Source organism: Bacillota bacterium (assembly GCA_018818595.1).
GTDB lineage: Bacteria > Bacillota_I > Bacilli_A > Izemoplasmatales > Hujiaoplasmataceae > JAHIRM01.
In genome coordinates, this window is sequence record JAHIRM010000005.1 from 57,672 (window position 1) to 115,342 (window position 57,671).

At 31.9% G+C, this 57,671-nt stretch carries 56 protein-coding genes and 1 other annotated feature (2 of these 57 cut by a window edge); of the genes, 34 read left to right on the forward strand and 22 right to left on the reverse strand.

The window, feature by feature from the left end:
• Positions 1–456, forward strand: partial view of a glycoside hydrolase family 13 protein gene (locus KJ971_01205; GenBank protein MBU1144459.1) — the end only. It extends 1,362 nt beyond the left edge of the window; only the last 456 of its 1,818 coding nucleotides appear in the window; its start codon lies beyond the left edge, outside the window; it ends in the stop codon at positions 454–456.
• Between the two features lie 42 nt (positions 457–498).
• Here the strand turns inward: KJ971_01205 and pth are convergent, their stop codons facing one another.
• The 5 genes from pth to rpmH form a co-directional block, all read right to left on the reverse strand.
• Positions 499–1,056: an aminoacyl-tRNA hydrolase gene (pth, locus tag KJ971_01210; GenBank protein MBU1144460.1), complete on the reverse strand. Its 558-nt coding sequence runs from the start codon at positions 1,054–1,056 to the stop codon at positions 499–501.
• 1 nt (position 1,057) lies between these two features.
• Complete coding sequence (locus KJ971_01215) at positions 1,058–1,678, reverse strand: KH domain-containing protein (GenBank protein ID MBU1144461.1); 621 nt, start codon at positions 1,676–1,678, stop codon at positions 1,058–1,060.
• A 14-nt stretch (positions 1,679–1,692) separates the two neighbouring features.
• Positions 1,693–2,799 (reverse strand): YidC/Oxa1 family membrane protein insertase, encoded by a 1,107-nt coding sequence (locus tag KJ971_01220; GenBank protein MBU1144462.1) that lies wholly within the window; start codon positions 2,797–2,799, stop codon positions 1,693–1,695.
• Between the two features lie 6 nt (positions 2,800–2,805).
• Complete coding sequence (gene rnpA, locus KJ971_01225; protein ID MBU1144463.1) at positions 2,806–3,141, reverse strand: ribonuclease P protein component; 336 nt, start codon at positions 3,139–3,141, stop codon at positions 2,806–2,808.
• A 98-nt stretch (positions 3,142–3,239) separates the two neighbouring features.
• Positions 3,240–3,383 carry a 50S ribosomal protein L34 gene (gene rpmH / locus KJ971_01230; protein MBU1144464.1) on the reverse strand — a complete coding sequence of 48 codons (144 nt, stop codon included), beginning with the start codon at positions 3,381–3,383 and terminating at the stop codon, positions 3,240–3,242.
• Between the two features lie 355 nt (positions 3,384–3,738).
• Here rpmH and dnaA point away from each other — a divergent pair, with 355 nt between their 5' ends.
• The 5 genes from dnaA (at position 3,739) to KJ971_01255 (ending at position 10,636) form a co-directional block, all read left to right on the forward strand.
• The gene (gene dnaA / locus KJ971_01235; protein ID MBU1144465.1) at positions 3,739–5,115 is read left to right on the forward strand and encodes a chromosomal replication initiator protein DnaA; all 1,377 of its coding nucleotides are present in this window, start codon (positions 3,739–3,741) and stop codon (positions 5,113–5,115) included.
• 156 nt (positions 5,116–5,271) lie between these two features.
• Positions 5,272–6,396, forward strand: coding sequence for a DNA polymerase III subunit beta (dnaN, locus tag KJ971_01240; protein MBU1144466.1), 1,125 nt, complete (start codon positions 5,272–5,274; stop codon positions 6,394–6,396).
• A 110-nt stretch (positions 6,397–6,506) separates the two neighbouring features.
• Entirely contained in the window at positions 6,507–7,925 is a 1,419-nt protein-coding gene (locus KJ971_01245) for an NAD(P)/FAD-dependent oxidoreductase (protein MBU1144467.1), read from the forward strand.
• 169 nt (positions 7,926–8,094) lie between these two features.
• Entirely contained in the window at positions 8,095–9,381 is a 1,287-nt protein-coding gene (locus tag KJ971_01250; GenBank protein ID MBU1144468.1) for an adenylosuccinate synthase, read from the forward strand.
• A gap of 19 nt (positions 9,382–9,400) precedes the next feature.
• Positions 9,401–10,636, forward strand: coding sequence for an aminotransferase class I/II-fold pyridoxal phosphate-dependent enzyme (locus KJ971_01255; GenBank protein MBU1144469.1), 1,236 nt, complete (start codon positions 9,401–9,403; stop codon positions 10,634–10,636).
• 50 nt (positions 10,637–10,686) lie between these two features.
• Here KJ971_01255 and KJ971_01260 read toward each other — a convergent pair whose 3' ends face one another.
• The 8 genes from KJ971_01260 to KJ971_01295 all read right to left on the reverse strand — a co-directional run bounded on the left by KJ971_01260 (position 10,687) and on the right by KJ971_01295 (position 17,881).
• Complete coding sequence (locus KJ971_01260; GenBank protein ID MBU1144470.1) at positions 10,687–10,902, reverse strand: hypothetical protein; 216 nt, start codon at positions 10,900–10,902, stop codon at positions 10,687–10,689.
• An 86-nt stretch (positions 10,903–10,988) separates the two neighbouring features.
• Positions 10,989–12,005, reverse strand: coding sequence for a 3-deoxy-7-phosphoheptulonate synthase (gene aroF, locus KJ971_01265; protein ID MBU1144471.1), 1,017 nt, complete (start codon positions 12,003–12,005; stop codon positions 10,989–10,991).
• A complete protein-coding gene (locus KJ971_01270) occupies positions 12,005–12,439 on the reverse strand; it encodes a 3-dehydroquinate dehydratase (protein ID MBU1144472.1) in 435 nt (144 codons plus the stop codon). Before KJ971_01270 ends, aroF begins: the two co-directional genes overlap by 1 nt.
• Positions 12,420–13,670, reverse strand: a complete 1,251-nt coding sequence (locus KJ971_01275; GenBank protein ID MBU1144473.1) for a hypothetical protein — start codon at positions 13,668–13,670, stop codon at positions 12,420–12,422. The genes KJ971_01270 and KJ971_01275 overlap by 20 nt, the downstream gene beginning before the upstream one ends.
• A 1-nt stretch (position 13,671) precedes the next feature.
• Positions 13,672–14,766 (reverse strand): chorismate synthase, encoded by a 1,095-nt coding sequence (gene aroC, locus KJ971_01280; protein MBU1144474.1) that lies wholly within the window; start codon positions 14,764–14,766, stop codon positions 13,672–13,674.
• Between the two features lie 16 nt (positions 14,767–14,782).
• Entirely contained in the window at positions 14,783–15,769 is a 987-nt protein-coding gene (aroB, locus tag KJ971_01285) for a 3-dehydroquinate synthase (GenBank protein MBU1144475.1), read from the reverse strand.
• Between the two features lie 4 nt (positions 15,770–15,773).
• Positions 15,774–17,039, reverse strand: coding sequence for a 3-phosphoshikimate 1-carboxyvinyltransferase (gene aroA / locus KJ971_01290; protein ID MBU1144476.1), 1,266 nt, complete (start codon positions 17,037–17,039; stop codon positions 15,774–15,776).
• Entirely contained in the window at positions 17,036–17,881 is an 846-nt protein-coding gene (locus KJ971_01295; protein ID MBU1144477.1) for a prephenate dehydrogenase, read from the reverse strand. Before KJ971_01295 ends, aroA begins: the two co-directional genes overlap by 4 nt.
• A gap of 170 nt (positions 17,882–18,051) precedes the next feature.
• On the opposite strand from KJ971_01295, the gene KJ971_01300 reads away from it, so the two are divergent.
• From KJ971_01300 to KJ971_01325, 6 genes are all read left to right on the forward strand, one after another.
• Entirely contained in the window at positions 18,052–18,567 is a 516-nt protein-coding gene (locus KJ971_01300) for a flavin reductase family protein (protein ID MBU1144478.1), read from the forward strand.
• A 1-nt stretch (position 18,568) separates the two neighbouring features.
• Entirely contained in the window at positions 18,569–19,420 is an 852-nt protein-coding gene (locus KJ971_01305) for a bifunctional 5,10-methylenetetrahydrofolate dehydrogenase/5,10-methenyltetrahydrofolate cyclohydrolase (GenBank protein MBU1144479.1), read from the forward strand.
• A gap of 1 nt (position 19,421) precedes the next feature.
• Positions 19,422–20,714, forward strand: coding sequence for an adenylosuccinate lyase (locus tag KJ971_01310; GenBank protein ID MBU1144480.1), 1,293 nt, complete (start codon positions 19,422–19,424; stop codon positions 20,712–20,714).
• 23 nt (positions 20,715–20,737) lie between these two features.
• Positions 20,738–22,894 carry a hypothetical protein gene (locus tag KJ971_01315; GenBank protein MBU1144481.1) on the forward strand — a complete coding sequence of 719 codons (2,157 nt, stop codon included), beginning with the start codon at positions 20,738–20,740 and terminating at the stop codon, positions 22,892–22,894.
• Positions 22,894–23,712: a purine-nucleoside phosphorylase gene (locus KJ971_01320; protein ID MBU1144482.1), complete on the forward strand. Its 819-nt coding sequence runs from the start codon at positions 22,894–22,896 to the stop codon at positions 23,710–23,712. The genes KJ971_01315 and KJ971_01320 overlap by 1 nt, the downstream gene beginning before the upstream one ends.
• Positions 23,713–23,779: 67 nt before the next feature.
• The gene (locus KJ971_01325) at positions 23,780–24,052 is read left to right on the forward strand and encodes a PspC domain-containing protein (protein MBU1144483.1); all 273 of its coding nucleotides are present in this window, start codon (positions 23,780–23,782) and stop codon (positions 24,050–24,052) included.
• Positions 24,053–24,081: 29 nt separating this feature from the next.
• Here the strand turns inward: KJ971_01325 and KJ971_01330 are convergent, their stop codons facing one another.
• Positions 24,082–24,960 (reverse strand): GGDEF domain-containing protein, encoded by an 879-nt coding sequence (locus KJ971_01330; GenBank protein ID MBU1144484.1) that lies wholly within the window; start codon positions 24,958–24,960, stop codon positions 24,082–24,084.
• Between the two features lie 282 nt (positions 24,961–25,242).
• Between KJ971_01330 and KJ971_01335 the strand changes: the two genes are divergently transcribed.
• The 6 genes from KJ971_01335 to KJ971_01360 all read left to right on the forward strand — a co-directional run bounded on the left by KJ971_01335 (position 25,243) and on the right by KJ971_01360 (position 29,893).
• Positions 25,243–26,508, forward strand: a complete 1,266-nt coding sequence (locus tag KJ971_01335) for a Y-family DNA polymerase (GenBank protein ID MBU1144485.1) — start codon at positions 25,243–25,245, stop codon at positions 26,506–26,508.
• Positions 26,501–26,830, forward strand: a complete 330-nt coding sequence (locus tag KJ971_01340) for a YolD-like family protein (protein MBU1144486.1) — start codon at positions 26,501–26,503, stop codon at positions 26,828–26,830. The genes KJ971_01335 and KJ971_01340 overlap by 8 nt, the downstream gene beginning before the upstream one ends.
• A 105-nt stretch (positions 26,831–26,935) precedes the next feature.
• Complete coding sequence (locus KJ971_01345; protein MBU1144487.1) at positions 26,936–27,637, forward strand: hypothetical protein; 702 nt, start codon at positions 26,936–26,938, stop codon at positions 27,635–27,637.
• A 4-nt stretch (positions 27,638–27,641) separates the two neighbouring features.
• Positions 27,642–28,493, forward strand: coding sequence for a 4-(cytidine 5'-diphospho)-2-C-methyl-D-erythritol kinase (gene ispE / locus KJ971_01350; protein ID MBU1144488.1), 852 nt, complete (start codon positions 27,642–27,644; stop codon positions 28,491–28,493).
• A 67-nt stretch (positions 28,494–28,560) separates the two neighbouring features.
• On the forward strand, positions 28,561–28,830 hold the full coding sequence (gene spoVG, locus KJ971_01355; GenBank protein MBU1144489.1) for a septation regulator SpoVG: 270 nt from the start codon (positions 28,561–28,563) through the stop codon (positions 28,828–28,830).
• Between the two features lie 112 nt (positions 28,831–28,942).
• Positions 28,943–29,893 (forward strand): ribose-phosphate pyrophosphokinase, encoded by a 951-nt coding sequence (locus tag KJ971_01360; protein ID MBU1144490.1) that lies wholly within the window; start codon positions 28,943–28,945, stop codon positions 29,891–29,893.
• 41 nt (positions 29,894–29,934) lie between these two features.
• Here KJ971_01360 and KJ971_01365 read toward each other — a convergent pair whose 3' ends face one another.
• Positions 29,935–31,278: an MATE family efflux transporter gene (locus KJ971_01365; protein ID MBU1144491.1), complete on the reverse strand. Its 1,344-nt coding sequence runs from the start codon at positions 31,276–31,278 to the stop codon at positions 29,935–29,937.
• Entirely contained in the window at positions 31,271–32,062 is a 792-nt protein-coding gene (locus KJ971_01370; protein MBU1144492.1) for a hypothetical protein, read from the reverse strand. The genes KJ971_01365 and KJ971_01370 overlap by 8 nt, the downstream gene beginning before the upstream one ends.
• Positions 32,063–32,179: 117 nt before the next feature.
• Positions 32,180–32,384 (forward strand) — a binding site (T-box leader).
• 39 nt (positions 32,385–32,423) lie between these two features.
• Between KJ971_01370 and KJ971_01375 the strand changes: the two genes are divergently transcribed.
• The 3 genes from KJ971_01375 to KJ971_01385 all read left to right on the forward strand — a co-directional run bounded on the left by KJ971_01375 (position 32,424) and on the right by KJ971_01385 (position 36,128).
• Positions 32,424–33,137: a DNA alkylation repair protein gene (locus tag KJ971_01375; protein ID MBU1144493.1), complete on the forward strand. Its 714-nt coding sequence runs from the start codon at positions 32,424–32,426 to the stop codon at positions 33,135–33,137.
• Positions 33,122–34,510: an asparagine--tRNA ligase gene (asnS, locus tag KJ971_01380; GenBank protein ID MBU1144494.1), complete on the forward strand. Its 1,389-nt coding sequence runs from the start codon at positions 33,122–33,124 to the stop codon at positions 34,508–34,510. Before KJ971_01375 ends, asnS begins: the two co-directional genes overlap by 16 nt.
• Positions 34,511–34,640: 130 nt before the next feature.
• Positions 34,641–36,128 (forward strand): metallophosphoesterase family protein, encoded by a 1,488-nt coding sequence (locus KJ971_01385; protein MBU1144495.1) that lies wholly within the window; start codon positions 34,641–34,643, stop codon positions 36,126–36,128.
• 48 nt (positions 36,129–36,176) lie between these two features.
• Here the strand turns inward: KJ971_01385 and KJ971_01390 are convergent, their stop codons facing one another.
• The 4 genes from KJ971_01390 to KJ971_01405 all read right to left on the reverse strand — a co-directional run bounded on the left by KJ971_01390 (position 36,177) and on the right by KJ971_01405 (position 38,723).
• Positions 36,177–37,139 (reverse strand): SPFH/Band 7/PHB domain protein, encoded by a 963-nt coding sequence (locus tag KJ971_01390; protein ID MBU1144496.1) that lies wholly within the window; start codon positions 37,137–37,139, stop codon positions 36,177–36,179.
• 80 nt (positions 37,140–37,219) lie between these two features.
• Positions 37,220–37,888 carry an RDD family protein gene (locus tag KJ971_01395; GenBank protein ID MBU1144497.1) on the reverse strand — a complete coding sequence of 223 codons (669 nt, stop codon included), beginning with the start codon at positions 37,886–37,888 and terminating at the stop codon, positions 37,220–37,222.
• Positions 37,888–38,334: an NfeD family protein gene (locus KJ971_01400; protein MBU1144498.1), complete on the reverse strand. Its 447-nt coding sequence runs from the start codon at positions 38,332–38,334 to the stop codon at positions 37,888–37,890. Before KJ971_01400 ends, KJ971_01395 begins: the two co-directional genes overlap by 1 nt.
• A 5-nt stretch (positions 38,335–38,339) precedes the next feature.
• Positions 38,340–38,723, reverse strand: coding sequence for a hypothetical protein (locus tag KJ971_01405; protein ID MBU1144499.1), 384 nt, complete (start codon positions 38,721–38,723; stop codon positions 38,340–38,342).
• A gap of 169 nt (positions 38,724–38,892) precedes the next feature.
• On the opposite strand from KJ971_01405, the gene KJ971_01410 reads away from it, so the two are divergent.
• Positions 38,893–39,708 carry a hypothetical protein gene (locus tag KJ971_01410; GenBank protein ID MBU1144500.1) on the forward strand — a complete coding sequence of 272 codons (816 nt, stop codon included), beginning with the start codon at positions 38,893–38,895 and terminating at the stop codon, positions 39,706–39,708.
• Positions 39,709–39,803: 95 nt separating this feature from the next.
• Here KJ971_01410 and mnmE read toward each other — a convergent pair whose 3' ends face one another.
• Positions 39,804–41,153, reverse strand: coding sequence for a tRNA uridine-5-carboxymethylaminomethyl(34) synthesis GTPase MnmE (mnmE, locus tag KJ971_01415; GenBank protein ID MBU1144501.1), 1,350 nt, complete (start codon positions 41,151–41,153; stop codon positions 39,804–39,806).
• A gap of 66 nt (positions 41,154–41,219) precedes the next feature.
• Between mnmE and KJ971_01420 the strand changes: the two genes are divergently transcribed.
• The 12 genes from KJ971_01420 to KJ971_01475 all read left to right on the forward strand — a co-directional run bounded on the left by KJ971_01420 (position 41,220) and on the right by KJ971_01475 (position 56,649).
• On the forward strand, positions 41,220–41,687 hold the full coding sequence (locus KJ971_01420; protein ID MBU1144502.1) for a hypothetical protein: 468 nt from the start codon (positions 41,220–41,222) through the stop codon (positions 41,685–41,687).
• 194 nt (positions 41,688–41,881) lie between these two features.
• Positions 41,882–43,693 (forward strand): DNA polymerase III subunit gamma/tau, encoded by a 1,812-nt coding sequence (dnaX, locus tag KJ971_01425; GenBank protein MBU1144503.1) that lies wholly within the window; start codon positions 41,882–41,884, stop codon positions 43,691–43,693.
• A gap of 19 nt (positions 43,694–43,712) precedes the next feature.
• The gene (locus KJ971_01430) at positions 43,713–44,021 is read left to right on the forward strand and encodes a YbaB/EbfC family nucleoid-associated protein (protein MBU1144504.1); all 309 of its coding nucleotides are present in this window, start codon (positions 43,713–43,715) and stop codon (positions 44,019–44,021) included.
• Positions 44,021–44,620 carry a recombination mediator RecR gene (gene recR, locus KJ971_01435; GenBank protein ID MBU1144505.1) on the forward strand — a complete coding sequence of 200 codons (600 nt, stop codon included), beginning with the start codon at positions 44,021–44,023 and terminating at the stop codon, positions 44,618–44,620. The genes KJ971_01430 and recR overlap by 1 nt, the downstream gene beginning before the upstream one ends.
• Positions 44,621–44,708: 88 nt before the next feature.
• Complete coding sequence (locus tag KJ971_01440) at positions 44,709–45,026, forward strand: hypothetical protein (protein MBU1144506.1); 318 nt, start codon at positions 44,709–44,711, stop codon at positions 45,024–45,026.
• A gap of 174 nt (positions 45,027–45,200) precedes the next feature.
• Complete coding sequence (locus KJ971_01445) at positions 45,201–46,280, forward strand: ABC transporter ATP-binding protein (protein ID MBU1144507.1); 1,080 nt, start codon at positions 45,201–45,203, stop codon at positions 46,278–46,280.
• Between the two features lie 6 nt (positions 46,281–46,286).
• On the forward strand, positions 46,287–47,198 hold the full coding sequence (locus tag KJ971_01450; GenBank protein MBU1144508.1) for a sugar ABC transporter permease: 912 nt from the start codon (positions 46,287–46,289) through the stop codon (positions 47,196–47,198).
• 12 nt (positions 47,199–47,210) lie between these two features.
• Positions 47,211–48,146, forward strand: a complete 936-nt coding sequence (locus KJ971_01455; protein MBU1144509.1) for a carbohydrate ABC transporter permease — start codon at positions 47,211–47,213, stop codon at positions 48,144–48,146.
• A 57-nt stretch (positions 48,147–48,203) separates the two neighbouring features.
• Positions 48,204–49,832, forward strand: a complete 1,629-nt coding sequence (locus KJ971_01460; GenBank protein MBU1144510.1) for an extracellular solute-binding protein — start codon at positions 48,204–48,206, stop codon at positions 49,830–49,832.
• Positions 49,833–49,850: 18 nt separating this feature from the next.
• The gene (locus KJ971_01465; GenBank protein ID MBU1144511.1) at positions 49,851–51,314 is read left to right on the forward strand and encodes a thermonuclease family protein; all 1,464 of its coding nucleotides are present in this window, start codon (positions 49,851–49,853) and stop codon (positions 51,312–51,314) included.
• A 22-nt stretch (positions 51,315–51,336) separates the two neighbouring features.
• Positions 51,337–54,567: a lamin tail domain-containing protein gene (locus KJ971_01470; protein MBU1144512.1), complete on the forward strand. Its 3,231-nt coding sequence runs from the start codon at positions 51,337–51,339 to the stop codon at positions 54,565–54,567.
• Between the two features lie 231 nt (positions 54,568–54,798).
• Positions 54,799–56,649 (forward strand): lamin tail domain-containing protein, encoded by a 1,851-nt coding sequence (locus KJ971_01475; GenBank protein MBU1144513.1) that lies wholly within the window; start codon positions 54,799–54,801, stop codon positions 56,647–56,649.
• Between the two features lie 59 nt (positions 56,650–56,708).
• Here the strand turns inward: KJ971_01475 and KJ971_01480 are convergent, their stop codons facing one another.
• Positions 56,709–57,671: the 3' portion of an endonuclease gene (locus KJ971_01480; protein MBU1144514.1), read on the reverse strand. The gene runs 78 nt beyond the window's last position; 963 of the gene's 1,041 nt are visible here — the last part of the coding sequence; its start codon lies off the right edge, out of view; it ends in the stop codon at positions 56,709–56,711.

Genomic DNA, 57,671 nt, shown 5'->3' on the forward strand with positions numbered 1-57,671 from the left:
ATGAGAATATTTACTCGTTGTAACAACGATCAAGAACTAGTTAAATTATGTTATCTATTTATCTTTAGTTTTTGCGGTTCTCCATCTATTTATTATGGAGATGAGATTGGTTTAGAAGGTAAAGATGACCCAGATTCAAGAAGATGTATGATATGGGATAGTTCTCTTCAAAACAAAGACTTGTTTTCTTTCTTTAAAAGAATTATTGTGCTGAGAAACCAATATCCAGATATGAAACTAGTTGATGTAACTTGGCATTATACTGAAGATAATATTTTAATTTATCAAAAAAATAAATTGTATTTTATTATAAATAATAACCAAGAAAATAAAACCGTTGCTCTCCCTTTTCCTTTAAAACAATCTGCTGTTTTTGATGTATTCAATCAGGTTGAAATGAATTTAGATAAATCCATTACTCTTCCACCTTATGGATTTATAATTCTTCAAAAATAAGAAATAAATTAAAAATAAAGCCGCTCTTTCGAGCGGCTTTCACTATTTAATATTATATTTGTTCATTAATACATCAAAAGATTGTTCTAGTACAAAGTCTTCAATTAATTGTGATGTTGTTAGCTGTAAATCAACCATTGCTTTCATTTCGGCTTTAGAAAATAGACTTAAAACGTGTTCTTTGGTTTCCACAGAATCATCTCGATCAATACCGATTCTACATCTTTTAAAGTTTTCGGTACCCAGTTGAGAAATAATAGATTTTAATCCATTATGTCCTCCTGATCCTCCTGTTTCTCGTAGTCTAATCTTAGCAAGAGGTAAATCAACATCATCAGAAATTATCAAAATATTTTCTGATGGTATTTTATAATAATCTGCAACCAATTTTACTGCATTTCCAGATAAATTCATAAACGTTTTTGGTTTCAATAAAATTGTTTGGTTTTTTTGAGTAATTTCAGCTTGAAACTTACCTTCTTTTGTAAATTTAAGATGACTTATTTTGGCATAGGTATCCAAACACATAAACCCGACATTGTGTTTTGATTTTTCATATTTTTTCCCCGGATTTCCTAATCCAACAATTAATTGTAACATTTTACTTGTGTCTAGGTTTTATCACAACGTAACGATTTGGTTCTTCGCCTTCAGATTCCGTTGCGACATCACGCCAATCTGCTAATTTTGTATGAATTACTCTTCTTTCATAGGCGTTCATTTTGCCTAATCTAGCCGAAATTCTTGTTCTAGCAACTTCTTTCGCTGTCTTAGTTGCTAAAATTTCTAATTGTTTTTTTCGTTGTTCTTTGTATCCACCAACATCAACCAAAACCATATAGTATTCATCTGTATAGATATTGATATAATTCTTTAGCAACGTTTGAATGGCATCTAATGTTTTTCCATTTTTACCAATTAAAATTGGGTTTTCATTTGCGTCAATTAGAAAAGTAATTTGTTTTTCTTCTCCTGGTTTTGCTTCAACAATTGCTTCAATTTCCATGTCCTTAAGAATCGATTTGATGTAATTTATTGAATCTTTGACTACATCAAATTTAACAATTGCTTCAACAATGTATGTTGTATTTAAACGTAAAATTCCACGTTTTTCTTCAACAATTTGGAGGTCAATATAATCTTTGTTTACTCTTAGCTCGTTTGCTGCAAACTTGACAGTTGCATCATTGACGGCTTTTGTTTCAAATCGAAGTGATTTCATATCTGTTCTCCTCTTTAAAATTGTTTGCGAAGTTGTTCTTGTCTTTTACCAGATTTTCGGTGAGAAATATAACTTTGGAATAATTGATATGAGTTACCAATGACCCAGTAAAAAGCGATTCCTGCATTACCAATCGAAATGTAAGCCATCATTATGACCATAAAATACATCATATATTTCATCGTTTTTTGACTTTGTTGAGCTTTAGCGTCTTGATATTGATTTGGTTTTTGGTTTGCTTTGGTTCTTTTTTGAATTAGCCATTGACTTAAAAACATCGTTACCGCAACAACAATTGCAAGAGGTAAATTTAGTAACCATTCCGTGTTTCCTAAATTTGTCCATAAAAAGTTTGTATTCATTACCACAGATGCGTCTCCAAATACAGATGTACTTGTAAGTGGAAATCTTTGAACAACTTGATACATTGCAATAAAGATTGGCATTTGCAATAGAGGCATTAAACATCCCCATACATTTATTTTATACTTCTTGTATAACTCCATGGTTTCCATTTGCATTCTTTGTTGAGAAGCTTGATCCGTTTTTCCGCGATATTTTTCTTGAACTTTACTTAATTCCGGTTGTGCCATTTGCATTTTCAAAGTCATATCGTTGCTTTTAGCATAAACCGGCCACCCTAAAGTACGAATAACTAATGTCATGATAAGCAACCCTATCCAATACAAATAAGTATCTCCCAACAACCCAAATAGATTGCTTGCATGGAAAGTAAAAATTCCAAGTTGAGTAATCACCCATTCCCAAGCTCCTGTTTTTTCACCTATTGGAGTTGTATATGCGCTTTTATATAATCCGGTTTGTTCTTTTTCGATAGCTTGTGAATTTTCAAATACAACTTTTACATAAGCATCTTCTGTATTCCATTCAGCATATCCATCTCCTGCATCACTTACATTATCTGTGATATAAGGCACTCCACCTAGTAATGAAATAACTCCATTATAAGTTGATGCTGGTTGAGATTCTGTTGCCTCGGAGACTAAAACAATACTTGTGTAGTTGTTATAAGAAACTTCTCCTTCTTTCGATCCACATCCGGTAAGACCAACTAGTAGTAATAATGCAAAAATTACAGCAATAAACTTTGTTTTTTTCATAATGTCCTATCCTTCTATTATTTTCGCTCTAGCGAATAATTTTTCCAAAGTTTGATTTATCTCTTGAAAAGACAATTCTTTGGCTTTTGATTTTGAAACAATAAAAAAATCCATTTGTTTCAAAAAAGAATGATTTTTTATAATTTCTCTAATTCTTCTTTTTATCAAATTTCGTTGTACTGCGTTTCCATATTTTTTGGGAACGCTAATTGCATACCTAAAATGTTCGTTTTCATGGTTTTGCTTTTGATAAATTACAAAATAGCCATCGCCAACGCTTGATTTGTTTTTCATAATCATTTCTATTTCAGCGCTCTTTTTTACACGATATGCCTTTTTCAATAATATTGCCTCCTTAAAAAACAAAAAAACCACCAAAAATATATTATTCTGGTGATTACGGGTTCTAATATATATTAGGTGTTTGCTCTATTTTGTTTTTAACGATCCGAAACAGTTAAGGACTTGCGGCCTCTTGCTCTTCTACGAGCTAATACTTTACGGCCGTTTGCAGTTTCCATTCTAGCTCTAAAACCGTGTGTTCTAACTCTTTTTATTTTACTAGGTTGATATGTTCTACTCATATTCAACACCTCCCTATAGTTATCCAAAAACCATGCTACATCATTATAAGTGATTTTCAATATTATGTCAACAATTTTTGTTTTGTCTAAATTACCAAAAACTATCCACACTCTTTTTTCGCACAAATTTGAGCTGGATATCGGTTTTACCAACCATCCACAATCGTGTAGATAAGTCTGTTTTTATAATTTGTGGAAAACCCTTTTTCACGCCTATATTATGCCATATTTTGTCCACAATTACCGTGTTGACGATGAAAATTTTAAAAAAGTTATCCACAAATTTTGTGGAAAATTAATTGGTGTAATTTTTTAAATCTGTGATATATTTGATTTAAGATATGAGGTATTGCGAATGGAAGACTTTGGAAAGATTTGGGAGAAAATTAAATACCAGCTTCAAATCACATTAGATGAAGATGTTTATTCCGAACATTTTGCAAATATTTCTAATGTATTTAAAGTCGTTAATAACTATATTTACCTTATTTCACCTAACTCTTTCATAAAGAGTAAAATCGAATCTTTTTATTTAAATCGACTAAATGCGATGTTAAATGAATATGTTTTAGAAAAACATATGTTTAAAATTATTACAAAAGAACAAGCCGCAGAAGAATTGGCCAAATCAGCTAATTATGAAATAAATACTCCTGAACTAGGGCTTGAAAATAAATATAAAACTGGACTAAATAATTCATATACTTTTGATAATTTTGTTGTTGGAGCGAGCAATCGTTTTGCATATACTTCCGCTATGAAAGTTGCTGATCAACCGGGAGCATTTGTAAACCCTTTGTATGTTTTTGGAGATGTAGGGTTGGGTAAAACCCACTTAATGCAATGTGTTGGTAATTACATTTTAGAAAATGACGTAAACAAAATTGTCTTATATGCAAAAACAGATCAATTTATTGAAGATTATGCAAAAGCAGCTCAAAAAAAAGCTTTTGACGATTTTTCAAAAAAATATGAAAATGTTGACATCTTATTAGTTGATGATATTCAATTTCTTTCAGGAAAAAACCAATCTCAACTTGAGTTTTTTAAAATTTTTGAAAAATTAAAAGAAAATAATAAGCAAATTGTTATTACATCAGACCGTCCTGCTTCTGAATTATATGAAATCATGTCTCGATTAACTTCAAGATTTGAATGGGGACTTTCTGTTGATATCAATCGACCAAATTTAGAACATCGAATCTTAATCTTGAAAAAGAAATTACAAGCAGAAACAGCAAATCCTGATTTAATTCCAGATGAAATTTTAGAATACATTGCAAGCGTGTTTGATAATAACGTTCGCGAACTTGAAGGAGCTTTAAAAAGAGTTTTATTTTATTGTACTGCCTTTGATTACAAATTTACCATCGCAAACGCAGAAGAAGCTTTAAAAAATTTAATAAATTCTAAGAAAATTTCTAATAGTTCCATTGAAAAAAGCAATTATAATAATATTTTAGATATTGTTAGCTCTTATTATACGATTTCAACAACAGATTTGTTATCTAAAAAAAGAAAAAAACAATATGTATTCCCAAGGCAAGTTGCAATGTATATTTTGAAAGATTTATATGATTTAACCTATAAAAAAATAGGACAAATATTTAATAATAGAGATCATTCAACTGTTATTTATAGTATTGAGCAAATTTCAAACGATGTTCAGACAGATAATGCAAAGAAAAACGATATTGATAAATTGTTAATCAAATGTGGAAAAAAAACGTAAAAACATGCCTTTTCCACATTAAATATCCTATACTTATAGCGCGAAATGTGGTATAATATAAGGAGTTAAGTGTAAAAGTTTTACCTCTTTTCAACACTTATAATAACAATAATAATAAAAACTTTAAATAATAATTAAATAAACAGGAGGTCGTTTATGGATTTTACAATTTTGACTGATGTAATGCTTAACAATTTACTAATTGCTCAAAAAGCTTTATCTACAAAAACACCAGCTCCTTATCTTCAAGGTATAAAACTCGAAGTTTACCAAAAAGAAATCATTATGATAACAAGTAACTCTGACATTTCAATTAAATTATCAATCAAAGATGAAAGTTTACAAGTTGAATCGATTGGAGATGTTTTAATTCCAGGAAAGTTCTTTGTAGATATTATTAGAAAATTAGATGGAGATAAAATACATCTATCTGTTGTAGATAATAATATTTTAAGAATTGTCGCAGGAAATTCTGATGTTACTTTAAATTTGTTAAACGTTGAAGATTATCCTGAATTAGATTTTGTGATGAATGATACTCCAATTAAAATTGATTCAAAAGTAATGAAATCAATTATTAGACAAACCACCTTTGCAACTTCTGCAATTGAAAACAGACCGATATTAACTGGTGTAAATATCCGAGTTGAAGGAGAAAAATTAGTTGCAATTGCCACAGACTCTTTTAGATTAAGTCAAAAAATGATTGATATTCCTAAAAACTTTGAGAATATGAATGTCGTTATTCCTGGAAAAAGTTTAGATGAATTATTTAAAATTTTAGAATTAAATTTAGAAGAAATATTAATTCATTTAGATCACAAATCTATTTTGTTTGAATATGGAAATGTATTATTTCAATCTAGATTATTAGATGGTAATTTTCCTGAAACTTCTCGACTAATACCTTTAGAATTTCCAATTATTGTTAAATTTAATAAAAATGATCTATTCGTCGCTATTGATAGAGCATCTTTGTTATCGCAAAAAGATGGCGCAAGCAGTATTGTTAAATTGCATTTAAGAAACGATAATGTTGTTGAAATTACATCAAATTCTCCAGAAATTGGTAAAGTAGTAGAGGAAGTTTTTCCTCTTGAAAAAGCAATTGGCATACCAATTAAAATTGCATTCAGTTCTAAATATTTTTTAGATGCTTTAAAAACATTTAATTCTGATGAAATTTATGTTAAATTTACAGGGGAAATCCGTCCTTTTGTAATTGAAGCGGATAACGATTTAGGATTGATTCAATTAATTTTACCTGTAAGAACAGAATAATAATATTTAATATTCAAAATGGAGAGCAATCTCCATTTTTATTTTGATTATTTATTGATTTTAGTAGTGAATAATGTTATTATTTTATCGGTCTTTAAGGGGTGTATCTAATGAAGAAAAACTATGATGTTGTAATTGTTGGCGCAGGTCCTTCAGGAGCGATGTGTGCATACGAGTTATCAAAAAAAAATCCAAACTTATCTATTTTATTGGTTGACAAAGGACATGATATTTATCATAGAATTTGCCCGATTTTAGAGAAAAAAATAATAAAATGTCCTGTTCAAAAAAATGGTTTTATTGGATGCCTTCCTCATTGTTCGATTACAAATGGATTTGGTGGTGCTGGAGCATATTCGGATGGAAAATTTAATATTACCGCAGAATACGGTGGTTGGATGAATGAATATTTAGATGCAGAAACAATTGAAGAATTAATTAGATATGTAGATTCCATTAATCTTGAATTTGGAGCACCTACCGAAATTACAGATCCAAACACTGAAAAGGTAAAGGAAATTGAAAGAAAAGGATTAGCGGTAGGATTAAAATTATTAAGAGGACAAGTTAGACATTTAGGAACAGAGGTTAATTTAAAAATTTTGAAAAATGTCTATGAATATTTAAAAACGAAAATAGATATGATTTATAAAATAGAAGTAAAAGATATTGTTGTACAATCAAACGTAATCAAAGGAATTATACTTGAAACCGATGAACAAATTGACAGCCGTTTTGTTGTTATAGCTCCTGGAAGAGATGGATCTTCTTGGCTTTCTTCTATATGCCAAAATCATCAAATTACAACGAAAGCAAATCACGTTGATATTGGAGTTCGAGTTGAAACAAATAACGAAATAATGGAAGAAATAAATGAGAATTTATATGAAGGAAAATTTATTTACCGAACAAGTGGAGGAAATCAGGTTAGAACATTTTGCTCTAATCCTTCGGGGCATGTTGTAATTGAAAATCACAGTGGAACAATACTTGCAAATGGACACGCTTATGCTGATAGTCAATTAGGATCAAAAAACACAAACTTTGCTTTACTTGTTAGCCATAATTTTACAGAACCTTTCAATCAACCAAACGAATTTGCTCATGGAGTTTCAAAACTAGCAAATATGTTAAGCAATGGAGCTGTTATATTACAAAGATATGGTGATTTAAAAAACGGTAGAAGATCAACTGAAAAAAGAATTAGAGAAGGGTTTGTTAAACCAACTCTAAAAGAAGCGATTCCAGGTGATTTAGGGCTTGTTTTACCTTATAAGACAATGAAGTCTATTATGGAAATGATTGAAGCTTTAGATTTTGTCTCTCCTGGAGTGGCATCAGAACATACATTGCTTTATGGAGTGGAATCCAAATTTTATTCAGCGAGACCAGAAGTGAACAATCATTTTGAAACAAAAATTAAAGGATTATATTTTGGCGGAGATGGAGCAGGCATTACTCGAGGATTAGCTCAAGCGAGTGCAAACGGGGTATGGATTGCAAGAGATATTGTTTCAAAAACAAATTAACAAAGATTGGTAAATTTGAAGGGCAAATTATTAATTGACACAATAAATATGTTTATTAATTCTTTACTCCTTTGATAAAACCAGTCTTTTTTTTCTTTCCCACTTTTCAAGTCTTCTCATTCTTATACTCCTATGTTATAATGAGTATGTTTTCAAGGAGGAAGGCTTCGTGAGTAAAACAATTGTTATTGTCGGAACACAATGGGGAGACGAAGGAAAAGGAAAAATTACAGATTATTTAGCTAGGAAAGCTGATGTTGTAGTTAGAAGCCAAGGTGGAAACAATGCAGGACACACCATTCTTTTTGACAACCAAAAATTTGCGCTTCACCTTATCCCATCAGGGATATTTAATCCAAAAACCAAAAATATTATGGCAAATGGTATGGTAATTAATCCTAAAGCCTTATTTGATGAAATAGAATTGCTTCAAAGAAATAACGTTACAAATTATCAATTATTTATAAGCGATAGAGCTCACGTTGTAATGCCTTATCATATTGAATTGGATCAACTTTTCGAATCTCTTAAAGAAGGGCAAGCTATTGGGACCACCTTAAAAGGAATTGGGCCTGCTTATAATGATAAAACTTCTCGATTTGGTATTCGAATTGGCGATTTGGTTCGCCCAAATCAATTACAGAATCAATTAAAAAATGCATTAGCTTTTATTAATCCTGTTTTAATCACTTTTAATAGAAAGCCTTTTGAGTTTGATAAATTATATCAAGAGTTTTTGTTAATCGGCGAAAAAATTAAACCATATATTGCGGATACTTCATTGCTCCTTCAAAAAGCTCTTGATGAAGATAAAAAAATATTATTTGAAGGCGCACAAGGAACAATGCTTTGTCTTGAACACGGAACATACCCCTATGTAACAAGTAGCTCTCCTACGGCAGCCTCCGTCCCTTTGGCAGCAGGTATTTGTCCTCAAGCCATTAACGAAGTCATAGGAATTACAAAAGCATATACAACAAGAGTTGGGGGAGGATTTTTTCCAACAGAGTTTGAAAACGAAATTACTCATCAAATTAGAGAAGTTGGACATGAATATGGAACCACCACTGGAAGACCAAGAAGAATCGGGTGGTTTGACTCAGTAATTTTAAGACATGCCGCAAGAATTAATGGATTGACAGGTTTAAGCATCATGCTTTTAGATGTATTAACGGGAATAGAAAAAATTAATATATGTACTCACTATGAATTAAATGGACTACCAATTAATTATATCCCAGGAAATTATGAAGATTTTTCAAAATGTATTCCAATTTATAAATCTTATCCAGGTTGGACTGAAAATATTTCTAATGTAAAAAGCTTCAATGAACTTCCTGAAAACTGTAAAAAATATTTACAGGCAATTGAAGAATTAGTTAGGATTAAGATTACGATTTTTTCTGTGGGACCGGACCGCAATCAAACCGTAACTTTAAAAAAATATTTCGAATAAATAGAAAAGGGTGTGAAAAATGCTGAACCATATCGTTGGAAAACATGCAGAAAACAAGAAACTTGAATCAAACATTTTACAAATTTCGCAAGAAGCAAAAGCGATGAAATTGAAATATGATGATGTAATTAATGCAACTGTTGGAATGCTTCATCGCGAAGAAGGAAAAGTTTTTAAGTTTCAAGTGGTTGAAGATTTATTGCGCAACTTAACAGACGCTGAGATGTATCATTATGCTCCAGTTAGAGGGACAAAAGCGTTTAGTGAAGGAGTATTTAATTGGGTTTTTGGAAAACACCAAGAAACCATAAAAGAACAATTTTATTACAGTGTTATTCCTACCACCGGAGGTAGTGGAGCCATTAGCAATACTTTTTATAACTTTAATGATTTTAATCAAAAAGTACTATTGCCTAACCATTATTGGACCCCTTATGAAAACTTCGCTTTTGAAGCAAATATTGGGCTCGAAACTTTTTTAATGTATGATGATAAAAATAGATTCAATTTAAAAGATTTTAAAGAAAAGGCTATTTCCTTATCGGATAGCCAACAAAGGTTATGCGTTTTACTAAATGATCCATGTAATAATCCAACCGGACTTTGTATGTCAAAAGAAGATTGGAAAGAAGTCATTCTTGTTTTAAATGAAATCGCTGAAAAAAACATCCCAGTGATTTTAATTCAGGATATTGCTTATATAGATTATCAACTTAAATCAGAAGAATTTTCAAGAGATAATTTCTTGACATATTTAGATTTACATCCAAACATTTTAACAGTTGTTGTTTTTTCAGGATCTAAAACATTTTCTCTTTACGGTTTTAGAATTGGAGCACAAATTGGATTGTCTAAAAACAAAGAATTGGTTGATCAATTTCTTCGAGTGGGAGATTATTCAGTTAGAGCAAGATTTTCAAGCGTTAGTCAGCCGGCTATGAGTATCATTGGAAAAGTATTTTCTGATCCAGTATATCAAAAACAATTTTCTGACGAACTAATCATTGCAAGGCAATTATTGAAAGATAGAGCAATTTTATTTATGGAAGAAGCCGAAAAACACAAATTAAATATATTGCCATACTGTGGCGGATTTTTTATCAGTATTGAAACTAAAAACAAAAACATTTTTACAGATTTGGTTGAAGAACATGTTTTTGTTATTCAAATGGGCGAATTAATTCGAATTGCCATCAGTTCTTTAAAATTACAAGAAATACCAAGATTAGTAGAAATATTAAAAAAACACGTATAAAGAAAAAAAGAGATCTTTTTTAAGGTCTCTTTTTTTAAAAACAAAGTTTATTAAACAAGAAAAGTAATTTTGCCTTGAGTTAATAAGGTATATATGTCGATGATGCACAGAATAAACCCGCCAAAAATTATCCATAAAATACCAATAATTAATTGTCCTTTTGCGATTCTGTAAATTCCATATACAATATTATCGATTCCAGGTAATGCTAAAACGACTTTTAAAACCAATGGTAAATCATCAATTAATTTAATATAACTTTTCATTATATCACCAACCTTTCAAGACAAATTATATCACAAGAAATTAAATATGGAATCGGAATAAAAAAAACAGTGAGTTTTCACTGTTTTTATTCTAATGTTCGATCGACTGCTTCGGCAACTTTTTTACATTTTTTTACTAGGTCTTTAAATCGTTCAGGTTTTAATGATTGTTGCCCATCACTCAAAGCGTTTTCTGGTTCGTGATGAACTTCGATAATTAAACCATCTGCCCCAGCAGCGATTGCGGCTTTTGATAAGGACTCAATATATTCCCATCTTCCTGCAGCGTGAGAGGGATCAATTATAATGGGTAAATGAGATAATTTTTTAATAACCGGAATGGCGCTAATATCTAAAGTGTTTCTCGTTGAAGTTTCGTATGTGCGAATACCTCTTTCGCAAAGTATTACGTTTTGATTTCCTCCGGCTAAAATATATTCTGCAGACATTAATAATTCTTCAATGGTATTGGCTAAACCTCTTTTTAATAAAATAGGTTTATCAATTTTGCCTAATTCTTTTAGTAAGGCAAAATTTTGCATATTTCTTGCTCCTACTTGAATTAAATCTACTGTTTCAATAAAATAAGGCAATTCATCGAGGCTCATAATTTCACTTACAATAGGAATATTGTATTTTAAGCTAACGGTTTTTAAAACATTTAAACCTTCTACGCCCATTCCTTGGAACGAATAAGGGCTAGTTCTTGGTTTGAAAGCGCCGGCTCTCAATATTTTTGCGCCAGCTTCTTTTACTATAGGAGCAATGATATTGATTTGTTCTTCTGATTCAACCGCGCATGGGCCGCCCATAATAACAACATTTTTTCCGCCTATTTTTACACCACATACATCAACAATTGTATCAATTGGGTGGAATTTACGATTTACCTTTTTAAAGGGTTCTTGAACTCTTAAGACAGAATCAACAAAATCATAGGCATATAAACTATTAGGATCAAATTTTGTAGTATCCCCAACAACACCAAATATTGTTACAGTTGATCCAATGCTTTCATGAATTTCAAAGCCTTGTTTTAAAAGGCTTGAACGCAGTAATTCTATTTCTTTTATTTGGGTACCTTCTTTAAATTTAACAATCATTATTTTATATTACCTTTCGTGAAGATGTCTATCGCTTCAATATAACTATTAAATCCTTTTCCAGACACTTGAGCGATGCAGGCATCTTTAATAACGGATATCTTACGAAAAGGTTCTCTTGAATAAATATCAGTCAAATGAACTTCAATGGTTTTGAGAGGAACAGATTTTATGCAATCATAGATGGCAAAAGAGTAATGAGTATATGCTCCTGGATTTATGATTAAACCATCAAATCGAACATAATTTTCTTGAATTAAATCAATAATTTCTCCCTCATGATTAGATTGATAAATTTCAATGTGATGCTTATGTAATTGGCCATAATCAAGGATAAAATTTACTAAATCATTGTAACTTTGTTTTCCATATAAATCCGTTTCACGAACACCTAAAAAATTCAAATTAGGTCCATTAATTATTAAGAAATTCATCCACTTTCGCCTCTATTTCTTTAATATGAATTTGAGCATCTTGAGAAATGTTGATTGTGATATCTGCGTATTTTTGATAAAGAGGCCTTCTTGTTTTAGAAAGCAATAAAATGTCTTTTCCTTGTTTAATCAATGGCCGATTTTGGATGGCTAATTTTGCAATATCTTTTGGATCTTTGTCTAAAAAAATTACAAAACCATTTTGTTTTAATTTTATCATGTTGTCTGAATTTAAAATCATTCCACCACCAGTAGCTATGACTAAATCTCTAGATTTATATATTTTTTCCACAAAAGCAGTTTCTTGTTCGCGAAAGAATGATTCTCCATAAGTTTTAAAGATTTCAGGGATGGACAAATTCAATTTTTTTTCAATAAATTTGTCTGAATCCAAAACATTTTTATTATATAGTAGGCCTAATTTTTTTGCATATTTTGATTTACCACTTAATGGGAGTCCAACCAAAACCAAATTCATCATTTTTTTGCATATTTCAAAATATATTTGAGAACCTAATTCAAGACTTATTTTTTGATTAAAAAATAGTTCGTGAGATTTAAGCGCTTGAAAGACAAGCATATATAATCCGTTATAAGCTTTAATATTATTTTCTTTTGCTTCAAGTAGTAATTTGGTTTGTATTGGATTATAAATTAAATCAATTACAACAAAAAGGTTTATGAAATCTTTCAAACTAAAAGGAAGAGAATCTTGAAGATGAGGATACATTCCTATTGGTGTAGTATTAACGATTATATCATAATCTATGACCTTGTCAAACTCTTTAAATTCGATTTCATCATTTTCTTTTATGGAGCGGCAAATCTTCGTGACTATTTTTGCTTTTAGGTCATAAAAAAGCAAGGAAGCTGTTTTTGCAGCTCCGCCATTTCCAATTAATAAGATTTTTTTATTTTCACAATTGATATGACGATATTCAAGCAAAGATTTTAATCCAAAATAATCTGTATTATAACCAATCAATTTGTTATCTCTTTGAATGATGGTGTTAACGCATTTCGTTTTCCTTGCAATTTCATCCAATTCATCTAAATATGGAAGAACTTGTTCTTTGTAGGGAATGGTTACATTGATTCCATCAAAGCGCCTTTCTTTCATAAAATAATCAAGATGTTCGGTTTCAAACAATCGATATGATTCATTTCCAAAACGGGAATGAATTTCTAAAGACATACTGTGCTTGAGTGACTTTCCTAACAAACCATACATATTATAACATCCATTCTTTTGGTTTAGAGAAAAGAAGCAAGTCTAAAATCCCAAAATATAATACAGAATTAATTACATGAACAACCCGATTTACAATAGCGGGATCGTGTCTACCTTTTATTTCTAAATCAACCAATTCATTTGTTTTAAGATTTATGGATTTTTGAATTTTTCCAATAGAAGGAGTTGGTTTAATAGCGACTCTTATAATAAGTGGCATGCCTGTGGAAATCCCGCCTAATATACCCCCATTATTATTAGAGGTTGTTTTTATTTGATGATTTTCAATAGTGTAATTATCATTTACTTCATGTCCATACTTTTTTGTGATGTTAAAGCCTAAACCAAACTCTATTCCTTTGACGGAGGGAATTGAAAAAATTAAAGAAGATAAATAACTTTCCACAGATAAAAACAAAGGTTCTCCAATGCCTGCTGGAAGATTTATGATGGCAGATTCTATGACTCCTCCAACGGAATCATCATCATTTTTAGCAGATAAAATCAATTCTTTCATTGACGCTTCAATGTCGGAATTGATAACAGGGAAATCTAAGGTTTCTAATTTTTTGATTAAGGAATCATTAATCTTTGCAAAATCGAAGGAATTATCTTCAATATTTTTTATGGATTGAATATGAGATCCAACAAAAATGTTTTTTGGATTTAAGATTTGTTTTGAGATAGATCCAATAATCATGAATAAAGAAGTTATTCTTCCGGAAAAGATTCCTCCTCCTCGAGGATCATTAAATCCATTATATTTTACGAATGCTGGATAATCTGCGTGAGATGGTCTAGGAGAATTTGCATTATCAAAATAATCTTTTGAGTGTGTATTAGTATTTTTTATTAAAAATGTAATCGGCGCTCCTGTTGTTTTTCCTTCATAAATTCCTGAAAGGATTTCATACTCATCGTCCTCAATTCTTGAAGTAGAGTATACAGACTTTGGTCGTCTTTTTTTCAATTGATTTTGAATGAGAGTTTCATCAATTGTAATTCCTCCAGCTAAACCATCTATTACAATTCCTAATGCGGGTCCGTGGGACTCGCCAAATAAAGTAATCTTTATATTTTGTCCAAAAGCGTTCAAAGCAACCACACCCTTTTTATATTTGATATTGTGATTTTGTAATAACAGAAGAACCAATCTCTAATACATCTACAATTTTTAGAAGGTTGTTTCTATTTTTTTTGTCATGATTAATATAACCTTTTAAATCATCGATTCCAACGGAATCTTCGGTTGGTAAATTGTATTTTTTTAAGACTTGTACAAGTTCTTGTCTTACTTGGTTTTTTGATAAAACCATTACCATGCCGATAGAAATCGCTTCTCCATGAAGATATTTTTGATATCGATAATAGGCCTCAAGGGCATGCCCAAATGTGTGCCCAAAATTAAGCGATTGACGAATTCCATCATCAAATTCATCCGCTTCTACAAAACGTTTTTTGATTTCTAATGATTTAAAAATGTAATATTCTAAATCTTTTTTTACATCTTCGTTTTTAATTTTATCAAATAAATTTTTATCAGCAATCATGCCATATTTAATCATTTCTGCCATTCCATTTGCGAACTGTCTATCTTCTAAAGTTGATAAGGTAACCGGATCAATTAATACTTTAGTGGGGGGATAAAAATTACCTATAACATTTTTGCTTTTGTCGGTATTGATGGCGACTTTTCCACCAACGCTTGAATCGATTTGAGACAGAAGCGTGGTAGGTATTTGGATGTAAGGAATTCCTCTTAAGTATACTGAAGCAATAAACCCAGCTAAATCACCAGTCACTCCGCCACCCAGGGCAATAATCACAGAATCTTTTCGGATGTTTTTATCTAATAAAATAGCTATAATTCTTGAAAACTCTTCTAAAGATTTACTGGATTCTCCCTGAGGAAAGGTAATAAGTTCGTTTTTAGGGCAAGCTTTTTTAACTTTTTCAATATAGGCAAAAGGAATGTGATCATCAGAAATAATCACATAATAAAGTTGTGGATTTAAATAATCCTTTAATCGATTTAAAAGATTATTTTCAATAATAACTGGGTAGGTTCTAAGTGTAGATTTTACATCTAAAGTTTTCAAACAATCACTCCTCTATATAGGTGATATCAGCACCTAATTTTTCTAAATCTTCAAAAAAATTTGGATACGATTTATTAATTGCTTCTGCATTTTTAATCATTACTTGATGGGTGGCTCTCGTTGCGGCGATGGCAATTGACATTACGATGCGGTGATCATTAAAGGATTCAAAAACACCGCCATTCAATTCTTGTTGCCCAAGAATGGTTAAATAATCTTCGCCCATTTCTGTTGACACACCAAAAGCTTTCAATGTTTCAAACATAGAAGATAAGCGATTTGATTCTTTAAATTTTAGTCGCATTGCATTTTCAATTATAGTTTCTCCTGAAGAAAGTGCAGCAAGGATACTTAATATTGGGGCAATGTCTGGAGATTGACTAACATCCAAAACTACACCAATTGTATTTGATTTTTTGAATAATATTCCGGTTTCTGTTAATTCATAATTTCCTTTCATTTTTTGAATAAATTCCATAATTTTTTGATCAGGTTGTAAGGATTCGAACGGAATATTTTTACAAAGAATATCTCCACTTATTTGTCCAAGAACGGCATAAAAGGCTAACTGAGAATAATCTCCTTCTATTTGAAAATTCGCCGGATGATACACTTGATTTCCTTTGATATAGTAGGTTTTGTTTCTTTCGGTTACAACGATTTGGAATCTTTTTAATACGTCGAGGGTCATATCAACGTATTGTTTTGACTCGTAATTTCCAGTTATGATAATTTTAGAATCTCCCTTTGTTAAAGGTAAGGCAAACAACAGCCCTGAGATAAATTGACTTGATATATTTCCTGGAATTTCATAAACTCCTGAAGATAAAGATCCAGAGACAATAATTGAATTTTCGTTTTTTTGATAATTTAGATGAAGCTTTTTAAAGATATCTTCATAAACCGTCATCGGGCGATTAAACAGACTTCTTTTTCCTGTAAAAACAATTTTTTCTTTGCTCAAAGAAAAGATAGGCAAAACAAATCGGAGTGTAGAACCCGATTCATTGCATTCGATAAAATTATCATCAGTTATAACAATTCGACCAATGCCGCTTACGATTAGTTGTCGAGTGTTTTTAATAAATTTTACTCCAATTTTTTCCATTGCACCAATGGTTGCTAAAACATCTTCGCTATAGATTATATTTGAAATGACACTTTTTCCTTTAGAAAGAGATGCCGCAATAATTGCACGGTGGGATTGGCTTTTTGATGGAGGAATATAAACAGTACCGCTTAATGGTTTGGGATTAATCAATACATTCATTTTTTCACACTACTTTCAATAAGAAGTCTTTTTCTCTTTGCTTCGTTCATCCTTTTTTTTAATTCTTTTAAATCATCGTTATTTAAAGCTTCTTTGTATAATTCAAGTTCCTTTATAACATCAGAGATTTTTTCAATAAGATGTTTTTTGTTGCCTAAAAATAGCTCACTCCAAAGAACTTCGTTTATCATCGCAATTCTTGTTAAATCGCGATAGGAATCCCCTATAAACTTTGAAGTATCATATGTTTCTTTGTCAGCGTGAACTAAAGACAACGATAAGATATGTGTTAATTGAGAAGTATAGGCAATGATCTCGTCATGCTCTTCTTTGGAAATCAATGACACATTTTTAAATCCCATAAAACGAGCAAAATCAGTCACTCTTTTTATGTTAGAGCCGAGGTTATGTTTTTGAGGAACGATTACATAATTTGCACCCATAAAAATAGATTGATCGGCATAAGTAACGCCTATTTTTTCTCTTCCTGCTATTGGGTGGGTATAGACCAAATCAATATCATCTCTTAACACAGGGGTTAGTTCGTCAATTAATAAGGATTTAATTCCAGAAATATCAATCAAAAGAGAGTTTGGCAATAATTTATCTTGATATTGTTTAACAAAACGAATTACATCATGCGGATACAAACACAAATAGATAATATTTGTTTGCTTAAAAAATTCATCCACAGTATTATAACCTTTATCGATGATGTTATTCTCTAAGGCAAAATTAAGAGATATATCAGAGATATCATATGCAATAATTTCATATTTTTCTTTTAATGATTTTGCAATCGAGCCACCCATTAATCCCAAGCCAACAATACCTATTTTCATTGCATTTCACCCCAGTTTATATTTTACAATATTTTATCACAAATTTGGACAGTTCACACAAAAATATATGGAATATTGTTTGAAACCATTTACTTTCAGCCAAAGTTTTGGTATTTTCTTTCTTAGTATTATAAGATATGATATAATTGCTTTGAAAGATGGTGGTAAAAATGATTCGAGAAATTGGAGTTTTTGAGTACGCAGGAAAAGTTCTTGAAAAATTGAATCCAGGAGTTTTTTTGACCACAAAAAGCGGAAACATTATTAACACGATGATTATTGGTTGGGGCGGAATATCGGTTGTTTGGGGAAGGCCTGTTTTTATAGTTTTGGTAAGAGATTCTAGAGCAACTTACTCTTTGATTGAGAGTAGCAATGAATTCACCATCAGCGTTCCTTTGTATGCAGATTTGAAAGAAGCTATCGCAATTTGTGGAACCAAATCCTTAAGACAAATTGATAAATTTTCTGTATGTCATTTAACCCCTATAAAGGGAAGAAAAATTGATACTCCAATCATTGGAGAAGCTCAATTGCACTATGAATGTAAAGTAATATATAAACAAACGCTTAATCAAAAAGAGCTTTTACAAATTGTAAAAGATCGATATTATAATAACAATGCAATTCACACAGTATATTATGGCGAAATTGTGGACAGTTACCTTTATGAGGAAGATAAGTAATATGGCTATTTTATTGGATGGAAAGGCTCTCGCCCTTGAAAAAAGAGAGTTTATAAAACAAGAAACGATTTATTTAGTAAGAAAGCACAAAATAATACCACATCTTGTAGTAATTTTAATTGGAGAAGATCCAGCAAGCCAATCTTATGTCAAAGGAAAAGAAAAAGCTTGTTTAAATGCTGGAATTAAAAGTACAATTATTCGAAAAACCGAAAACGTTACAGAAGTTGAATTAATTTCAATTATTGATCAATTAAATGATGACAAAACAGTTCACGGAATTCTTTTACAACTACCGATTCCTCAAAAATTAGATATGAATAAAATTATAAATCGAATTTCTCCTTCAAAAGATGTCGATGGCTTTACTTTGACCAATGTTGCATACTTGGCAAACGGAAACCCAAAACTTGTTCCATGTACTCCTTTAGGAATTATGAAATTACTAGAAAAATATCAAGTTCAAATTGAAGGAAAACATTGTGTTATTATAGGTAGAAGTCAAATTGTAGGAAAACCAATGGCTTCTTTACTTTTAAAAGCAAATGGAACAGTTACAATTTGTCATAGCAAAACAGTTGAACTTGCAAAAATAGCAAAACAAGCAGATATTTTAGTTGTTGCAATCGGAAAATCGAAAATGGTTGATGATTCTTTTGTGAAAAAGGGAGCCGTCGTAATTGACGTTGGTATTTCAAAAATCAATGGAAGTATTTCTGGAGATGTTGATTTTGATAAAGCATGCAAGATAGCTTCTTATATTACTCCCGTTCCTGGAGGAGTGGGCCCTATGACGATTGCTTGTTTGTTGGAAAACACTTTAAGCTGCTATAAGATGATAATGGGAGAGTAAAATGATACCAAGATATGTACGGAAAGAAATGCAAAGCATTTGGTCTGAACAATCAAAATTTCAAGCTTACCTTGATATTGAACTGCTAAATGCCAAAGCATTAGCTAAAAAAGGAATTTTATCTGATGATGAACTCGCATTGCTATTAAAAAATGCGACTTTTTCAGTGCAAAGAATCGAAGAATTAGAACTTGATTTAAAGCACGATGTAATTGCCTTTACTAGAAACGTTTCTGAAACGCTTGGAAAAGAAAAAAGATTTATTCATTATGGCTTAACTTCAACCGATGTTGTAGATACCGCTAATGCAATTCGATTAAAAAAAGCAAATCAAATTATTAAGAATGATCTTGTTCAATTTTTAGACATGTTAAAGATGAAAGCGATGGAGTATAAAAACACTTTTTGCATTGGAAGGACACACGGCATTCATGCAGATATTACTGTATTCGGCTTGAAATGGACATTGTGGTATGATGAAACGAAACGAAATCTTCATCGATTTGAAGAAGCTTCTTTTGGCGTTGAAATCGGAAAAATTAGTGGAGCAGTTGGGAATTATGCTTTTATTGATCCCGAGATTGAAACATATATTTGCGAAAATCTAGGAATTCAAAAAGCTAAAATTTCAACTCAAACATTGCAAAGGGATCGACACGCCCATTATATAAGCGTTATCGCTTTGATTGGGACTACTTTAGAAAAAATAGCTACAGAAATAAGACATTTGCAACGTACGGAAATAAACGAAGTAAGAGAACCGTTTGATACAAATCAAAAAGGGTCCTCAGCAATGCCTCATAAAAAAAATCCAATCACAAGTGAAAATATTTGTGGGCTTGCAAGAGTTCTTAGGGGCTATGTGATTCCAACCTATGAAAATATACCTTTATGGCACGAACGGGATATTAGTCATTCTTCGGTAGAGCGAATTGTTTTACCAGACGCTACCTCTTTGATTGATTATATGTTAAATAAATACATGATTGTATTATCTGAATTGAAAGTATTCCCAAATAAAATGATTGAAAACATTCAATTAACAAATGGGGCTGTTTTTTCTCAAAGGATTTTAAACGCTTTAATTGAAAAAGGATTTTCAAGAGAAAAAGCTTATGATTTAATTCAGGAATTAGCATACATTTCTTATGATTTTAATCGTGATTTTAAAGAAATTTTACTAAATAGTAAAGAAATTACACAAGTTTTATCTTTGTCAGAGATTAATGAGCTATTTGAACTTGACTTTTACAAGGCAAAAGTAGATTATATTTATAATCAAGTATTTGAATAAACACCATGAAAGGAAGTGATTACATGAAATTCGTTAAAAAATCCATTATCATCTTTTTGATGTTTTTTATGATTGGATTTTCCTTTCTTTCTATGCTGGTATTTGCTGATGTAGACAAAACAAATTTACAAATTGCTCGAGACGAAGTAGAGCAAAGCCAAATAAACTTTGCAACATATGAAAACAATTCTTTTCAAGCTTTTTCCGATATCATAGATGGAATTGAAGTTGGCGGATTGATTGGAATTGATGCAGTACTCGATGATCCTCTCGCGAGCATAGAAACTGTAGAAAATTTGACTACTACCTTAACGAACGCATTAGACGGGCTTGTTACAAGCGCAACTTACGATGCAACACTCATTAACTATCTTGTTGCAAAAAACAAAGACGTTACCTTATATACGCTAAGATCCAGAGCGGACTATACTCAAGAATTAGATATAATAAAAGCAATACTTGATGAACCAACTTCTGGCGAAATAATAATAAACGGGTTAAATGATGAGCTTGTATTAGCGAATGATTTATTAGTTCTTCTTGCCGATAAAACAGAGTTAATCTCATTATATGATGAGGCAAGTAGTGTTTATTCAGGAGATGGAACGATTTATACCCCCTCTTCTTTCTTGAATTTTAAAAATTTATATGATGATGTGGACTCCACTTTATTTTTAGAATTTGGAAATACGGTTTCTGAAATTTTGGCCGATTCTGACGCATCAGTCATTGAGACATCTAGAGCAGAAGCCTTAATTCAAGAATCATTGGATTTACTAGTATATAGGCCAGATAAATCTACGTTAATTCTTGAATATGATACAGCTATTGCATTGGATTTATCCATATATACTTTAGATTCTGGCACTTTATTTTTAGAAGAATTGAATTCAATTAATACAGTTATTGATAATCTAGAAGCGCTAGAAATCGATGTGGAAAACGCAAGAGTTGAGTTAACGGAAGCGTACAATCTTTTGATTGTAAAAGCGGATATTACCCTTATTGAAACTGCTTACCTGAATGCCATTAATTTTACTTTAACGCCTTACACACCGAATTCAAAAATAATTTTCTTAGCAGAAATTGAAAGAATTCGTTTAATCATGATTGATGAAAATATTATTCAAAGTATTGCAGATCTGGCTTTTAGCGATTTAGAAGCAGCATACAATTTACTTGTTTTGATTGCCGATAAAAGCGATTTGATAATAAAAAACAACCAATCTATTATTGCTTATTATGAAGAAAAAGCAATATACACTCAAGCATCCTACGAACTATTCAAACAAGCGTTTATTGCTTATGGAACCTATTTGTACGTAAATCAATTAATTGCTGATACTAATATTAGCCAAACCGAAGTGAACGCAGTAACCGCAATTATTGAAGAAGCATTGGCGCTCTTGGTGCCTTTAGAAAATAACGAAGAATTGTTAAATAGATATAACACGTTGATGTCGTTAGATTTAACTGCGTTTACACCGCTGTCTCAAGAGGCATTTTTTACAGAAGTGGATCGACTTTATTTGCTAATTATAAGCAAAGATTTGGACCAAACGCTTTATGATATAATTACCACAGATTTATCTCAAGCAGAAGATTTGTTACTAGAAAAAGCAGATATTACAGCATTAGAAGCCGTCTATTTGATTGGGGGCAACAAAAATGAAGAGAAATATTCTATTTCCTCTTTTTCAGCTTTGCAAATTCAACTTCTTAATGCTGAGGTAATTCTTCAAAATTCTAATTCCCTTCAAGCAGAAGTTGACCAAGTAAAACTAGAGATTGAAACTGCAATAAGCGAGTTAACACTTAAGGCAGAAACACTCTTTTTAAAAGCAGAAATCGAGCAAATAAACGTCAATCAATATGTAACCCTCGGGAAATCAAACATTATTTTGTATACATCTTCAGATACAAATATATTAACGGTAGATGAAAATGGAAACGTCAAAGGAGTACAATACGGAGAAGGTTTTATCTCAATTGAATTAGCTAACGGCGTCGTTGAAGTTATCTATTTTATAGTAAAAGCGAATATTGAAACTGCAACTTTGGTTTTAGCTATTTCAATTCCAGTTATATCTACCGGAATTGGACTTTCTGTTGTTTTATTAAAAACTCAATCTTTCTCTTTCTTAAAAAAACTTTTTGTTTTTAAAAGGAGGATTAAATGATGAATTATCTTGATAAATTAACTAAAGCTAAAGATTATATTCAATCAAGAATTAATATAATTCCAGATACGCTGGTTATTTTGGGCTCCGGATTAGGAGATTTTTCTAAAGTGCTTGAAAATACTTTGACTATTCCTTATTCAGAAATTCCTTATTTTAATTTTACTCAAGTAGAAGGACATTCTGGCGAACTACATATGGGATTGTTAAATAAAAAATGGGTTTTTTGCATGAATGGAAGAAATCATTATTACGAAGGAGCAAGCGACGAAGAAATGCGATTTCCGATTCAACTTTTTGCCACTTTAAATGTTAAAAACGTAATTGTTACAAACGCATGCGGCGGAATGAATTCCTCTTTTAAACCAGGAGATTTAATGGTTATTGAAGATCACATTAATTTAATGGGAAGAAATCCGCTCATAGGACGCAACTTAGACACAATTGGGCCAAGATTTTCCGATATGAGCCAAGCGTATGATGAAGAGTTTCTTATTAGAATTCAAAAAATCGCAAAAACCGAAAAGATTGAACTTAAAAAAGGAATTTACGTTGGCTATAGTGGTCCAAATTATGAAACAAAAGCCGAAATTAAAGCATTTTCAATTTTAGGAGGAGACGCAGTTGGAATGTCAACGGTTCCTGAAGTTATTGTTGCTAATCACGCAAAAATGAGAGTGTTAGGAATCTCTTGTATTACTAACATGGCTACGGGGTTACAAAAAAACAGATTGACACACGATGAGGTTTTAGAAACAAGCCGAAAAGCATTAAATTCTTTTTCAACTTTGGTATCAAAATTTATAGATACTCTATAAATCAAAAAAAGATGCGTTGAATTTTTAATATAAATAAGTTATACTAAATTTAACAAGAGGTGAGAATATGTCTACAAAAAAATATTTATATCGAGACGTTAAAAACGGTAAAATTTCTGGTGTAGCTGCGGGATTAGCTGATTACTTTGATTTAGATGTTACATTAATTCGTATTATTTGGATTCTTTTGGTATTCTGTGCAGGAACAGGGGTACTTGCCTACATTATCATGGCAATTGTCATTGAACCGAAAAGCATTGTTATGGCAAAACATCCAGAAGAAAAAGAAACTGTAATTGATAATTCAGATGATCCCTTCGCAAAATATGATAAAAAATAAAAACACTCGATTAAGTCGAGTGTTTTTTATTATATAACAAGATTTCTGCCACTGTTTTTTGCAACAAACAAATTTTGATCTGCTCGATCGATTAACGTAGTAGGAGTGTCAATCTCTTGATTTTCTACCACACCAAAACTTGCTGTAATGTTGAAGTGTTGTTCGTTGAAAACAAAATCATATTTTTCTATGGCTTCCCTATATTGATTTGCAATTATTTTAGCAGCAGCTAAGGTGGTATGATTTAAACAAATTATAAATTCCTCTCCACCAAATCTTGCAAACCAATCATGATCATTTCGAATTTTATTTTGAATGATTTTTGCAAATGTTTTTAAAGTATAGTCCCCAACAATATGACCATAAGAGTCGTTTACAACTTTAAAGTTATCGATATCGGCCATAATCAAACAAAACGGAGAGTTTATTTGGCTTGAAATAGCTTGGTCAACAGGGAGTCGTTCGTTGATGTAGCGCTTATTAAAAATATTTGTAAGGGTATCCTTTGTTATTAGTTCATTAGTTTTATCAATGACTTTTTTTAACTCAATAACTCTGTCATCAATCATATCTATACTGTTGGTGATATCTTTAAGTAACTCTAAGACAACTTTTCTATTATCAATTGTGGTTGGAATGGAAGTAATCAAAAAGGCTACGTTATTTATATATTTTGTTTTAATAATAGTTTCTGACAAATTAAGTGCCCGCATCGAAGTACAGTTATCACAAATTTTTCCTGTTTTCCAAAAAGTATAACACGAATCAGCACCTTTTTCCCAAATGCCATCATGATAGACAACAACTTCTTTGTTAACTGGATCTACAACACGGATTTCATCATACATTTTATTAAAACTTGTTAACTTTTTTACAATCATTTGTAGGGTTTGGTTTGATTTTTTCATATAATTCACCTCATCTTTATTATACTTCTATTTTAAATTATGTAAAGCGAGGGTTATAAACTTCACGGTATATTAAACGTAAAAAAAATTAATATTTTTTCTATATATTGCTTTAAAACAAAGATAAAAACAATGAATTATGAATAAATATTTTTTGTTTTAGTCATTGTTATTTGAAGATAAATTCATAATATTTTTTTGTCATCACAATTTTAAAAAAAGCGGAAATCTTCCTTTTCATTTCTTGAAATTATCGTTATAATAGAAGAAAGAGGTAAGAAAATGAATGGATATCAATTGCATAAAAATATATTATGTATCGACTTAAAAAGTTTTTATGCATCGATAGAATGCAGTCTTTTAGGCTTGGATCCATTTAAAACGCCACTTGTAGTTGCGGATTACGCAAGAGGTGGCGGATCAATTGTATTAGCGGTTTCGCCATATCTAAGAAAATTAGGAGTTCCCAGTAGGTGCCGAATTTTCGAATTGCCAAAAAACATAAAAATTATCTTTCAAAAGCCAAGAATTGAAAAATATTTAGAATATTCAACAAAAATCATCGAAATTTATCTAAGATTTATTTCAGAAGAAGATATATATGTCTATTCGGTTGATGAAGTGTTCATGGATTTTACAAATTACCTTGAGTATTACCAAAAAACTGATTATGAGATTGCCAAAATGATTATGAAAGTAATTTACAAAGAAACAAAGGTATATTCTACTTGCGGAATAGGCCCCAATATGTTAATTGCTAAATTAGCGCTGGACATTGAATCAAAAAAAGAGCCAAACTTTATTGCAAAATGGGATTATGATGATTTGCCAGAAAAATTATGGCCAGTAACTCCACTCAGTGAAATGTGGGGAATAGGTCGCAACATGGAAAGGAATTTAAATCAATTACGACTATATAAAATTGGGGATATTGCCAATTATGATGTAAAAAAATTGAAAAAAAAGTTTGGAGTAATCGGAGAAGAACTTTACTATCATACGCACGGGATAGATATGAGCCTTATTCAAGATAAATTAAAAATAAAACCCGTTAGTAAAAGCTACGGATCGGGGCAAACTTTATTTCAAGATTATTACAAACCAGAAATTTTTCAAATTATTTCTGAAATGGTTGATGACGTTTGCAGAAGACTTCGAGTTAGTAAAAAATTAGCAAAAACCGTGCATTTTGGAGTGGCATATAGTAAAGATCTCGGTGGAGGATTTGCTAGACAACTAACAATAGAACAACCATCTGCGAATGAATCAGTCATTTATAAAGCTTGTTTATATTTATTTGAACAATTTTATGAAGGAGACCCTATTAGACGCGTTCATGTTGGAGTTGGAGGACTAACGGATAAGCAAGAGTATCAGTTTAGCTTCTTTGAAGATGTGAATCAACTTATTAAGGAACAACAAGTTTTTTCAACCATTGATGAAATTAAATATAAATTTGGTAAAAATAGCGTAAACAGAGCATCGAGTGAATTAAAAGAGTCTACTATCAAAAATCGAAACGAAATGATTGGTGGACATCATGCCTAATACTTATGTAGATAGAGGGATAGTTAAATGGAATGCATTTGATGCATTAACAGGGTATCATTCAATGCTTGAAGAAATGAAGTATCGCTTAGGAAAAAAAGAAAAACCTAGTTTAAGTGATGATGCTCTCGATGAATTAAATATGAAATTGCAAAGCGCATTAATGCAAAACGAAGAGATAGAGCTTAGATATTTTCACGATGGATATATTAGGTTTACGTTTGGAAAAATAAAAAAAGTAGATTATACAAGCAAAGAAATCGTCCTTTCTACATTAGAGCGATTTAGAGCAGAAGATATTATCGATATATTTCCGGCCTAAAGAGTTAAGAAATTTAGTTCTTAACTCTTTTTAGTTTAAACAATTAGAATCGTATTTAAAAAAATGAAAAAATATGCTAAAATAAAATAAGACGAGGTGTATTTTATGACTAAAAAACGTTTCAAATTAGAAAGTTCAAAAATTGTGTATTTAATTTTGGTGGGAATTGTCTTTTTGGAACTGATTGCGTCAATAATAAGTGTCGTTTTAGCAGACGATGCGGACATTAGAGATGCGGGTATTTCAAACATCTTTTTGGCTATATTAGCAATCGCACTTTTTTCAATTCCTTGGATAATCGAATCCAGATTTAAGTTAGACATTCCAAATTATTTAGAAATTTTAGTTTTAATTTTTCTTTTTTGTGCCATCGTACTTGGGAACATTCATGGATTTTTGGTTAGCATAAATGGCTATGATAAAGTTCTTCATATCGTGAGCGGAATTACGATTTCGATTATAGCGTTTGAAATAATTCATTTTTACAACCAGAGTCGAGAACTATCCCAGCAAATGAACACTAGACTCGTCTCTATATTTGCATTTACATTTGCAATAACCTTGTTAGTTTTTTGGGAATTTTATGAATTTATTGTAGATACAATTGCCTACAATTCAAACGAAGATACTTTAAGAAATATGCAAAGATATCAATGGGAAAATTTAATTCCAATTTTCCCGCAGGACAATGGATTAGTAGATACGATGCTTGATTTAATTGTTGGCTCGATTGGCGCTTTTGTAGTTTCGATTGTAGGATGGAAATTATTAGACTATAAACAATTTAAAAAGAATAAAAAGAGGTGATTGTATGGTAATTGAAAAGGCGTATGCTAAAGTAAATTTATTTATCAACGTACTAGATGCAAGAAAAGATGGATATCATGATTTAGAAATGATTAATGCAAAAATCAATCTATTTGACACTTTAAAAATAGAAAAAACAAATTGTGAAGGATTAGTCATTATTCGATCAAACGATTTGTTTTTATCCAATCAAAACAATATCGTTTTTGATACAGCAAGATATATGATGCACACATACGTTCCGCAATTTGGAATTCAAATTGAAATTGATAAAAAAATTCCTTTTGGAGCTGGATTGGCTGGAAATTCAGTCGATGCAGCAAGCATTATTAAAGGGATAAACACGTTATTTGAATTAAATTTATCTAATGAAGAAATGATTCAAGTAGGTTTAAAATTTGGCGCAGATATTCCTTATTGTTTAGTTGATTATCCTGCATTAGTTGAGGGATTGGGAGAAAAAATAACTAAAATCGATTTTGATTTTTCTTCTTATAAATTACTTCTTATTAATCCAAGAGTTTACATTGCCACAAAAGATATTTTTACGATTGGAAACCGTAAAGGGTTTATCAACGTGGACATTAATAACATAAAAAAAGCCATTGTTCATAAAAATATTGATGAATTTATTGCAAATATGCACAATGCATTGCAAGAAATATCCATCGAAAATAATCAAGACGTTGCATTAGCTAAGGCAAGAATTAGCACTAAACTAGGAGAAAAAGGACTAGTAATGACCGGGTCTGGATCTACATTTATTAAATTAATGAAAGAAGTGGATCAAGCTACGAATGATTTTCTTTCAGAGTATCGTGATAACTATTTCATGAATATTTACAATTTTTTATGATTTTTATTATAAAAGCTATTGGAAAACGTTTTCTTGCATGATATAATCATACAAAAGAGGTGGTAATATGTTGATAACAGAAGTTCGTGCAAAAAGAGTTAATGGAGATAATCGTTTAGTGGGAATTGCCGCCATTACAATTGACGAATGCTTCGTTGTTCATGAATTAAGGATTATTGAAGGGAAAAACGGGCTTTTTGTAGCAATGCCAAGTCGAAAAATGCCGAACGGAGAATTCAAAGATGTTGCCCACCCAATCAATACCGAAACAAGAAGTTTAATTGAAAAAGCTGTCTTAGAAGCTTTCGAGAAACTTCCTGAAGTAAAAGTTGAATAATTATCTAACTTAACCACAAAGTGCTAACTTATCAAAAGTTAGCACTTTTTTCTTTTGAAAAAATAGTGTATAATAGATAGTGGTTAAAATCTTATATTCTTGGAGGGATAAAATGGCTGTTTTTCATGGGTCAAAAGTAAAAGTATTTGCCCTAAGCTCTAACAAAAAATTAGCAAAAGATATTGCAGATTATATTGGCATTCCGCTTAGTCACTGCGAAGTATCACACTTTGCAGATGGAGAAATTAATATCAACATTCCCGAAACAGTTAGAGGACACAAGGTGTTTGTAATTCAATCAACTTGCAGTCCAGTAAATGAACATTTAATGGAATTATTAATTATGATTGATGCTTTAAAAAGAGCTTCTGCAAGAGAAATTAACGTAGTAATTCCTTATTACGGATATTCAAGACAAGACCGAAAAACAAAAGCGCGCCAACCAATTTCAGCCAAGTTAGTTGCGGATTTATTACAAGTTGCGGGAACCACTAGAGTTCTCTGCATGGATTTACATGCCGCTCAAATTCAAGGATTTTTCAATATTCCGATTGATAATTTTAGAGCACTTCCAATTATCGCAGAATATATCAAACAAAAAAATATACAAAATTGTATTGTTGTCTCTCCAGACCACGGAGGCGTTGCAAGAGCGAGAGCGTTAGCCGACGTTTTATCTGCACCAATTGCAATCATTGATAAAATGAGACCTGAACCAAACGTTTCAGAAGTAATGAATATCATTGGTAGTGTAAAAGGAAAGAATTGTATTATTATTGATGATATGATTGATACTGCAGGATCTATTTTTGCCGCAGCACACGCTTTAAAGAATGCGGGAGCATTAGATTTATATGCTTGTTGTACTCACCCACTACTTTCTGAAAACGCAGTAGAATTAGTTATGAAAGCTCCGATTATTGAACTTGTATGTACAGACACCATTGAACTTCCAAAAGAAAAAACCTTTGAAAAGTTAGTTCAATTATCAGTAGCTAGACTCTTAGGACAAGGAATTATTAATATTATTGATGATCAAGGAGTATCGACATTATTTGCATAATAAAAAAGTTGTCTAAAATTTAGACAACTTTTCTTTTTAAATTAAATGGATTGTATCCATATTTTTGATTTAAACAACTTCAATCCAATGATTAAGCGAACCAATTCTTCAAAAGCAATTATTAAATATACCAATACAATTGGAAAGCGGAAAACAGAAGAGGCAATTAGTCCCAAGGGAACACCGATGAACCACGTCCCCAATAAATCCATATAAAAAACGTATTTTGTTTTTCCGCCAGACTTTAATATACCTCCCAGCACCATGTTGGAAACCTTAATCCAAAGTACAACCGCAAAAGCAATTAAAAGCAAAGTAGTAGTTTGTTTTGTTGAATCGGATACTAAAAATAATTGAGGATATAATTTAGAAAAAGAAATAACAAATAATCCAATTATTGTTGTTCCAACCAGACCGATTTTCATAGATTTTTTGCCAAGAAAATATGCCATATCATAATCCTTTTTTCCTAATTGATTTCCAACTAGAATGGATGTAGATTGGTAAATTCCAAAAAACAAACCAATGCTTAACATTACAACAGGGGTAATTAAAGTCATTGCTGCCATCTCTGAAGTTCCAATATGTCCATAAATAATACTATAAACATTTTCACCCACACTCCAAAGAAATTCGCTTAAAAATAATGGCAAAATAATTAGAAACGCGGTTTTCATAAATGCAAATTCACTTCTTATTTTAAAATTAATTTTGTATTCATCTTTTGCTTGATGAACAATAAAAAAGAATAATACAACAAAAAATTCTATAAATCTAGTAATGGTAGTTGCTATTGCTGCGCCGGCGACTCCAAGGGCAGGAAGACCTAAATGACCAAAAATTAAAATGTAATTTAATAAAGTGTTTATAATAACTGAAACAATAGAAGCTACCATTGGTTGTTTTGCTTTTCCGGTGTTTCGAAGAAGAGTACTAAGCATGATAGTTAAAAAGCCAGGAAAGAAACCGATGGTTAAAATTTTTAAATACTGACTACCGATTGAAATAACAGAGGAATCAAAAGTATAAATTGACATGATGCTTGTTGAAAAGAAAAATGCAACAATAAAGAAAATTGATGTAAGCATTAATCCCCATTTTATACAAAGCGTAAAAGCCTTGGAAACGTTTATTTTGTCGGATTTTCCTCGAAATTGACTAATCAAGATTGCTGCACCAACGGATATAGATGCAAGAGTAAAAAAGAAAACAGAAGGATACTTTCCTCCTAAGCCAACAGCGCTTATGCTGGTTTCTCCAAGAGATCCAACCATAATTTGATCAATAACACTTAATGAAGATTGAAATAAACTTTGTATCGAAACAGGAAGTGCAATCGCAAGAATATATTTTAAGTAATTCTTTTTAGTAATTTGATTATCCATTCATAAGCCCTTTCTCATTTAGGGTATGTAAAAAAATGTCAGGATGCATTTTAAATAAATCAATTCCAAGTTTTTGTTTGAATTTAAGCAAATAGATATCGTGATGAATGTGTTCTGAAATGATTCTAACCATCAAAGGATTATTTGTAAAGGTGCCCATCCATTCCAATTCAGGATCATTTACATTCGCTACTAAAACATTTTTATAATCTACAACCACCATTAAACGATTGCAAGAAAGACTTGTTAATTCATGAGAATATAATTCTATGTTTTGTCTTTTATAATCATATTTTTTAAAAGAAAAAACAATAACTCGAATCTTCTTTTTCTCTAATAATTCAAACTCTTTATCAAAAAGAGTTAAATCTAAATCTGTATTGATATAAACCTCATCAGTTGCACTTAATAACATAGCTTTAGCTTTGGAAATGATTGCATCAAAATTAATGAGATTTAAATAAGTTTCTCTTTGATTTTTTGGAGTGATTTTTTGGAGTATTTTTGCTGTAGAATCGATATTTTTTTCATAAGTTGATTTTAATTTTTCTAATAAGATTTCTGGTTCTAAAGGAAAGTAGCGATCTTTTTCACCGTTTTCAAGCATTACAACGCCTTCTTGGTAAAATTTATCCATTATCGGATAAATACTCGACCGAGATAAGTTTAATGATTTAGCGATTTGATAAACAGTTTCTCCTTGATTTTCCAATAAATAGATATAAATAAGAGCTTCATTTCTAGAAAAAAATAATTTAGTTAAAGCATTAATTGCTGTTTCCATAGCGGCCTCCGTATTGCGTTGTCTATAATAAACAACGTTATTATATATTGTTTTTTCTTCTTTGTCAATAAACATTCCAGTAGTTATTTACAAAAAAGAAGAGTGTGTTATAATATAAATAAATCGAAGAACGGAAAAGTAAGATAAGCTCTTTATCAAAGCGAATAAGGAAACGGTGAAAGCCTTATACATACCTTATCTAAAAGAACACCGGGAGAGACAGAAGAATATTAGTAGAACTGTCCGCCTTATCCGCGTTAAGGATATTAAGAGCTGGCGATGCCAGAATAAAGGTGGTACCACGGAGCCATTCGTCCTTTGCATTTTAGGGCGATTTTTGTTTTTTTAAGGAGTGATTTTTATGATGGAACATGATGTAAATCAACTTTTAAGTTTCAGTTCTTCAAAACCAGAAACATTACATCACAAAACAAAAGACAAAGAATATCAATGTAATGATTTGTTTTTAGGAATTAGAGTCCCAGAAGTTCGAAAAATCGCTAAAAAATATGGAAACAATATGAGCGAAGAAGCTCTTGTAACTTTATTAGAAAACCCCATACACGAATATAGATTATGTAGCCTTATTATTATGACAAATCAGATGAAAAAAGCATCAGTTGAACAGCAAAAACAAATTGTTAAATTTTATTTGGATCATATTGAATTTGTTAATGGATGGGATTTAGTTGATACGTCTGCATCTAACGTCTTAGGGAGATATTTACTTTACACAAAGGAGTATAAAGTTTTATATGAACTAGCAAAATCAAATGATCTTTGGAAAAAACGAATTAGTATTGTTTCAACATGGATATTGATTCAAAACGGAATTTTGGATGTGACAATAGACTTATCAAAAATACTTTTGAAAGAAAAACACGATTTAATTCACAAAGCGGTTGGATGGATGTTAAGAGAAGTTGGAAAAAAAGATATACAATTATTAAATGAATTTATCATAAAGAATTATCAAAATATTCCAAGGACAACGCTTCGTTATGCAATTGAAAAACACAATAATGTAATTCGAAAACAAATTTTGAAAGGGGATTTCTCATGGAACAAACAGTAAGAAAGTTATATAAAGATTATAAATTATTTGAAAAACAAACCATTACAGTAAATGGCTGGATTAGGAATAATCGAGCACAAAAAGAATTTGGATTTATTGATTTAAATGATGGAACTTTTTTTGAAACAATACAAATAGTATATGAAGATACTAAAGTTTCAAATTTTAAAGAAGTTCAAAAATTTAGAGTAGGATCTGCAATCACAGTGGTTGGGACCGTTATTTTAACTCCGGAATTAAAACAACCTTTTGAAATCAAAGCCGAAGAAATTATTCTTGTTGGAGATAGTTTGGAAACGTATCCGATTCAGCCCAAACGACACTCAAGAGAATTCTTAAGAGAAAATGCACATTTGCGAATGAGAACCAATTTGTTTAGCGCTGTCTTCCGTGTAAGATCTGTAGTATCTTATGCAATTCATAAATTCTTTCAAGAACAACATTTCATTTACGTTCATACTCCCATTATTACAGGAGCTGATGCAGAAGGCGCAGGAGAAATGTTTAAGGTATCCACCCTCGATTATCAAGCCTTATTAAAAGAGCCTTCAAAAGAACTTGATTTCTCAAAAGACTTTTTTGGGAAAGCCACAAATTTGACGGTTTCAGGTCAACTTCAAGCCGAAGCATACGCTTTAGCTTTTCGTAATGTTTATACATTTGGACCAACCTTTCGTGCCGAAAATTCAAATACCCAAAGACACGCTTCGGAGTTTTGGATGATTGAACCAGAAATTGCTTTTGCAAATTTAAATGATGATATGGATTTGGCAGAAGCGATGGTTAAGGAGGTTATTAAAACAGTTTTGAATGATTGTGAAGCTGAAGTAGATTTTTTTAGTCAATACGTTGAGAAAGGATTAAAAGAAAAGTTATTAAAAGTGATTCACTCTAAATTTAAGGTAGTAACTCATAAAGATGCAATTGATATTTTACTTAAAAGTCCTGTTGCTTTTGAAAACAAACCAAAACAAGGAGAAGATCTAGCTACTGAACATGAAAAATATTTGACAAAATATTTTGATGGTCCAGTATTTGTGATTGATTGGCCAAAAGAGATTAAGGCTTTTTATATGAGACAAAATGAAGATGGATTAACCGTTGCTGCTATGGATTTGCTTGTTCCAGGAGCAGGAGAGTTAATTGGTGGATCACAAAGAGAAGAAAGATTGGATATATTAGAAAAAAGAATGCATGAAATGAACGTAGAAGATAAGGATCTATGGTGGTATTTAGAGTTAAGAAAATATGGGGGTTGTCCTCACGCGGGATTTGGATTAGGATTAGAAAGAATGGTCATGTATGTTACAGGTATTGACAACATTCGAGATGTAATTCCTTTCCCAAGAACTCCTAAAAATTGCGAATTTTAAAATAGAATAGATATAATTTTTCTTTCGACCAAGTTATTATGAGGCTCTGCGAAAAAACATTGCTATTTTTCATCATTTGAGATATATTGAGAATACATATAATAACGATTTATATTAGGGAAGTGTAAAAATGAAAAAACAATTAATTTTGTTTCTTGTGCTACTTTTAAGTTTCTTTTTAGTTGCTTGTCAAGAAACGACATCGACTACGACGACTACAACAGAAGTAACAACAGAATTAACAACCACTTTACCACAAACGATAAGTGCAATAGTGGGAAGTTTGGAAAATGAGAATAATATTGGTTTGTTTTTAACCGAAACACCTTATTCATCGATGGGAATCAATTTTGAATTATCGACGAATACGTTAGGGTTTGTCGAATACGGATTAAAAGATTCGGGAGAATATACAAGATTAGAAGCTACTCAAAAAATAACTGTAGTAAACAATAAGACCGTTTATCTTTATGAAGCTGTTATGGATGATTTAATTTCAGCACAAACGTATTCGTATCGAATTACTAACAACGATGATTCGGAAACAAGTGCATATCATGAATTTTCTATGCCAGATTCTGAAGCAGAATCGTTTACATTTATGTATTTGGCCGATCCTCAAGAAAATGCCGAGACAGGATACATGGCTTATGCTTATTCGATATTAAATGTTTTAGATTTCAGTCAACAGAATTATGATTTTGTCGTTTTTCCAGGGGACGTTATAAATGATGCTGATGTACAATCTCAATGGAATTTATTTTTTAAATATTCTTCAGTGTTTTCATATGAAAAACCACTTATTGCAACAACGGGAAATCACGACTCTGGCGCAATTACCGAAGATAGAATAAACAGTCTTGAATTCGATGGATATATGAATTTACCAAACAATGGGCCGATATATGAAGAGTTTAATGAAATAGATGGAGACTTAAGAACATCCCATTTTGATGATGGTAAAACGTATAGTTTTGATTATGGAACTGCACATTTTGTAGTTATAGATACAGAGATATATTGTGATGGAACAACTGCTTGTATTACTTATGATGAAAGCAATGCGGATATATTAAATGAATGGGTTAGAAATGATTTAACAAATAATAATCAACTCTGGACAATTGTATTATTGCACAGAGGACCTTACAGTTTATCTTATGATACAGATAGTGTAAGAGATAATTTAGTCCCAATATTTGATGAATTTGGTGTTGATTTGGTGCTTGCCGGACATGATCATCAATATTCAAGAGCGGTTTATCAAAACTTAGAGTTAATCCAATTTAAAAGATCAAATGAATATTTTAAAGGTACTATCAGTTTGATAGAAGCTTTAGAAGAAGATTGTCATTTCAATAATTATACGAGCGCTTTAGGAGTTACTTATTTGACAGCCAATACATCTGGAACGAAATATTATGGCGGAGATAAATCATCGGGTATTGACGTAAATTATAAATTTATTGAAGAAAACCCAGTAATACCAATGATCACAGTAACAAATGAATACATTCAAGTCATTTCTTATGGTCTTGAAAAAGACACAGGACTTTCTATTGTGCCTACAGGAGTATATGTTTTAGAAGAGTTTATGATTTCTAGACCAGCAAATTAAAAAAAGTCGAGAGAAATTCTCGACTTTTTATTTTTTTACTTACTTACTTTATTTTTTTGCTGGTTCTTTTAATGATTCAACTAAGCCAGTTGCAAAACCAACGATTCCTTGTAATTCAGAAGGAATAATAATTTTAGTTGCTTGACCATTGGCTACTTTTTCCATCGTTTTATATGCTTCTAAAGTAAGAACGGTATGATCTGCTTTTGCTGCTTTAATTAATTCAATACCGCGCGCAGTAGCTTCTTGAACCTTAAGAATGGCTTCGGCTTGGCCTTCAGCTTCGCGAATAGCGGCTTCTTTTTTTGCTTCAGCTCTTAAGATAGCAGCGGTTTTTTCACCTTCTGCTTCAAGAACGTTAGCAGCTTTTTTTCCTTCAGCAATTAGTATAGATTCACGACGTTCACGTTCAGCACGCATTTGTTTTTCCATCGCTTCTCTAATTACTTGTGGAGGAATGATGTTTTTTAATTCAACACGATTAATCTTAATTCCCCATGGGTCGGTTGCTTCATCTAGAATAACACGCATTCTCTCGTTAATTAAATCGCGACTTGTAAGAGTCTCGTCTAATTCAAGTTCTCCAATAATATTACGAAGAGTAGTGGCGGTTAGATGTTCAATTAATAGGCCAGGATTTTCAGCTCCATAAACGAATTGTTTTGAGTCTGTTATTTGCAAGAAAACAACAGTATCAATTTGCATTGTAACATTATCTTTTGTAATAACAGCTTGAGGTGGAAAGTCTAGGACTTGTTCTTTTAGCATAATAAAATCGGTGTTTTGTCCTCTAGCGTTGTAGGTTCTTTTAATGCGATCGATAAATGGAACTAAGAAGTGTAACCCTGTATTCCAAGTTTTATAGTAGCTACCCCATCTTTCAATTACATATTGTGTTGCTTGAGGGATAATTTTGAATCTTGATCCAACATAAACAATGATGATAATTAATAAAGCGATTATAACAATAATTCCTGTGATGTCTACTTCTAGTGTGAATGGTATAAACATTATAAATCCTCCTTATATAATATATTTTTTTGTGATTATTAAATATTTTTGAAATCTTTTAGTAAATCCTATCTTAAAATCTAATATCCATATCCGGCCTTTACGACACTCATTTTCAATAAAATATCGCGTAATGTAGACCTTTTTCTGGTAAAAGACATTAATCCTAAATCGATAATTAATGATAACAGAAATAAAATAGCTCCTGCATACATGCTTACTACAAAAACCAACACGATAAAGAAATATTTTAAGACAATATCGTGGAAGAATACTGATAAAACATTGACTGGACCATCTAATTTAATTTGCAACAACGTTCGACCCAACGTTCGGCCTTTGGTCGCAACTGCATAGATAGACATTAAAATGAGAAAACCAAAAGTAAAGTAATAAATAGTACTGATAAAATAACCAGTTAATGGACGATTATAGGGTTCAATATCCACCGTATTTTGTTCATCTAAGACATTTACCTTTTCTTGGTAATTCAATTTTACTTCATCAATTAGAAGTTGATCTTCTCCAGCGAGTTCAAGTTGAGCATTATATTCTTCTTGAAGTAATGCTAAATCAGAGTTATAAACATCGATAATTTCTGAATAAGTGGCGAAAATTTCATCAAAATCAGGAACTTGATTTCTTAAAAGCGTTCTTCCAAATAAAGCAAACGTAGCATAAACTATAATAAATACAATCGTGATGTCAATAAGCGATGAAATCGCTCGTTTAAGAAATCCTGCATTCATTAGTTTTTTCTAACCACTAATTTTACGCCATCGATTGAAAGAACCTCAACTTTTTCAGTTAATTGAATATCTTCGTTTGCAATAGCGGTCCAGATTTTTCCATCGATTTTAACTTCTCCTCTTTCGCCATCTAAAATCGCTTTTGTACAAATCGCAATTTTTCCTATTAGTTTGTCTGAATTCGTTTTAATTTCGTTTTTACGAATGTACTCTCTAAATAATGGGCGAAGTCCTAAAAGAAGAAGAACGGAAACGATGATAAAAATTACAACTTGTAAAATAATATAATCTGGGAGAAAAATAGCGACAATCAGCGCGAAAAAAGCTCCTACTGAAAACCAGATACTTGTAAGATCCATAGTGGACGCTTCAATGATTCCAGCGAAAATAATTAATCCAAACCAAACATAAATCATTATGGTCCCTGTCTCTATTGTTAATACCATAATCATTACACCTCTCTATTCTTTAAGTCAATGATCAACGCATTTTCTTTTTTATTCCAATAAGCCTTGAATTTGTAAGATTGATTATTAGAAAAATCCAATTTTAATTCATCAGATATTTCTTTTAAAAATAATTTATTACAAATTCTTGAATAACTTGATTTAACCGTTATGTTGTGTTGCTGTTCTTCAGGAACATATCCCAAGCCAATTTCTTCTTTTGTAATTGGTTTTATAGCAATTAATTGACTAGAGCTATCAAATCCCAGTAAAACAACATAAGCATTTTCAAAGTAAGCAGTAGCGGATTTATTTAAAGTAATGTTTGCTTCATAAAGCGTAGCAATATCATCGAGAGGCTTCTTTGAAGCCCAAACGAAATTTGTCATTGTCTCAACCTCCATTATAATACGATTTCTATCTATTACTAATTATATCACTTTATTTCCAATATATCAAGAATTATTTTTAATTATTTTTGATTATTTGTAATTACATTAACGTTTACAAACCATACTTTATTGTGTATAATAGAGTTATATTTCGAGGTGAAGTTATATGAGAGAATTTACTTTTCAACAAAATGTAGAAAGAAGTTTGATGAAAAAATTTAAAGGGCCAATCTTTTCTAAATTTTTAAAAGCGATTGAAGAATATGATTTGATTAAAGATGGAGATAAAGTTGCGGTTGCCTTAAGCGGAGGAAAAGATTCGCTATTGCTCGCAAAATTATTTCAAGAAATAAAGCGCCATAATCACGTGTCAATTGATTTGGTTTTTATTACAATGGATCCGGGATTTGATAAAGCTCATTTGGATCTTCACCTGAATAATTGCAAAAAATTAGGGATAGAAGTAAAAGTACTTGAGTCAAATGTTTTTGATATTTCAAACAAGATGTCTCCTGAATCTCCTTGTTTTTTATGCGCTAGGATGAGAAGAGGGTTTTTGTATAAAGTTGCAAAAGAAAATGGTTGCAATAAATTAGCTCTCGGACATCATTTTGATGATGTGATTGAAACGACTCTTTTAAATGTTTTTTATACAGGTACATTTAAAACTATGTTACCAAAGGCTCGATCAAAAAACTATTTGGACATGGAGCTTATAAGGCCTATGTATTTAATAAAGGAAAAAGATATTATTCACTTTTCAAAATATCACCATTTGGAAACAATGGCTTGTGGATGTAAAATTGCTAGTTGTGAAATAGATTCAAAACGGAAAGAAATGAAAGATTTAGTTAGTCAAATGCGAAAAATTTATGTAAACACAGATATAAATATATTTAGATCTGCAGAAAACGTTAATATAAAAGGCGTTTTAGGATATTATGATGATGAAGAAAAGACTTCATTTTTAGATGATTACTAGGATTATATCAAATATACGTGTTGAAATTGTGAAATAAAAAAGCACACGAGTGAAAAATCGTGTGCTTTCTTTTTCTAAATGTTTCACGTGAAACGTTACTTGCCTAAACAAAATTTCGAAAATAATAATGATATTAAATGATCGCTTGAATTATCACCCGTGATTTCTCCCAAAGTAGCCCAAGCGTGTTTTAAATCTATTTCCACCATATCGATTGGCATTCTATTTTTTGAAGCAAATAAAGAATCTTCCATTGAAAGCAAGGTCTCTTGAAGTTTTGCTATATGTCTAACGTTGGATAAAACGGTTTCGTGATTCTCAAGAATAGCTTCATTTATGAATAAACTTTTAACTTCTTTGGCTAAATCTTCTAATCCAAAATTGTTTTTAGCAGAAATATTTAGAACTTTTTCACTTTCCAAATCAATTTTCTTTCCTAAATCGATCTTGTTTCCTACAAGAATTCTTGTTTTGTCTTTTGTTAAATCTAGAAGATTCATATCTAAGTCGGTAAGTGATTGACTTTGATCTAGAACGAGAAGAATTAATTCGGCGTCTAAAATCGCGTTTTTCGCTTTTTCTACTCCGATTTTTTCGACAAAATCTGATGTTTCTCGTATTCCTGCGGTGTCGATTAATTTTAAAAGAATTCCGTTTAAATCGAGTTCAGCTTCGATTAAATCTCTAGTTGTTCCTGAAATTTCGGTCACGATTGCTTTTTCTTCTTTTAACAACGAGTTTAGCAAACTTGATTTTCCAACATTGGGTTTCCCAATAATAACGGTTTTAATGCCGTCTCTAATAATTTTACCAGTGTTTGCCTTTTCAAGAATGATTTTGATTTTATCGATTAAAAGAATGATTTTAGGAATAATAATTTCATCTGTCATAATTACGACATCGTCGTATTCTGGATAATCAATATTGACTTCAATTTGAGCTACAATTTCCAAAATTTCATCTTGGAGTGAATGAATTAATTTGCTTAAATCTCCATTCAAAGCATTACCAGCAATTTGAAGTTGAGCTTTCGTTTTTGCATTAATAATGTCCATAATACTTTCCGCTTCAGCCAAATCAATTCTGCCATTTAAAAATGCTCGTTTTGTAAACTCTCCTCTTTCGGCCATGCGAGCGCCGTTTTTTATCAAAAGTTTAAGGATTTCATTTGCAATAAAATTGCCGCCATGGCAAGAAATTTCTGCCATGTTTTCTTTTGTAAAGGATTTTGGTTTTTTGAAGAGAGAAACCATTACTTCGTCAACAAGATCTTCTTTATCAATTAAATGACCATAAACCACAGAGTTTCCGGATTCTTCTAAAAGATTTTTTCCAACAAAAATCTTGTTCACAAGTTCTATTGCATCTTCTCCAGAAACACGAATAATGTTTAGAGCGCTTACTCCATTTGCGGTAGCTTTACCGACGATTGTATCAAATATCATAATATCACCATAAATATTTTACCATAAATCATTGAAAATATTGTATAATACTTTTAGGTGATATGAATGAAACAATATAAAAAACCGCTTAAATTTTATCTTATGATTTTTGCATTTTCTTCAATTCTTATTTTGGGGTATACTATTTATATGGTTGTTAAAGAAGGAAGAGCCTTGTCTGAACTATACAGTTTGTGGGGATTGCCCTTTTTTGTAACAATAATATATTATGGTGGAGATAATTTGCTCCAAAAGATTACAAATAGAAAGAAGAAAATTGATTATGAAGCGTTATTTCTCGATGAAATAGGGCAACGAATGAGAGAATCAAAACAATTTTTAATCGAAGAATTTCGAAAATTACAAAACAGTACTAAATTTCAAGAAAGCCTAAGAATTGCTTATCTTATCCATCAAAACGGAGAAACGGAACAGCTTACAATAAGCAAATTAGAAAAACGTTTTAATGATAGAACGCTTGAGGCCAGAGCAATGAGTTTTGTTATAAAATATTTACAAGAAAAAATTGAATAGATATTGAAAAAGCCATATGAAAAGGGACTGAAATCGAGTATAATATAAGAGTAGCTTTCGGTTAAAAAAAATAGATTTAGACACAAAATTTTATCTTATATAAGATGATTTAATACCTTTAAAAAAAGACAATATAAATAATCAATAACAACGAATAAAGCAGTGAAAATATTACTTAAGAAAGGCGATGAACTATGAGCTATCGTGCACTATATCGGACGTATCGTCCTATAGATTTTAATGAAGTAGCAGGACAAAAACACATTACTACTACTTTGCAAAATGCTTTAAAAAACGGAAAAGTCCAACATGCCTATTTGTTTAGCGGTCCAAGAGGAACTGGAAAAACATCGATTGCAAAGATTTTCGCCAAAGCAATTAATTGTGAATTAGCACCAGTTGCAAATCCTTGTAATATTTGTGAAAATTGCAAAGGGATTCAAGATGGGTCAATTAACGATGTAATCGAAATTGATGCAGCGAGCAATAATGGGGTAGATGAAATTAGAGAAATTCGCGATAAAGTGAAATACTTGCCGGGATATGTGAAATTTAAAGTATATATCATTGATGAAGTTCACATGCTTTCTACGGGGGCTTTTAATGCATTGCTTAAAACGCTTGAAGAACCACCTGCGCATGTAATCTTTGTTTTGTGTACCACCGAACCACAAAAGATACCTTTAACCATACATTCTAGGTGTCAACGCTTTGATTTTAAAGCCATTACTCCTTCAGAAATTATAGGAAAATTAAATGAAATTATCCAAAAAGAAAATATAAAAATCGATTCAAATGCAGTGGAACAAATTGCAATTTATGCTGAAGGTGGATTAAGAGATGCTATTGGGCTTTTGGATCAAGTAAACTCTTTTAGTCCAGAAGGAATTATCTTAGATGATGTGAATCAAATTTGTGGAGCTGTCTCTTTTCAAAAACAAATTGAAATAGTCGATGCTATCATGGAGATGAATTCAACTAAAGCGATTGAAGCAATGGATCAACTGATAATTGAAGGCAAAGAAATTCAAAAAATAGCGTTGAATTTACTCGAATTTTTCAGAGACACTTTAATGCTTAAAAATGTTGGAGCAACAGAAAATACTAGTAATCTATTTAAAAACGAACAATTTATTCAACTTTCAAAAACGATGAGTAATCGAAGAATATTCTTTTACATTGATATTTTAAATAAAGCCTTGAGTGAAATTAAATGGAGCAACAATCCAAAATTATTTCTAGAATTAGCTATAATTAAAATGACGGATACGGAACCAACAAGCGATGCCAAACTCATGGACGCAGTCGAAAAATTGGAACATAGAATGACAGACCTTGAAACAAGAGAACCCATTATTCTTCAACCCGAAATTTTAATTGAAGAAGAGGATCCTTTTGAATCTTTAGATGTAAAAGAAGAAACGAAAGACGAAGAGAAAGAAAAAACCGCTGAATCAGAGCCAGAAACCATAAAAATCCAAAAGGAATTATGTGAAGATATTTCTAATACATACAAAATAGAGTTTGTTGAAGACGTTCTTAATAATGGAGATAGAGAGGATAAAATTCATTTAATAAACAACTGGAATTTGCTTACTCAAAACAATCCTTCAGGAATTCATTCTCAATATGCTTCTGTTTTTGAAGGCGGAACGTTAGTCGCAAGTTCATATGATAAAATTATTGTGACTTATTCAAGCGCGGGGCCATGCAATAGACTGATGAAACCATCTGTCAAAAAAACGGTAAAAGAAGTTTTGGAAAAGGCATTTAATCGAACATTGGATTATATCGCGTTACCAGAAGACGTTTTCCAAACAATTTCAGATGAATTTGCATTGCTTTGGCGCCAAGGGAAAAGGCATATTAAATTATCTAAAATTGTTTGCCAAGATTTAAGAGATGTTTCTATAGAACTTGCAGTTGAAGTTGAAACCGAAAAAGAAAAAAAAGTAATAGCGGATGCGATAGATTTATTTGGAGATATTGTGACAATAAAAAAATAGTGGATAGGAGTGAGAATATATGATAAATCCACAAATGATTAAAAAAATTCAAAAAATGCAAGAGGATTTAAAAAAAGCGCAAAGTGAAATAAATGCGTCTACATTTTATGGACAAGCAGGAGGATCCGTTGTTAAAGTTGCTGTTAAGGGCACAAAAGAAGTCGTATCCATCGAAATAAAGAAAGATGAAATTGATTTATCCGATATTGAGATGCTTCAAGACCTCTTAGTTGTTGCATTAAATGATGCATTTAAAAAAGTAGATAAAGAATTAGAAGAAACCCTTGGAACGGTAACACAAGGAATGAAAATGCCGGGGATGTTCTAATGCATTTTCCAAAGGTGTTAGAAGATTTAGTAACTGAATTTATGAAATTTCCAGGTATTGGCAGAAAAACAGCAGAACGATATGCACTTTTTACTATCAATCAATTAGATAAAGAATCAGCAGAACAATTTTCAAAAGCTATATTGGATGTAAAAAACAAAATTTTTACTTGTTCTGTGTGCGGTCATTTGACTGATGTCGATCCTTGTGAAATCTGTAAAGATTCTAATCGAGACTTAAGCAAAATGATGGTAGTTGAATCTGCAAAAGACGTATTTACCATTGAAAAATCAGGGTATTTTAATGGGCATTATCACGTGTTAAACGGAGCGATTTCACCTATGAACGGAATAGGCCCTGATGAGCTTAATTTGCCCAAACTTTGGAATCGAATTCAAAACGAAACTGTGAAGGAATTAATTATTGCAACTTCTGGGACACAAGAAGGAGAAGCAACGGCTATGTACATCAATCGAGTTTTAAAAAATATGGATATTTTAGTGACAAGAATTGGATATGGAGTTCCTGTAGGCTCTAATTTAGAATATGCGGATGATATGACTTTATCTAAGGCAATAGAAAATAGAAGGAAGTTTTAAAATTAGATAAATTCTTCTTTAAGTTTTCAAATATTATGCTATAATAATAGTACGTAGAAATTAATTTCAAAGAATAGGGGTGAAAGATGTGTCAATCTTTCAAAATAATCTGTTTTTAGCAATTATGGATCAAGTAAACGAATTTTTACAAGAATACTTAGATTACATTTTTAACTTTTTAGCAGATCTACCTGTATGGGCTCAAGGAGCAATCTTTCTTGGCTTAGGACTTTTTGCTATAGTGGGGTTATTCGTATTTTTTAAAAAATTTGTGAAATTATTTATTGGACTTGCAATCTTGGGCGTGATTGTTTATTTGGTTTGGGATAATACGACGATTATACAAGATTTGTTAGGTAGCGTAACCGGAGGAAGCATCATCAGCATTAAAGCATTTATGCAATAAATGAGGATATTACCTTTTCAAATAAAGGTACCTCTTTTTTTTTCCACTTTTTTTTAGAAAAATCAGGGGTTATTGGCATAATCTTTTCAAAAGTATATATATTTATATATATAACTTAGCTTAGAAATATGTTATAATTACATAAAGAGTAAAAATTGATAGGAGACAGAAATTATGGAAATTAGAATGGCAAACTTAACCAAAATTTTTACTAGCAAGAACAAAAAAGAGGTTCGAGCGGTAGATCACGTTGATTTGACAATCCCATCTGGAAAATTAATTGGGTTATTAGGACCTTCAGGGTGCGGCAAATCAACTACCTTATATTTAATTGCTGGATTATTAAAACAAAATGAAGGGCAAATCTACTTTGCTGAAGATGAAGTATCAGATACTCCTCCCGAAAAAAGAGGAATTGGGTTAGTATTTCAAAATTATGCACTGTACCCTCATATGACTGTAAGAGAAAATATTTTATTTCCTCTTCAAAATTTAAAGGTTGATAAAGAAGAGGCCAAACAAAGAACGATGGAGATGGCTGAATTAGTTGGATTACAAGAGATGCTTGATCGTAAGCCAAAAGAATTATCTGGTGGTCAACAACAACGTGTTGCAATCGCAAGAGCACTAGTAAAAAAACCAAGAGTATTATTGCTTGATGAGCCATTATCTAATTTAGATGCAAGACTTCGTCTTCAAACTAGAGAAGAAATTAAACGTATTCAAAGAGAAACTAAAATTACTACCGTATTTGTTACCCATGATCAAGAAGAAGCAATGTCAATATCAGACGAAATAGTCGTTATGAAAGATGGAGTTATTCAACAAATGGGAGAACCACAATTCGTTTATGATTTTCCAAAAAATTTATTTGTTGCTAAATTTTTAGGAAATCCACAAATCAATGTGTTTGATGGAGAAATCGTAAACAAACAAGTTCTTATCAATAATATGGTTATTGGCACATCAAAATTAGCTGACCAAAAAGTTTTTATAGGCATTCGCCCAGAAGGATTTTTAGTTGATAAGAAAAAAGAAAGTCCATTCAATTTTGAAATCGATTTAATTGAAACCATTGGTCGTGATACGACACTTATTATTGAAATCCCCGGAAACGAAGGCGGTCTTTTAGACAAAAATACATTTAAGGCAATTGTAGATGCAGAACACAAAATTACCTTAGGACAAAAAGTTCACTTTAATATTAAACCAGAAAAAATGCATCTTTTTGATTTGTCAGGGAAAGTGCTTTAATTACATATGGAAACAAAAAACAATTTAAAAGCGTGGCTATATTTAGCCCCTCTATTAATATTAATGGGAGTATTTATTTTTTATCCATTAATTAACGCCTTTATCATTTCCGTCTATGAAAATTATGAGCCATTGGCAAACAATGGTGTTGGACAAGCAACGGGATTTACTCTATTAAACTTTGTTAAAATAATAAATGACCAATTATTTTGGCAAGCATTAAAAAACACGTTTGTAATTGCTTTTATTTCAGTGCCTATATCAATCATTTTGTCGCTTGTGATTTCGGTTGCATTGAAATCTATTCCAAAATTAACAGGATTTTTTCAAACAATATTTTTCTTACCTTATGTGACGAATGCCATTGCAATTGGTATGGCATTTGCCTTTATGTTTCATACGAATTACGGGTTATTTAATTACATATTAACAATTTTTGGATTAGATCCTATAAACTGGATTGGAGGAACCTCCTCCTGGTTTGCTCAAATGAGTGCTTTATTAATTTTTACCATTTGGAGCGGACTTGCTTTTAAAATTTTAGTGTTTACGAGTGGACTACAAAATATAGATAAACAATATTATGATGCTGCAAAAATTGATTCCGCATCGAAATGGACTGTATTTAAACGAATTACTGTTCCGCTTCTATCTCCGCTGATTTTATACATTTCAATTACAGCGATGATTGGCGCATTAAAGGCCTATAATTCTGTTATTGGTCTATTTGGAGACAGATTAGGGGCAACACCATATTCAATGATAACAATTGTTGCCTTTGTATATCGTTACCGTTCAAGTTATACTGACCCTGGGTATATCAGTTATGCCGCAGCCTCAGCAATTATTCTATTTGTGATTACAGTTATTTTCTCCTTAATTCAAGGGGCAATAAGTCGCAAAAGAGTACATTATTAGGAGGTGATGACGATGGCAGATATTTTTGTTGAAAACGAAAAAGCGTATAAACGCAAAAAAATTATTTCTAATGTTGTTACATATTCCTTTCTTGTTTTTGTTTCGATTGCTATTTTGATTCCGTTTTATTGGATGATTCTTACCTCTTTAAAAAATCAAGTTGAAATTGAACAATTACCACCAATACTAGCAATGGCCCCAGGAGACTGGAAAATTGCAAATTATACGGACCTATTTACATCGATTGTTCCAAGCGGTCCTAGAGAAGGGGAGCCATTATTTCCATTTTTCACTTATATGGGAAACACGATTCTTGTATCCTTATTAACTACGGTTGGAACAGTGACGACTACAGTTCTTGCAGCTTTTGCTTTTGCAAGGCTTCATTTTAAAGGAAGGAACACCTTGTTTGCTATTTTGCTTGCAACGATGATGGTTCCAGGCGAAATTTTTATTCTTACAAATTTTTTAACCATCAATAAATTTGGATGGTATGATATTTTGACCCAATCTTATTCGGACGCAATATTAGCGATGACAATTCCGTTTATGGTGAGTGTTTTCTATATATTCTATTTACGACAAACATTCAAACAAATTCCAAACGAATTATATTACGCCGCAAAAGTGGACGGAACATCAGATTTTAAATACTTAACAAAAATTATGATTCCAATTGCTTTACCAACCATTGTTACAATTATTATTTTAAATTCAATGGGTGCATGGAGTGCTTATATTTGGCCAGCGATGGTTACTGCAAGTGATAAATATAAGTTAGTAAGTAATGGGCTTCGTGGAGCGTTTACGGATACTTCAACAGGACGAACCGATTATGGACAACAAATGGCAGCAGCAGCGCTTGTTACTTTACCGTTATTAATTGTATTCTTTACTTTTAGAAAACAAATTATGCGTGGAGTATCAAGAAGTGGTATAAAAGGATAAACCCATTATTATGGTTTATACATATAATGAACAGATTAAATAATATAGGAGGAAAAAATGAAAAAAATTCTTTTTAGTTTACTAACCGCATTACTTGTAGTTGGATTTTTGGGTTGTGTTCCTGTTGGATCGACAACCACAACAACAACTGCAACGGAGCAAATTTTAGAAGAATTACCTAGCGATGAAGTAGAAATAACTTTCTGGCATATTTATGGCGAAGGTAAATCTGCATTACTTGATGCAATGATTGCTGAATTCGAAGCAATGTATCCAAACGTTACGATTGTTTCAACATCACAATCGGATTACAACACATTAAGAGAAAAAATCAACTTAGGAATCTCGGTTGAACAAGTTCCTACAATGGCTTTAGGATATCCTGACCATTTTGCTGGATATATTACAGCGGGAGCGGTAGTATCATTAGATCAATTCATCGAGAGCACTAAAGTTTATGAAGTTACGGATTCTTCATCTTCGATTTTTGGAGAAACGGTTTCAACTGCAATTGATTTATCTGATTATTTGCCAACCTATTTAGCAGAAAATAATCAATATCAAGGCGGATATTATTATTCGTTACCTTTTTCAAAATCAACTGAAACAATGGCTGTAAACCGTGACGTTTTAAAACATCACATTACTGAAATTAGAGCAGCTGGAATTACAATTTCTGACGAAGGGTTCTTGCCTCACGATACGCCACTTAGTTATACTGAATTAGCTCTTTTACAAGATATTATCGTCGATACTTCGGGAGCAAATGCAACTGAAATGCAATGCGAGTATCTGTTAAACTTTGATTCCTCTGGGAACTTATTTATCAATATGAGTCGTCAATGGAATGCTGGTTATACTAATTTAGCTGGAGAGATTTTAATCGATAACGATACAACAAGAAATATGTTAGATTATTTAGACGCTATGTTCCAAAGCAATTTATTAGTTTTACCAATTAATTGGGATCAAACTTATGGGTCTTATAACTTTATTTATGGTGATGTATGTATGACTGTTGGCTCAACCGCAGGAGTTTCTTATAACATCCCAAGTACTGCTTATGAATTATCATCTATGAAACTTGGAATTTTTAAAGTAGATTTTCAACAAATTCCTCAATTTGTTGAAAACGAAGATGATGAATTTACGGTTTCAGTAAATGACGCAGATGTTACAATAAATGGATCACTTTCTGCAGTTCAACAAGGACCTAATGTTGGAATCTTCTCAAAAGCAACAAGTGCACAAAAACTTTACGCAATGTTGTTAATTAAATTTTTAACAAATACTGATAATACAGCAAGATGGGCTATGGATACTGGATATCTTCCTGTTCGTCTATCAACATACGCGAGTATTAATCCAATTGAATTAACAAGTACTTTTTCTGCAACTTATACCGAATTCTTAGCAATCGCTCAAGATTATTGGGCAGCAGATGCGGATGTTGATTGGGTATTAACCGATGAAAGATGGGATTATTTATATTCATCAATGGTCGCAAATGTTGCAAGGTATCAAACAGAATACTTCCAATATGACCCAGCTTTTGCAGCGGCATCAAGTAGTGCCGGTTCAGCGACAGCTCGTGTTGAAGCGGGATATTGCTTGGAAAATATTTATACATTAAATAAATCACCAGAAGAAGCATTAAGTTTTATGATTAATCAATTAAGCTGGTAAGAAAAAGGACTGAATTAAATGTTTAAAAAAATATCAAAAATTATATTTGCTGCATTTATACTTGTTTTCTTAGGTGGTTGTCAAACAACAACAACTACCACGACAGAAGACCTAAATGTTGCATTGCCAGATCTTACAGGCTTATCTAGAACAGAAATTGCCGATTCGTTAGAAAATCTTGACTTAATAGTGAATTTTCGTTTTGACGTATCCGTGATATATGAAAGCGATGATGAGTATGATAAGTTTGTACAGTATGGATCTGATAGAATTGCAGGAGATATAGTTGCAAAAGGAACAGAAATCAGCGTTTATACCACTCCGCTCAATTTAAGTATTAATTACTTATATCGATTAGATGAATTCTTTGATGAAGATTCAAATAATCTTCAACTAGTAGAATCTGATTATACAGGACAAGAATTCATAGCGGATGGAATTGGTGAAGTAACGGTTTATCGATTTGTGGATGGAGATACGACTTGGTTTCAAAGCGGATCTGAATCCTTCTCAGTTAGATATTTGGGTATTGATACACCAGAATCAACTGCGCTCTATCAAGCATGGGGCAAAGCGGCTTCTAATTACACCATAGAAAGACTTGAAAATGCTGAAAAAATTGTTTTACAAGCTGAAGGAGAACGTTTAGATGGAAATGGACGTTATTTAGCTTGGGTATGGTACATTCCAAGTGGCGAAGATCAATTTGTTTTATTGAATTTAGAATTAGTTGAATTAGCTTACTCTAAGAATAAAGTATCTACTGGTTCAAAATACACAGAGATTCTTACGTTAGCCGATTGGGATGCATCACTTACAAAAAGACGTGTTTGGGGAGAACTTGATCCCTACTACGACTATAGTAAGGAAGGAACACAAATGTCCATTGAATATTTGATGAATAATTTTAACGATTTTGTAGGACTAAAGGTTGTTGTATCAGGTATTATAACCAAAATGGTTGGACAAAGTGTTTATTTGCAAGAAGAATCAGGATATGGCATTTGTATGTATATAGGATATACCACATCTGCCCAATTACAAATTGGGGCAAATGTGACAGTTGGTGGATTGGTTCCAACGTATTATAGTGGATCACCACAAGTATCAAATTTTTCAAAAACAAATCTTACAGTTAATGAAGAAATATTTAACACAGATCCAGTTATTATTGATTACAACGATTTTAGTTTCATACAAATTGGAAGTATTGTTAAGCTTGAACATTTAAACATTACTTCAATTAGTACTTCAAGTATTCATGTTGAAGATGCAGATGGAAATACTTTTATCGTGAGAATTGATGACGCTTCTGGATTAACCGCTTCAATACTTGGCATTAGCGCCGGACAAACCATTACTGTTATTGGACCTTTAAGTTACTATGATTTTAATTTTGATATTAATTCTGAATCATATGTATTCTTAAAATCCAATTATCAATTAATGTTGACATCTAGCGATGATATAGAGATTGAATAAAAATTAAAAATAGGAGGGCATTATGAAGTTAACTTTAAAGAAATTTGCAATACTTGCTTTTGTAGGTGCATTCTTTCTTGGGCTTGTAGGATGTACAACAACAACTACACTAGCAGAAATGACTGACACTGAAAAAGTACAAGCTGTATTAGATGGTATCAGTTTAGGTGACATTTCAGCAGTTACTGAAAATTTAACCTTACCGGCACCTACGACAAATGGAGTGGCTGTAACTTGGTCATCCGCTGACACAAATTTTATTTCCAATTCAGGGGAAGTTACAATTCCTAGCTTTACAGCCGGAGATCAAGAAGTAATTTTAACAGCTACCGCTATATTAAATACTGTTACACTTACTAAAACGTTCACCGTTACTGTTACCAAAGAAGCTGCAGCAACTTATTTAGCAAGAGCAGCAGCGGCCATCATTATTGATGGAAGCGATCAAGTTACAGCTAATTTCCAATTGCCAGCAACGGCTTTAGGCGCAACAGTGACTTGGGTTTCATCAAACCCTACAATGGCTTCCATTGCAACTACAGCAGTTGATGGATTCTATCTTGTTACAATTGCTAGACCACAAGTAGACGATGGCGGAGTGAATACTACCGTTACATTAACCGCTACCATTACTTCTGGTACAAATGAATTAGAATCTGTTAAATCTATTCGTGTAATCGCTGAAGAATCTTCAGTAAAAGTAGCGACCATTGCCGAAGGCATGGCTTTAGGCACACATGTTTACGTTACTTATGAAGGCGTTACAATTATTGGAATAGGCACAGATGGAATTTTCTTTACAGATGGAGCAACAATTTTATTTGCTTATGGAGCATCACTTACAACTTCAGTTGTAAAAGGCGATGTTTATGACATTACTGGCGAATTAGCATATTATTATTATGGACCACAATTAGCTGACGCCGCAGCAAATATTGTTAAAGTTGAAGAGTCAAGCGCTGCAGTTTCTACGTTTACACCAATTGTAGCTACAGTAACATCAGCATTAGCAAATCACCCTACTCCTTCAGAAACAAACAAGATGGTTTATACCATTTATGAATTGACTGCAAAAGTCTATTATGATGAAGAATTAGGAGATTATGGAACTTATTTAGTTCCTGCCGATTATGATGTATCTGTTCCTCTTGATTTAGAGGTTACTGATGCGATAAGAGTTTATTACAAATCGAACATGAATGCTATATCCGCTCTTGCAGGAGAAGTAATCACATTTGATTTACTACTTTACGCTTACCATTCAACTTATGGCGATTGGTATTCTTATTTCAATGGAGTATCAAGCGATATTCAAGTATCATTTGCTGACGATCAAGATGCCGTTAACGCAGCTTTAGCATCAATTGAATTCCCAGCAACTGTTATGGATGACACTACTTTAAATTTACCTGCTTCTCTATTTGGAGTTTCGTTATCTTATGTATCAGATACACCTTTAGTTATTAATGCTACCACCGGTGCAATCGATGCATTAAATCAAACAACTCAAGTAACTGTTACAATAACTGTTACTGCAACAAAAGGATCAATCACTAACACACAAGATTTTATAGTCAAAGTTGGAGAAGTTCCACTTATGACAATTGCTGAAGCAACTGATTTAGCAAACGTTGGATCTTTAATCCGTACAAACGGAATTATTACACAAATTAATGGAAACAATGCTTGGATAGAAGACGCTACAGGAGCTTTATATGTTTATTTAGGAGCGATTGCAACTTATGCAAGTAGCATAGTTGTTGGAAATGAAATCCAAGTACAAGGGACTCTATACAATTATCATAATTTATTAGAAGTATCTCCAGTTACAAACATAACTTTACTTCAAACAGCACAAACAGTTCCTGCACCTTTAGAAGTTGTTGGAGCAGACTTAACTACATTACTTGCAAATATAAGTAAACTAGCTAATGTTTCAGGTTTAGTTGTAAAATCAATTCCTACCGTTGGAACATATTCATATACTATTTACTTAACTGACGGAACAGACGACCTACAATTACGCGTTGATTCCTACGGACCTAACTTTGCAGCTATCAATGCAGTTGTTGCAGGCTTAGTTGTTGGACAAAAAGTATCACTTAATGGAATAGTAGTTTCAGTTTATAACTCTGCACCTCAATTAATGTGGTATGAAGTAGCTGAATTGACTTCTGAAGCAATCACAGACGTTGATAAAGTCGATTATGATAAAATGGCACTTCCTGCAACATTAGAACTTGATGAAGATTACACGTTGCCAGTTCCACTTTATGCAGCATTGACTGTAAAAGAAATTTCTACAGAACTTACTGCTTACTTAGCTGATGGTACTACAAAATTAACAGTTACAATTCCAGAAACTGCAGATGCAGTAGGGACAGTAACCTTCACTTATACTTTAAATTCAGTTATAGTAGACGTAGTAGTTAACGTAACAGTAAAAGCAATGACTGAAGCAGATAAACTAGCTTTAGCGCTTGAAGAAATTCCTACAGATATTTATATTAGAGATGCGTATACTCCTTCCGCTTTACTTTATGATGGAGTTTATACTACAATTACTATTTCTGCAGAATTAACAAGCAACCTTACAGAAGCAGCTGGAGTTTTAACATCAAATGCAAGACCTGCAGCTGGTGAAGCAAACGTTGTAGGAACTGTTTCGTATCTTGTAACAATTGGAAGCGCTAGTCAAACAGTGGTAGTTAATGCAACCGTTATGGCTTATGCAGCAGATTTATTCTTCTCTGAGTACATTGAAAGTGACGGAGGAAATGATAAGGCTTTTGAAATCTTTAATGGTACAGGCGCAGACGTTGATTTATCAACATACACCGTTGAACTATATACAAACGGAGCAATTACACCTGCATATAACGTTACCTTATCAGGAACTCTTCTTGCAGGAGATGTTTACGTTATTTATAATTCTGGAGCAGGGGCAGCTATTCTTGCAGCAGGAGATTTATCAAGTTCCTTAACTTATTACAATGGTGACGATGCATTACTATTAAAACACAGTACAGTTGTTATTGATTGTATTGGACGAATTGGAACTGTTGCATTAGAAGCAGATCCAGGATCAGAATGGATAGCTAATGGAGTTTCAACATCAAATATGACTTTACTTAGAATCGCTTCTGTTAACACAGGAGATTCTGACCCATATGATACATTTGATCCAAGTGCAACATGGTATTCACTAGGAGCAAACGTGTTTACAGAAATTGGATCATATACTTCTGAATAAATTTTTTTAGAATATGATTTGAGAAAGTTTCAAAAAGGCATGGCGATAAGCTGTGCCTTTTTTTTCTTTTTTATCAAATTATTAATGTAAATCAATTTATATTATTCTATAAATATCAGAAGCACGAAAAAATCATATTAAAATCAATAAATTAATGTAAATCAATTTATGAAAAACAAAGCATCTATGTTATAATTGATGTACAATTACAGTTAAGGGAGATTATATAATATGAACCAAAAAAAATGGATTCTAAGTGTTGTACTTATTTTTTTAGCTTTTGGCTTGTTTGCTTGTGATAAAGTAACAACCACTACAACAACTACCGAATCAACACTAATTAGCTCTTCAGAAACAACAACGACATCTGCGACCGTATCCATTCAAACGCTTTTAGAGAATGCTTCGAATTTGGTTATTATTTCTAATGCAGATAACATGATTATGAGTTTTACTTTACCTGCTGAAGTAGGATCAGCTACAGTCTCATGGGTAAGCGCAAATACAGAATATATCAGCATTGCATCAACTGTTACTGCAACGAGTGAGAATATACTAGTTTATCAAGCTACGGTTAAACAACCTTCTGAATCAGTGGGAGATGTAACGGTTGTATTAACAGGAACGTTTACATACGGAGAAGAAACTTATCAAAAAGATTTTTCAATTCGAGTTAGAGGAGAAGTAGGACTATCAACTTATAGCACTCTTTTAGATTTACATAATTCAGCTTCTATTAATGATTTAGTTACCGCTTCAGGGTTTGTCTATTCAACCTATTCAAGAGGATATTTCATTCAAGATGCTAGTGGTGCATTTTTAAACATTTATACCACAGCGGAAAATACAGCATTAGTTCATGTTGGAGACGAAGTTAGAATTAAAGGAACTTACGCAAAATATCATTCTTTATATCAAGTAACTTCTTTGACAGAACAAATCGTATTAAATTCAAATAACGTTGTTACAGTAGACAAAATAGCATTATCTAATCCGGCGGATTTATTGGATATTGATCCAACAAATAAATTATTAAATGGACAAACATATACCATTACAGTAACACCAATGCTTTTAGCTCAAGGAATTGGAGAAAACATTTATTTGTTTGCCGGTTCAACAAGAGTTGCCACCGTTTATTATGGATCTAATTCAGCTTCCATTCTTGCGTTATCTCAATTTGTTGGACAATTGGTAACGATTGATGTTGTATTTTATACCTACTATGAAGCGGGTTCAAGTAGCAATTTAGAACCAACTGTTGACGAAATTTGGATAACATTTGATGGTTTGGAAGGTGATATTGAGGCCGGAGCCATGACAGATGCTGAAAAATTGACCTTAGCTACTGGAGCCATTCAAGAAAGTTATGATATCACTAGTGCTTTTACATTACCAACTCTTTCATTTGGAGAATATACTACCGTGACAGTATCTACTGAAATTAGTGATTATTTAAGTTATGCTGGTGGAGTATTTACAGTAGTAAGACCAGAAGTTGATACAACAGGAACCATTACTATTACAGCAATTTTAAATGAAGAATCAGAGACAATAGATATCGCTATTACTATGAAAGCTGTTGTAGTAGTTGTGCCAGGAGATGACATCTTTATTTCTGAGTATATTGAAGGATCTAGTTTCAACAAAGCAATTGAAATATATAACTCAACTGACGCCCCAATTGATTTGAGTTCATATACGTTAAAAACTTATTTTAATGGTGCATTAACCACTACAGCAACATTAACTTTATCTGGAACATTAGCTCCTGGAGATGTTTATGTTATCGCTCATCCAAGTGCTGCCCCTGCCATTTTAGCGATTGCAGATGCAACAAATGGTACTGTGGTTAATTTTAATGGAAATGACGTTATTGAATTATACAATGGAACCACTTTAATTGATGCAATCGGTCAATTAGGAAATTCATTAGATTTTGCAATAAATGTTACTCTAGTTAGATTCCCAACGATTACGGGCGGAAATATTGATCCAAACGATGTTTTCGATCCAGCAAATGAATGGACTACTTATACAGTAGATACATTCTCATATTTGGGCTTTCATACGGTAGAATAAAATTTAAAAAAGAGTGGAAGTCAAAATTGACTTCCACTTTATTTATATTGTAATTTAAATTAATCTAGATTATCCCAAACTAAATCTACAAATTCTGGGTAATCGATGTATGGATTACGATTGTTTTGATAGAGGAATATTTTTTCATTACGGTTTCGTTCAAAATCATCAACGGGATCAAAATCATTCCACTCTAATAAAACACTTAGCATTGCCATTTGGTGTATTAAAGGAGTTCCATCAATTAATTCTAAAACAGAATACATCGTCATCATATAAAATAAAATACGAGCGATATCGCCTTTTACTTCATCTCTTGGTTCAAAACTGACAACGGTTGTTGAAATGTCGAAATATTTATTCCCACGAGCTGAATTAATGCTAGGCGTTGCTGGTTTTAAGTTGTGTAAGTCTGACGCCATATTTACTTGATTGCCTGCATCTTCATCAAGAAGAGATTGTGGCCAAACATGTTCTTTGTTCCAAGAACCGCCCTCGTCCCAAGTGCTTACGATTGATGTTCCAGAATATACTAAAATAATATTGTTTGCGTTATTTGGATCTTCATCCGTTGTTTGTAATGCAATACTTGCATCGGTATAAATATGCCCTGCATACCCGTTGTTAACAATTGCTCTTAAAGCAAGTAACAAAGGTTCTCCAACTAAATCTTGTGCGTCTTCATAATAAGTTAAGGTAATATCTAGATTCGTACTAGGTTCTTTGATGGTAATTGAAAAGGAAGCAGTATAATCTAAATAACCAATATTAATTGTTATCTCTCCCGGAGTGGAAGAATCAAAACCGGTCATAGTATATAAAGAAGAACTTAAAGGGATTGTTGATCCGCTTGCCTTAACTAAAACGACTGTTATAGAATCATAATCAAAAGATGTGCCAAGATTATATTCCGTTTTTGTAATATTGATTACTTCTATACCAATATTTCCAGTTATGGTTGTAATTGGTAAATCAGTAGAAGTCGTTGAAGTAATTCCTGAAGAAGTCGTTGTTGTAGATAA

What these genes read in the sequence shown, in the direction of transcription:
- pth (MBU1144460.1), bottom strand. Translation starts at nt 1,056, where the DNA reads ATGTTACAATTAATTGTTGGATTAGGAAATCCGGGGAAAAAATATGAA.
- KJ971_01215 (MBU1144461.1), bottom strand. Translation starts at nt 1,678, where the DNA reads ATGAAATCACTTCGATTTGAAACAAAAGCCGTCAATGATGCAACTGTC.
- KJ971_01220 (MBU1144462.1), bottom strand. Translation starts at nt 2,799, where the DNA reads ATGAAAAAAACAAAGTTTATTGCTGTAATTTTTGCATTATTACTACTA.
- rpmH (MBU1144464.1), bottom strand. Translation starts at nt 3,383, where the DNA reads ATGAGTAGAACATATCAACCTAGTAAAATAAAAAGAGTTAGAACACAC.
- dnaA (MBU1144465.1), top strand. Translation starts at nt 3,739, where the DNA reads ATGGAAGACTTTGGAAAGATTTGGGAGAAAATTAAATACCAGCTTCAA.
- dnaN (MBU1144466.1), top strand. Translation starts at nt 5,272, where the DNA reads ATGGATTTTACAATTTTGACTGATGTAATGCTTAACAATTTACTAATT.
- KJ971_01245 (MBU1144467.1), top strand. Translation starts at nt 6,507, where the DNA reads ATGAAGAAAAACTATGATGTTGTAATTGTTGGCGCAGGTCCTTCAGGA.
- KJ971_01255 (MBU1144469.1), top strand. Translation starts at nt 9,401, where the DNA reads ATGCTGAACCATATCGTTGGAAAACATGCAGAAAACAAGAAACTTGAA.
- KJ971_01260 (MBU1144470.1), bottom strand. Translation starts at nt 10,902, where the DNA reads ATGAAAAGTTATATTAAATTAATTGATGATTTACCATTGGTTTTAAAA.
- aroF (MBU1144471.1), bottom strand. Translation starts at nt 12,005, where the DNA reads ATGATTGTTAAATTTAAAGAAGGTACCCAAATAAAAGAAATAGAATTA.
- KJ971_01270 (MBU1144472.1), bottom strand. Translation starts at nt 12,439, where the DNA reads ATGAATTTCTTAATAATTAATGGACCTAATTTGAATTTTTTAGGTGTT.
- KJ971_01275 (MBU1144473.1), bottom strand. Translation starts at nt 13,670, where the DNA reads ATGTATGGTTTGTTAGGAAAGTCACTCAAGCACAGTATGTCTTTAGAA.
- aroA (MBU1144476.1), bottom strand. Translation starts at nt 17,039, where the DNA reads ATGAATGTATTGATTAATCCCAAACCATTAAGCGGTACTGTTTATATT.
- KJ971_01295 (MBU1144477.1), bottom strand. Translation starts at nt 17,881, where the DNA reads ATGAAAATAGGTATTGTTGGCTTGGGATTAATGGGTGGCTCGATTGCA.
- KJ971_01300 (MBU1144478.1), top strand. Translation starts at nt 18,052, where the DNA reads ATGATTCGAGAAATTGGAGTTTTTGAGTACGCAGGAAAAGTTCTTGAA.
- KJ971_01305 (MBU1144479.1), top strand. Translation starts at nt 18,569, where the DNA reads ATGGCTATTTTATTGGATGGAAAGGCTCTCGCCCTTGAAAAAAGAGAG.
- KJ971_01310 (MBU1144480.1), top strand. Translation starts at nt 19,422, where the DNA reads ATGATACCAAGATATGTACGGAAAGAAATGCAAAGCATTTGGTCTGAA.
- KJ971_01315 (MBU1144481.1), top strand. Translation starts at nt 20,738, where the DNA reads ATGAAATTCGTTAAAAAATCCATTATCATCTTTTTGATGTTTTTTATG.
- KJ971_01320 (MBU1144482.1), top strand. Translation starts at nt 22,894, where the DNA reads ATGAATTATCTTGATAAATTAACTAAAGCTAAAGATTATATTCAATCA.
- KJ971_01325 (MBU1144483.1), top strand. Translation starts at nt 23,780, where the DNA reads ATGTCTACAAAAAAATATTTATATCGAGACGTTAAAAACGGTAAAATT.
- KJ971_01330 (MBU1144484.1), bottom strand. Translation starts at nt 24,960, where the DNA reads ATGAAAAAATCAAACCAAACCCTACAAATGATTGTAAAAAAGTTAACA.
- KJ971_01335 (MBU1144485.1), top strand. Translation starts at nt 25,243, where the DNA reads ATGAATGGATATCAATTGCATAAAAATATATTATGTATCGACTTAAAA.
- KJ971_01340 (MBU1144486.1), top strand. Translation starts at nt 26,501, where the DNA reads ATGCCTAATACTTATGTAGATAGAGGGATAGTTAAATGGAATGCATTT.
- KJ971_01345 (MBU1144487.1), top strand. Translation starts at nt 26,936, where the DNA reads ATGACTAAAAAACGTTTCAAATTAGAAAGTTCAAAAATTGTGTATTTA.
- ispE (MBU1144488.1), top strand. Translation starts at nt 27,642, where the DNA reads ATGGTAATTGAAAAGGCGTATGCTAAAGTAAATTTATTTATCAACGTA.
- spoVG (MBU1144489.1), top strand. Translation starts at nt 28,561, where the DNA reads ATGTTGATAACAGAAGTTCGTGCAAAAAGAGTTAATGGAGATAATCGT.
- KJ971_01360 (MBU1144490.1), top strand. Translation starts at nt 28,943, where the DNA reads ATGGCTGTTTTTCATGGGTCAAAAGTAAAAGTATTTGCCCTAAGCTCT.
- KJ971_01365 (MBU1144491.1), bottom strand. Translation starts at nt 31,278, where the DNA reads ATGGATAATCAAATTACTAAAAAGAATTACTTAAAATATATTCTTGCG.
- KJ971_01370 (MBU1144492.1), bottom strand. Translation starts at nt 32,062, where the DNA reads ATGGAAACAGCAATTAATGCTTTAACTAAATTATTTTTTTCTAGAAAT.
- KJ971_01375 (MBU1144493.1), top strand. Translation starts at nt 32,424, where the DNA reads ATGATGGAACATGATGTAAATCAACTTTTAAGTTTCAGTTCTTCAAAA.
- asnS (MBU1144494.1), top strand. Translation starts at nt 33,122, where the DNA reads ATGGAACAAACAGTAAGAAAGTTATATAAAGATTATAAATTATTTGAA.
- KJ971_01385 (MBU1144495.1), top strand. Translation starts at nt 34,641, where the DNA reads ATGAAAAAACAATTAATTTTGTTTCTTGTGCTACTTTTAAGTTTCTTT.
- KJ971_01390 (MBU1144496.1), bottom strand. Translation starts at nt 37,139, where the DNA reads ATGTTTATACCATTCACACTAGAAGTAGACATCACAGGAATTATTGTT.
- KJ971_01395 (MBU1144497.1), bottom strand. Translation starts at nt 37,888, where the DNA reads ATGAATGCAGGATTTCTTAAACGAGCGATTTCATCGCTTATTGACATC.
- KJ971_01400 (MBU1144498.1), bottom strand. Translation starts at nt 38,334, where the DNA reads ATGGTATTAACAATAGAGACAGGGACCATAATGATTTATGTTTGGTTT.
- KJ971_01405 (MBU1144499.1), bottom strand. Translation starts at nt 38,723, where the DNA reads ATGACAAATTTCGTTTGGGCTTCAAAGAAGCCTCTCGATGATATTGCT.
- KJ971_01410 (MBU1144500.1), top strand. Translation starts at nt 38,893, where the DNA reads ATGAGAGAATTTACTTTTCAACAAAATGTAGAAAGAAGTTTGATGAAA.
- mnmE (MBU1144501.1), bottom strand. Translation starts at nt 41,153, where the DNA reads ATGATATTTGATACAATCGTCGGTAAAGCTACCGCAAATGGAGTAAGC.
- KJ971_01420 (MBU1144502.1), top strand. Translation starts at nt 41,220, where the DNA reads ATGAAACAATATAAAAAACCGCTTAAATTTTATCTTATGATTTTTGCA.
- dnaX (MBU1144503.1), top strand. Translation starts at nt 41,882, where the DNA reads ATGAGCTATCGTGCACTATATCGGACGTATCGTCCTATAGATTTTAAT.
- KJ971_01430 (MBU1144504.1), top strand. Translation starts at nt 43,713, where the DNA reads ATGATAAATCCACAAATGATTAAAAAAATTCAAAAAATGCAAGAGGAT.
- recR (MBU1144505.1), top strand. Translation starts at nt 44,021, where the DNA reads ATGCATTTTCCAAAGGTGTTAGAAGATTTAGTAACTGAATTTATGAAA.
- KJ971_01445 (MBU1144507.1), top strand. Translation starts at nt 45,201, where the DNA reads ATGGAAATTAGAATGGCAAACTTAACCAAAATTTTTACTAGCAAGAAC.
- KJ971_01450 (MBU1144508.1), top strand. Translation starts at nt 46,287, where the DNA reads ATGGAAACAAAAAACAATTTAAAAGCGTGGCTATATTTAGCCCCTCTA.
- KJ971_01455 (MBU1144509.1), top strand. Translation starts at nt 47,211, where the DNA reads ATGGCAGATATTTTTGTTGAAAACGAAAAAGCGTATAAACGCAAAAAA.
- KJ971_01460 (MBU1144510.1), top strand. Translation starts at nt 48,204, where the DNA reads ATGAAAAAAATTCTTTTTAGTTTACTAACCGCATTACTTGTAGTTGGA.
- KJ971_01465 (MBU1144511.1), top strand. Translation starts at nt 49,851, where the DNA reads ATGTTTAAAAAAATATCAAAAATTATATTTGCTGCATTTATACTTGTT.
- KJ971_01470 (MBU1144512.1), top strand. Translation starts at nt 51,337, where the DNA reads ATGAAGTTAACTTTAAAGAAATTTGCAATACTTGCTTTTGTAGGTGCA.
- KJ971_01475 (MBU1144513.1), top strand. Translation starts at nt 54,799, where the DNA reads ATGAACCAAAAAAAATGGATTCTAAGTGTTGTACTTATTTTTTTAGCT.